The organism is Salinisphaera sp. G21_0 (genome assembly GCF_017744115.1).
In the GTDB taxonomy this organism is placed as follows: Bacteria; Pseudomonadota; Gammaproteobacteria; order Pseudomonadales; family Endozoicomonadaceae; genus Endozoicomonas.
In genome coordinates this window covers 1-57,671 of the sequence record NZ_JAGHQW010000006.1, presented here as the reverse complement: position 1 = coordinate 57,671, position 57,671 = coordinate 1, and the positions used below count along the sequence as shown (strand labels likewise).

Here is a 57,671-nt window from a genome sequence, read left to right as displayed (position 1 = left end):
ACCAGTTGCATGAGCTTGACTTATTGCCCGATGAGGCAATGAAAGACTGCACATTCTACCGTCGTTTACCTCTGGTCAGGAAAAGAATACAGACTCTGACCAACAATCACGAGATGACCATCAGGAATAGCTTTGATGAGGCCAAAAAAATCATCGTGCAATATACTGCCGGGGATGGAATAACAAATGACAATCCGCAACCGCTTTCTGAGTGCCTGAAACCCTTCCTGGCACGCCCCCTGATCCAGAATCATGATATTTTAAAGCTCATTAATAAAGAGTGCGATGCATACAATCCAGGCATCAACATCTCAGAACTGGACAGAACATCCTGTGAATGGCTAACCAATATTTTTGCAAACCATGCACCATCACCGCACACTGAGTTATTGCTGACGTTCTCTCAGTGCAGTTATTACTGCGTAGTGCTCATTGAGCAAATTTGTGAATGCGCTTCAATATTCAGTGATCTGGAAGCCTGCCTTACCAGCATTTATACCAGTGATTCATCACACGCACCAAAGATGAGAAAAGAGAAATGGAATGAAAAAATCAAAGCAAATGCTTCCGGGATTAAAGAGAAAACTGATCAATTTCACAGGTTCAACCAAAACATCAAATCCAGTTTCAAAGATGCTTTCAGTCACTTAAACAAAATCAGGGAACACGTCATTAATGAACAAGACAAGTGCCTGAAAATTGTTATGTTCGAGTCAATTCACGCTACTTTATACCACAGTTTGCAACAAATTAAGCATTTGAATGATGCCCTGGTTACCGTTATCAGTAAACGGGTCGACATTCTCAATAATGAGTTTCCAACTATTGCCAAGCTTGAACAGGCTTCAGCTTGTAACAGGAAAAGATTGAAAAAAAATATTGCTTTCATAGCAGGCTGCTTAAAAGACCTGAATATCTCTAAAGAGCTATCATTAGCCAAAACCACTATCAGTCATAAACCGAATCCAGTCCCGACTAATAATGGCCGCTCTAAGAAACAAACCAGCAAAAACCGTAATACTCTGGCAAATTTTGTCACAAACAATAACAAATCTGTCAGGTTAGATACTCCGAAGACCCTCACGGCAAGAGATTATTTTCATGAGCAAATAGCCAAGGGGGTACAGGCGTTGAATCATGACGGGAAGCCTGTGGCATATTTGGGAAGCCGTGCTTACCAGGTACAGGTTCAGTCACTCTGGGGGAGCGAGGCATTTAAGCAGGCAACCAGCAGCGACCTGTTACCAGCCGAAATATTACCGGGTGTTATTCAACGCTCAGTCACGCCAAGGGATACCGATCTTTTGGTGCTTAACAGAGAGGATTTCAGTAGCATTAAAGATCAACTCTATGACTGGCTGAAGGAAGCTGCCAAGGAGGAGGGCGGCTTCTTGCCGGATGAGTATGAACCGGTTAAAACCAACGACTTCAATGAGGTTTACTACGGCATAAACTGTTGCTTCTGCAACCTCATTCTTCGTTTAAAAGGAACGTATACAAGGAAAGACTGGATTTATGTGGTTGACTTGATCACCCCGATGGAATCTGGCCCGTCAACACTGCTAAATTACGATTCCCCTGTGCTGGCTTCAGGTGACTCGACCCACGCCAGGTCACTTACCAGCATTATGATCGATGAACTCAACCTGGCAATCGGTCAGGCTGTTGGTCCTGCCCGCGCACTGATGGCAATGACGCGCATTAATGTCCTGGCAGTCCTTGAATATTTAGAGCCAAAGCTCGACTCCGTACCACGCATTGTCCTTATGCATGTTCTGGAGCGTCTTCAGAACAGTTACCCCGATCCAGCCCAGGGCAAACTGGCCAGCAATCTGCGCTCCAGGGCATTTAATATGGTTGCTCATGAAGGATCTAATGACACCAATTAAAAAACAGTGTCGTATATTGTCTGCCCCGCATTGCAAGGACAGTTTTTCATCATGACTAAAACGTCATGAGCTATTGCGATTAGCTGCCCGATCAGGAACTTTCATGACGTTTATCTCTCTAACAGAGATGCTGTCATATTGTCCTGATTTTCCCGGGAGGTAGCGTGGGTCCAGCAGAAAGATTATCGAGTTCACTTCCGGTTGCCCCTAACCATCTGTCCAGCGACCACTATCCAGAAGATCAGATTACTACCCGTCAATTGCCAACCGCTGGCAACCAGTTTGAAGCGGGCACGATGCCCAGGCTGGCCAATCGTAAAGTGAAACCTGCTGAAACGCTCACCCCTGAACTGAACGGGCAACTGAACGGAGCGGATTCACTGTCCAGTGTATTAGGCCAATGTTGTTCAAGTCATGCAGCTCTGTCGACAGGTGACTTGGACACAGTGGATTGTGAGGGATTTACACTAATGACCAGAGCCGCCTATTTTAATCAGCCCGAGCATGTCAGAAAGCTAATTCGTGCAAAAGCTGATGTGGACCGGGCCGACAATGCCAGCTGGACACCCCTGATAGCGGCTGCCGATCAGAACTGCACGGAAATCACCGGGATACTTTTGACTGCGGGCGCAGATATAGAGAAGACAGATTCAATGATGTTCGGCCCCTTGCATGCTGCTGCTGAAGTAGGCAACGAAGAGGTTACCCAGATGCTGTTGGCGGCCGGAGCAGATGTTGAAGCGGTCAACACGTATGGTTCAACTCCGCTGATGTCCGCCTGCCGCAAAGGGAATAAACAGGTGGTGAAACGACTTGTAGAGTATGGTGCTGATATCAATGCAAGGAACTGCAAAACCTTCACCTCTGTCTTCCAGCTCGCCTGTTACTATGCCAATGAGTCCAGAGACACAGATATTCTCCGATTCCTGATCCGGCAAAAGGTAGAAGTCTTCACACTTGACCACAATCATTGGTTTCCGCTGCTGACGGTCATAGCAGGTGGTCTTTCCAGTGAGGTAGAGTTCATCCTGAGCAGGGGGTGGCAAAAGGCAGTCATGGGTTATGACTCCCGTGCATTTTACCTCGCAGCTCTCAATGGTGAGGATGAAATACTCAGAATTCTGTTTCAACAAATACCTGATAAAACCAGTGCGTTTCAATGCATTGCCAAGGTAACCTCACTGACAGGAAAGTTTCTTGTAGAAAGTCCACTGCGCATTATCGACAGGAACTTTAATGAGATTCTGTCCATTGAGAATATTGTGGATAGCCCTTACTCATTAAAGTATTTGTGCCGGTCGATCATCAAACGATATGCAGCCACTGATCAGTATTTCGTTCTGGACCAGTTGCCATTACCTGAAAGTCTGAAAAAATACTGCTGGCAAATTCCTGTTTGTTTGTACAATAAACATGACGTTGCTATATGGGCTGATTTTGTCGAATCGCAACGTGTTGCTGATGAAGGTGTTGATAATGATAATGTGGGCAGTATCACTGCTGCCCGGTTAAGAAAAAAAGCAAAAAGCAATGCCATATGACTCCAGCATACTTTTATTGATAAATACCGGAAAGAACGGAAGTGTTGTCATATTCACGGTGTATCGGACCAGTATAATTACAACACTACCGGCGACGTTTATTTCTGCCACGCCCGATTGGGCGAGGATGTCTGTCTGAGTTTTTCTCTGGCTGAACAGTAATAGGCCGGGGTTGTTTAGTCGGACGGTCATCAACTGAACCCGTTGCCCTGGCAGTATCAGCTGTAATATCGCTACTGGTGCCGCTAACGTTAAACCGGGGCGTCAAGTTATCCGTGTGATGGCACTTACGATCTTTCAGATGCTCATCCGTTAAATAAACACTCAGGTCCAATAACAATGGTTTGCACGCTGCGGCACATAGCACACCACAGAAACCAGATGCTATGCAGCCGTATCCAAATTTTAATACCAGGCAGGAACAGCATCCCAGACACACCAATTCGGAGCATTCATTAAAGGTCGACTCTTGCACAGCCTGTCGTTCATTCTGACAGGATTGACAGTACCGAAGATTGTTTCCACTTTGGGCCATTGCCTGATAGTTGCCTGAAATATTCATCGTTCAATAAATCCGGTTTGCCTGACTCATTGGATTGGACAGAATTTATTCACGATTGTTTCCGAACAGTGCCTTTAAAGGAAACATAGCCCAAAAAACCATAGAAAATTTGCCATATCCAGAATCATGACTATGATCCATGGTGTTCCGCCAAATGTTGTCTCTGTTATCAGGAATCATTCAGTAAAGCGGACGTACAAATAAACATTATCTATGTAACTTTGAAACACTGGAGATTTCCATGGAATCCATTTCTGGGGCCACTGTGCGCTCCGATTATGTAAGTGCCGGTTCGCAGCAACAAGAGCCCGGGACCAAGAGAAAAGGTCTGTGGAGTTGCTTTAGCTGTACTTCTGTTGACCAACCGAAAAGTGAACCCTACACACGAAGGTCAACGACAAATCTGCCAGATACTCCGTCGGGAAAATTCTCTCAGGGTCAAAGACAAACCATTAGAGCGCATGTCAAAGCTCACCCCCCGAGCACATCTTCCATCTCCGGAAGCAAAAGTACTGGCAACTCCGAAACTTCCAGTTCCATGCGAAACGGCTTGTTTATAGGATTGGTGTCAGGTGGTTTACTCGCCAGCAGCCATCACAGCAGTAGTGCTTATGGTACTTATGGTAGTAGTAGTCACGATGACTACTCTGGTGGCGGTGGTTATAGCAGCGGTGTTTGCAGCGGCAGTGGTTACAGCGGAGGTGACTGTAGCTTCGGTGGCGGAGGCGGAGGCTGTGACTCCAGCTTCAGTGGCGGTTTTTGATCAGAACTTTTTGGTAGTTCTGTAGTAACAATAAAAGGCTGTTTGAAAATAGTTAGAAAAGAAAGAACGGTAGGTCTTGTATCTTTACTATGTTCTAAAAGAAAGACCTCTGTTTTATTTCTGCCTTTTATTTAATTCTTATTAATGGAAATTAACCGCTCAACTTCTTTACATTTTTCATTAATAGCCTTTATTTCCCGGGATAGATTTTTATTCTCCAATTTCAATCTATCTTTTTCTGACTGCATCACTTTTATTTGCTTATCAATGTATTGCATTTTAATAACTTTCAATCCTCTGCTTTTTTCAGAGTAACCTTTATTCTTCTCAGTTCTTCGCAAATATCTTACAAATTTACAAACTTCTTTATCTTCTTCTTTCTTGAGAATCTGATTAAGTTTTGGTACGGTTAACCCGGCAATTTCCTGACGAGTATATTGTCTTCCATTTATTTCAACGGGCTGATCCAAGGCCCTCTGTATATTTTGACCTGGTAAGACAGCGGGATCAGAAGGTTTCTTTGAGATACTTGCTTGCCCTGATTCTGAGAGCTGTGGACTCTGCCTGACAGCAATCTGGTGATCAGGAGTGGTTACTTTACAACTTTTCTTGCCGAGATCCGCAATGATGGGCCTTTCATCCATTGCTTTGCGCTTATATATTCGTGGCTTTACCGGCTCTTCCGAAGTTGTTACCGTTTTGAACAATGTCCTTGAGCCGGATATTGTTTGCTGTTTTCCACCCTTAGCCTTTGAGCTATAAACTATAGAGTTGATTTTTGCAGCAGCGGTAGTGGCAAAAGAAAAATATGTTGAATTCATTTTTTCATTACCGATTACTAATCATCAATGGGATTCGACAGATTTATAGTTGCAAGGTTCCCCACCTCAATAATTCGCTAGCGATGTCGCAGCGTGGTTTCTTCCCGGGCCACTACCCCTAACCTGAGGCCAACTCGCTGATGGTGCCTTGAGTCATAGGGTTGTCCACGGTGCATGACTTGAGAGTTATCCCAGAAAACAATATCGCCTTCCTGCCACCGGTGAGCGTAAATGACACAGCTGGCAAGGATTTCATCCAACAGTGCTTGCCAGAATGTTCTGGCCGCTTCAGGGTCCTTTTCAAGCCCAACCGGTATTGCCGTATCCGATCCCATGTAGAGCCCTTCCCTGGCAATCAGTTCATGTTCAGAGACCAGGGGGTGGGTTTTTAACGGTGTTTCCGCTGTCCATGAATCAGGCTGCAAAAAAGGTGGCGAGTGGATCAGTTTTACTGTTCTCAACTCTGCCTGCCGCTCAGGACTGAGCGCGCGCCAGGCTTCAAGCTGGTCGAGGAAGTGCGTTGTGTGAGGTTGTCCATCGCATCCGGTCCCGGGCACCTTGTGTATATGAAGCATCACGATATAGAGCGCATTCATTGCCAGTCCCTCCAGGCGGGGAAGCGCATCCTTGTCGTGATGCCATTGCCATGCAGCTGACTCCAGTGGGCGATCAACAGGGCCCAGGGGGTTGCCAAGTACGGCCACATGATTGCTGACCAGCTCAGGTGGTAAAGGTGGGCGATCCTTACGTTGGCGATTGTCGCCTATCATCATGGGACCGAAAGTATCCAGTGCAAATTGTTCCATCTCACTGGCGGTCATATGTTGCTTCCTGGCGAAGACAACCCCATGCTGCCAAAGCGCATGTTTCAGACCAAGCCTCTGGCTGCTGGTTAACGTTTTCAGGTTTAAACCCTGACACACTTCAAAGCCAAGCCTTGGGTGCTGGCTGGTGGTCTGATAGTTGATCATGATCGGCAGGCGGTGTTATCTGACACTGTTGAGTATAGGTAATCCTTGAACCGCAATGACACTTATCAAAAAAGATTGTACGACTGTCTTCTACGCCTTTTCCAGAGAAAAAACCGGTGTCAGGCCTTGAATCCTGAAGGTGTTCAAAAAGAAAGACCTGCCCCCCAACTCCCTCCCTGTGTCCCGTTCGGCAGGCAGAGCAGATGCTGGCTATACTGGACGCTGTATCATGAGCATCACACTCCGAACCTGTGATTTCCATGACTTGTCCGGGGCCATTTGCATTGCAATATTGATTTTGGATGATCGGGAAACATGAACGCAGTAGCCAGCGCCCAAAAACTGCCGCTGATGGGCAGTGCCTGTGGTCCAGTTACGGATATTTACCGCAACAAAGTGTTGTGGGGCGGATACCACATTTGCAATGTGGAGGCTTTTCCGGAAGAAAATAAAGAGTATCTCTATTCATTACCGAGGAGTATTTGCTTTGATTGTCAGGGATTGGCGCGCAACGCAGTACAAACAGCTTGCGTCTCCCTTCTGTGTGAAGACTGCAGCGAATACAGAACCCTGACAACCCCGCCAGGTCGTTTATGTCATATATGCACAGCTAATGGAAAACCTGCCACGCAGGAACACATAGATGCTTGCAAAGTGATCGAACCTTTTCCATTCAAAAGACGTGCGATCGACAAATTTTACCTCAAGTGTCCATTCACCGATTGTCAGTGGCAAGGCACGGTGGCTGAACTTTTCGGCATTCATGAAAGTGAACATCTGATGAATGCTTCCCCTGTCTCTCCACTTAAACATCTGTGCAGGACGGCCATTCAACGCCGCTTTGGTCATAATACTATTCTGTTAAGCGAATGCTGCGCTGTCTTGCGCTTACCTCAGGGGTTACAACAGTATCTGGCCAATGCGCCACCGGGTTACACGCCCAGCAACCGCTCAGCCAAAGCCTATGTAGAAAAGTACTTTGTGACATCCCCTGGTTTGCTGGTTTGCCTGTTGCTCAATAATAAGGACCGGGTGATGGCTACGTGGTCTACGGTCGTGGAGGATCCCTCTGATGCCGACAAAAAAAGAGCCGTAAAGCGCTTTATCCGCGAGCAGGCATTGGACCGCAAGGCGGTCTATATACAGTTTTACTACCACCCGAAAAAATGGGATCCCGCTTGTGAAGGTAATGACACCGTAGCTGAATCCTTGCGATGGAATTGTGTGCATTGGGACGCTTGCGACGATTTGGCGCATATTGATGGTGTGACACTTTGGAAAGTTTTCGTTAAGCAATTGATACTCCACGGTAGCTTTTCCAGGGAGAGCCTCTGCGTCAGGCACCAACCGGCCCGCCCTGTAGTTTGAGAGTGTCGTATTTGTGCAGGTCGACCGGGAAGCCAGATGACCAATTCTCATGACTGGCGAAGCCACGGTTTGGAGCACCTATGAACATGAACCCAGCAGTCAGCCGCCCGATACTGCCACTGATGGGCAGTGCCCATGGCGGCGTTGTAGATAGCGACAGTAACAGAGTGTTGTGGGGCGGATACGCTGTCAGCAATGCTCAGTGGTTGCCGGAAAACAGCGAGCGCATTCGGTTTCCAGAGGATCGCGTTTGCGTTGATTGTGGCGGAATACCACGAAGGGTAGTTCAGACAATGTGTGGCCATTTGCTATGCAAGGACTGTAGCCATTACAGAACCCTGGCACTACCAACAGATCGATTATGTCACCATTGCTCAGCTGAGAATAAGCCGGATACTCCAGAAAATATCAGTTATTGTAATTTGATTAACGTTGATAATTTCACGGGACGTAAAATCAGCAAATTTTACCTCAGGTGTCCATTTACTGGCTGTCAGTGGCAAGGTACCGTGGCTGAGCTTTATGGCCTGCACGAAGATGAACATCTGACGGTTGGTTCCCTGAAACATCTGTGCAGGCGGGCCATTCAACAGCAACTCTCCCAAAAAAGAATTGTGTCACGCGAATATGCGACACTGCCTCTCCCTCAGCAATTGAAACAGTATCTGGCCTTTACGCCGGCTTGTATTCCCAGCAATCAATCAGCCAAAGCGTACGTAGAAAGACATTTTGGGACAACAGATACCGGTGGTTTGCTGGCTTATTTATTTCTCAATCGCCAAGGGCGGGTGATTACTCTGGGGCATACGGTCATGAAAGACCCTTATGATAAACCCAAAACAGAAACCGTAAGGCATTCTGTCATCAAGCAGGCCGTGAATCTCAACGCGAGCCTGGTGCAATTTTACTATCGCCAGGACAATTGGCATTCACAGTACAGAGGCACGGGTACCGTAATTGAAAGCTTGAGGAAAGAACCATTTTTCCAGTGTGTTTTTGCATTGAAGCAGATTGGCTGTGCACAACTTTGGAAAGCTATTGTGCCACATAGCAAGGACCTTGTGTGAAAACCAGTGTCTTGGATGTGTTCAAAAATTGAGAGATTTGAATGGAACCACAAAGCACACAAAGAGCACTAAGAAGAGCTTTTCTTTTCCTTTGTGCTCTTTGTGTGCTTTGTGGTTCAAATCGCAGGGTGCCTTAAAGCCTACGTATGGCAAGACTTTCACTCTTAAGTCAGTACCACTTTATGGGTATTAACGCTTTTCTGCCCTATGCTTTTTCCAGAGAATTCAGAATATTCTGGTAGCTGTCCATTCTTTCCTGAAGAATATCGCCATTCAGAAGGGCCTGGCGAATAGCGCAACCCGGCTCCTGTTCATGACTGCAATCCCTGAATTTGCAGTGCCCGATAAAGGGACGAAACTCCTTAAAGCCGTGCAACACGTCTTCCGGTTCCATATGCCAAAGTCCGAATTCCCGGATCCCCGGGGAGTCAATCAGCATACCACCGGCCGGGAAGTGGAATAGCCTGGCTGCCGTGGTGGTATGGGTGCCTTTGCCGGTGCTTTCAGACAGCGGGCCGACCCTGGTATCAACGCCGGGCAGGAGTGTATTGACCAGAGAAGACTTTCCGACACCGCTTTGGCCGACGAAAACGCTGGTATGTTCATTCAGAAGGTTCTTGAGTTCATTGAGCCCATCTTCCGTCCGGGTGGAGGCTTTAAGTACGCGGTAGCCAATACGCTCATAGTTAATCAGCATATCGTCAAGCTCTTTACTAAAAGATGGACGGTTCGCTCCACCTTCCAGCAAATCGGTTTTATTGAGCAGGAGGACCGGCTCAATACCAACGGTTTCCGCAGCCACCAGATAGCGGTCAATCAGGTTCGAATGGGGAATAGGCACCGGGGCGATGACCAGAACAATGTAGTCAATATTGCTGGCAACCGGCTTTAGCTGTCCTCGCATATCCGGTCTGGATAACAGGCTGTCACGGTCCTCAAGTGCCACTACCACCCCCATGCCGCCTTTGCTGGAGGCTCTCCAGACAATACGGTCACCGGTCACCAGTGGTGGCAGGTTGGCCCTCAGGTGGCAGCGATAGGTCTCACCGGGTTTGCCAATGGGTTCGATATCCAGCTGTGCGCCATAGTGGGCAATAATCAGCCCTGGTTGCTCTGGTCCCAGGGAATCATCCTGAAGTTCCAGGGTAATCTTATCCTCACGCTTTTGGGCGCGGGCTTTGCGTTCTTCCTGAATTTTCTCGATGCGCCAGCTTTGTTTGCGCGTTAGTTTGCGCTTACTCATGATGTGCGGGAGAGAGCCTGATTTGTAAGGTTGGACAGTATCATAAATTTGTGTTGAGCTGATTTCGCTGCAATTATGAATGAAGTAGACTTATTATGTCAGCTGATTCGTTATCTGCCCTTAAATTGATCCATCTTTTTTCAGCGACAGGACAGGTAATTATCAAACCGTTCAGACTTTCTAAACTTTGACGACCGGGTGTTGGATGGCTAAATCGGATAATCTCATATGGATCGACCTGGAAATGACAGGCCTGGATCCAGTCAATGATCGGATTCTTGAGATCGCGACAATTGTTACCGATGGCCAGTTGAACATTCTGGAGGAAGGTCCAGTTCTCGCTGTTCACCAGAATGATGATGTTCTGGGTGCCATGAATGAGTGGTGTGTTAAGACTCACGGAGCCACAGGCCTGACGGATCGGGTAAGAGCCAGCACTATCAGTGAAAGGCAGGCTGAACAGATGACCCTGGATTTTCTCCGCCAACACGTTGACCAGGGTATTTCACCAATGTGCGGTAACTCCATCGGTCAGGACCGCCGTTTCCTCTGGCAATATATGCCAGAGCTGCACGACTACTTCCACTATCGGAATATTGATGTCAGCACCCTGAAAGAGCTGGCTCGTCGCTGGCAGCCGGAGTTACTGGAGCAGTTTACCAAGAAGGGTGTTCACCTTGCGCTGGAAGATATCCGTGAGTCCATTGATGAACTTCGGTTTTATCGTCAGCACTTTATCAAATAGCACTTATCATAAAGGTTAATGACCCGCCCCATCTGATGATAGACTCTGACAGGTTAGCCGCTGCATTAGGTTGGACATTAAGCTTATCCCTCCTTTAATTGGGGTTTCGGATGGAACCACGAAGGACACGAAGAACACAAAGAAGAGCTATTCTTTTCCTTCGTGCTCTTCGTGTCCTTCGTGGTTCCATCTTTAACTTGCCGAAGAGAGTAGTAGGCGCTTAATGTCTACCCTAAGAGCCGCTGCAGTACTCACCTGAGGTGATATCGCCAGGGAAATCAGGTGCTCATGCTCGCTGAAATTATCTTGAATGCCCTGCTGTCAGGTGTACAAAGATTAATCACTTGGTTTGATCTGCATCAATAGTGTACAACAGACTTTCCATGCACAATAATCCACCTGATTAACCACCGCTTACTTCCCCCCCCATGAATGTAAAAAAGACCCTGCTGGCCGCTGTGCTGGCTACTTCCACTATCCTGTTATCTGGCTGTAATGAAGAGTTTGTAACCGAACCAATAATGCCAGTGGATGTCAAGTTCGCTTCATTTAACGTATCGTTTGCTGTCGATGGTGACGCGGCAGAAAACTACCAGCGCTGGGTTGAGTTTTTCAGCATCACGCCAGAGGAACAGAACCAGTTGATTGCCATCTGGAAACAGGATGTTGCCGGTGGTACTGAATCTGACGTGCATGCCAGGGCAGAGCGGGTGATACAGATTCGTAATATTGCTGCCATCATCCAGAAGAACCGGCCTGATGTATTGCTGCTCACCGAGTTCAATAACGATGGTGAAGGCAAGGATATGACCGCGCTGGCCAACTTCCAGAAAAACTATCTGTCGGTTTCCCAAAGTATGAACAGTGTCGACGGGGGCGATATGCTGGAGCCGATTCACTACCCGTTTGTTCAGAACTATGCCACTAATACCGGTCTGTTGCCCACAGACACCAGTCTGGATTTTGGCAATGACGGCGCTGGACCCACATTGCCCAATGATGCCTACGGCTTTGGTTTTTATCATGGGCACTACGGCTTTGCCCTGATGTCGAGGTTTGAGATTGATGCCGACAACACCCGCACCTTTCAAACGTTCAAGTGGAAAGATCTGCCTGAAGAAGTTGTGATTCCGACCATTATTAACTGTGAAGATCCCGACAACCCAATTCCTGAGGGCATGAAATGTAACGATAACTGGTACAACGATAAGGAGTTTCAGGAGCTGCGACTCAGCTCGAAAAACCATGTGGATGCGCCAATTATTATCCCCACACCCAGTGGCAACAAGGTTATCCACGCCCTGCTGTCCCACCCGACGCCGGCAGCTTTTGATCCCCTGGCCCACCATAACCGCTATCGCAACGGTGCTGAAAATAAATTGTGGATGCACTACCTGAATGGTGAACCAAGCCTCTATGACGACCAGGGCAATACCGGCGGCTTTACCGGTGAGGACTTTGTGATTATGGGTGACCTGAATGCCGACACGGAGTTCTCCAGCGGTCAGAATTATGGCATTCGAGAACTTATGATCTTCCATCCGCTGGTCAATAACGAGGTCAGTCATCCGGCTGGCAAGTATTTACCAGTCAGCGAAGGTGCCAGGCTGGAAGATAACAGCAAAGGCCACCCTTACCCTGAAACCCGCACCAGTACCTTTGGGAGCCGGGTAGACTATGCCGTGCCGTCGTTGACGCTGAATGTGGTGGATTCCGGTGTCTACTGGCAGGCAGAGGGCGAACCGGGACGTCTGCTGTTTAATGACCCCAGGGTAGGAGACCGTGGTACCGATAAAGAAGTTTCCTCAGATCACCGCTTTGTCTGGGTGACCGTTCGCCTCAACTGATTATGTGACCCGGACGACTCTGTACCGGGTCTTCTTTATATCCACTCTTAAGCAAGTGGCATTACTGAAAGAGAGGCTTCAACATCATGAATCATTCGATCCACCCGCTCTGAGTTGTTGATACCACAGGCCAAGCAACTTGCGCTCTTCATCGGTCATGCCCGTGCGATTAGCCAATGGCATAATCTGAGTCTGTACGGTCTGGCTATAAATCTTATCAGCCTTGTTGGCGATGGAATCATAGTCGTGGAAAACCAGGCCACCGGGCGGTGACTGAAAGAGAGGATCTGTCGGTGTTGCCGAGTGACAGGTGCTGCATCGGGCAGTAACCAGCTCAACAATATCGCCCTGTTCCACAGCCGGTTGCTCTGCCATCGGTGCCTGCTGTGCAGCCATTTGTGGTCGGATAATAAAGGCCAGAGTCAACATCAACACCGCCGCTGCAGGCCATAGCCAGGTTAAAATGGCACCCTGATTGCGTCGGTTGAAGAAATGACGAACCAGTACTGAAGCCGCTGCCAGAACCGCCAGAATTGCCCAGTTCCACTGGCTGCCAAAGGTCATGGCATAGTGACCACTGATCATGATAAACAACAACGGCAGTGTGAAGTAATTGTTGTGGCGAGAGCGCAGCAGGGCATGCCTGGCACTCTTTCCAAGACAAGAAGGATCAAAACTGGTATCCCCCTGTTCAGCGGCGGCAACCAGTTTTCTCTGGGAAGGGATAATCACCCTGAACACATTTCCCACCATCAGGGTACCAATCAGCGCACCGACATGAATATAGGCGGCACGGCCACTGAACAGTTGTGCGTAGCCCCAGGCGGCAAACACCACCAGCGAGAACAGCACCAGGCTGAACAGTGTTTCCTGTTTGAATAGCGGTGATTTACACAACAGGTCATAAATCAGCCAGGCCGTTAGCAGGCTGAAGATACTGATGGCAATGGCCTGAATGGGCGTCAGCGCAGACTGCGGTGCCAGTAAATAACTCTCTGCCCCCCAGTAATAAATAATGGCCAGCAAGCCCATGCCGCTCAGCCAGGTGACATAAGCCTCCCATTTAAACCAATGCAGCGTTGTCGGCAGTTTTTCCGGGGCAAGATGATATTTATTCACTTCATAAATACCGCCGCCGTGCAGCGCCCACAACTCACCTTTGATGCCTTTTTTCTGCTTGTTTGCTGGCGCTGCTTCCAACCGCCCTTCCAGCCAGTTGAAATAAAAGGATGCGCCAATCCAGGCGACACCGGCAGTCACATGTAGCCAGCGAAATAGCAGGTTTAACCACTCTTGTAGATAGGATTCCATGGTTCAATACTCATTTTATTAGTGAAAATGCTGAGCGACGGTTGTTATAGACGTAATGGTGTCGTCAGCACTTCCGGCTTTCAGGCTTCCTGACCCATGATGATGGTTTGTTCAATGACCCGGTCATCGCCCATCACCATCAACACGCCAAGCAACTCTTCCAGTGCCCTTTGTTCGCTGTAGGCACTTATCTTTTCCGTTCTAAATTGAAGCATTGGGGTAGCCGCCGGATTGAGCACCAGAAAATCCGCTTCATTGCCTGTGCGGAAGCTACCGATCTTGTCGTCAAGATGAAGTGCCCTGGCACCTCCCAATGTGGCCAGGTAAAAAGCTTGAAGCGGCGAGATGGTTTCCTCCCGCAACTGAGATACCTGATAAGCGTCTTTCATGGTATTGAGCAGGCAGAGACTGGTTCCCCCACCCACATCGGTACCAAGACCGGTGGGGATACCATGGGCCTTAGCCCGGTTCAGATTAAACAGCCCGCTACCGAGAAACAGGTTGGAGCCCGGGCAAAAGGCGATGGATGAGCCGGAACTGCCCATTCGCTGCCAACTGTGGTCACACAGGTGGACGGAGTGGGCAAATACGGACCGGGGGCCCAGCAAGCCATGCTGATCGTACACATCCACATAGTGTTTGCTGTCCGGGAACAGTTCCTGAACCCAGTCAATCTCTTTCGGGTTTTCCGAGAGGTGGGTGTGCAGATAAAGACCATCATGTTCCCGCAATAATCGGCCAGCCATCTGCAACTGTTCCGATGATGAGGTAGGGGCAAAGCGCGGGGTCACTGCATACGACAATCGCCCTTTGTTATGCCACCGGTTGATCAATGCTTTACTGTCTTCGTAGCTGCTTTCAGGGGTATCAAGCAGATAGTCAGGGGCATTACGATCCATCATCACCTTGCCTGCGATCATACGCAGATTTCGTTGATGGGCTTGTTGAAAAAAAGCATCAACGGACTGAGGTGCCACGGTACCAAACACCAGGGCTGTGGTGGTTCCATGGCTTAGGCATTGGTCCAGAAAGAACCGTGCAATCTCACTGGCATACTGCTCATCAGCAAACTTCTGCTCTGCCGGAAATGTGTACTGGTTGAGCCAGTCCAGTAACTGGACACCGCAGCCTGCCAATACTTCAAGCTGTGGATAATGTACGTGTGTATCAATAAAACCCGGAACCAGAAGGCGACCGGTCAGGTCTTTTATTTCTGTTCCGGCGGGCAGATTCTTAAAGACCTGATCGGAGGGACCGCATCGGGTTATCAGACCATCTTCAACCAGAAGGGCACCGTCTTCGAAAAACTCCCAGGAGTCCTCTGAACCCTGTTGTTTTGCCGGATCCTCCAGAAAGTGCAGGACAGAGGCTCGCCAAACTACCGATTGACTCATCATGGCACCTCCACGATATACGGCACAGACATCAAGACCTCATCACAGTTATCACCGGGTCCCTTACGATCAATCACCAGATACTCTTCTCCGCCATCATCTCCACCAGCAATGGACAGCAAAGGGTGATGCCAAACACCAGGGTGGTAGGTGACTCCCTGTTTACCGTTGGTGAGAAAGCAGCGAATGGATGACCACTCGGGTGTTGAGCCGTCACTGGAGTCAGGGGCCACCACCACCAGAAAGCGCTGGCCTGCCAGGGGCATAAATGTCTGGCTACCCAGTGGGTGTCGTTCTAGCAGGTCCAGTTGATAATCGTGGTTAATCGGGGCTGTTTTATAGATATGTATTGTCGTGTAACCCTGATCGTCCGTGGTGACTGATGTCAGGTCGCTGTATTTCTGACAACGCCCCTGATTGATCACCAACGGTACATCTCGGGTTTCGAGTACATCACCAAAAGGTTCAAAGGCTTCACGGGTCAGTATTTCCACCTTCAGCGTCTGGGCTGGTATTTCTTTATCCATAAGCCTTGTTCTCGTTCTTATTATATTGAGTCAATCAGCTGCTTGTGATGGCTTAACTACCCCGATAGGTAGAGTAGCCATAGGGTGATAACAGCAGCGGCACATGGTGATGACGGTCATCACTGACTTCAAAAGTCACCACAACTTCCGGATAAAAGCACTGGACTTTATGCTTCTGGAAATAATCCTTAATGGCGAAATGCAGCTGATAAACCCCTTTGGAAAGGTTCAGGTCATCTGTCGCCAGGTTTGGAATGCGACCATCATTGTTGGTGACGCCACTGCCAACTGGGTTCCAGTTATCTCCTTCCTGTTTTGACAGGGAGACAGGGACTCCTTCTGCCGGTAAGCCGCTACCGGTATCCAGAATATGGGTGCTGATGCCGGTCATGCCATTGGCCTCCATTCAATCAGTTTGTTCAGACGTAGCCGGGTTATCTTATGTTGCTCGGCAGCGGCAATCTTCAGTTCATGTTCCGGCTGGTTATTCAGCCGGTCATTCAGCAGTGACAGCATCTGATCCGCTGACTTCCCGGTGGCACAGACAATGAAGATATAGCCAAAGCGGGTTTCGTAAGCGGTGTTACCTTCTGCTAACGCCTTGAGTGTTTCGTCACTGGCAGTGGCTGCGCCTGATTGCTCATGACCGGCCATATCACGGGTGTTGGCGTATTTTGCTTTCAGGCTGTTTACGTCGCCAATCTTCGGGTGGCCTGCAAAAGCCTGTAGATAATCTTTTTCTCCACAAGCGGACCAACTGGTGTCCGCTGTGGATAGAAGCTCATCCTGACTGGAGTACGGTCGGTTGTTCGCCATGAATTCCAGCCAATGATCACTGGTACAGCATTGGCGGAAAAAATATCTGGCGCTATCAATATCCAGACTGTTCAGTTCATCAAGTGTCATGAACTACTCCCCTCAACACCGCTCTCATAACCGCTCTCAAAGCCAAGAACGCGAAGCCTTGATACACCCCCATCAGGGAATATATTCAGACGCACATGGGTGTATGGTTGTTCCGTGTTCTGCAACTCATTCAAGAACCGATGGTTGCGATGAGCATGCAGTTTCTGTTCCGGAAGAATGGTATGCCATTGCACAGGATCCGTTGCATCTTCAGGGTTATCCCCAGCAAAGGTACAGGCCTCCAGGCTGCAACGGTCAGGGTAGTTACCCTTGAAGTGCAAGGTATCCACTTCTACGCGATGAATAGTGCCGGGCAGAGCCAGCTTGACCATCATCCAGTCATTACCGCCCTGCCGCCGACGTCTGGTTTCCCAGCCATTATGCATATCGACACCACGCCCTGGCAGTAACAGGTTTTGCATAGGGCCGAAGAATGAGTCACTGCAGGCTACGGAGCGGCCACCGTTCATCAGTGCCGCCAGATCCAGGGGCTCACCCGGTAAGCGATGGCGCTGATCAAGATGAACCTTGCCATAAACCCGGAGACGGGCAACACCACCATCCGGGTAAATTCTCAAACGAATATGGCTGGCTACTCTTGGTTGAAGAGCGAGCTGATCCAGAGTAATCAGGTTTCTGCAATCGGGTTTTACGTCCACCCGATCCGTCAGCGGTAGCCAGTTGCTCTGTTCGTTGGGATCAGCGTCATCAAGCAGGTAGTCCAGCTGCACCGCGCCGGGGGCATTACCTTTAAAGTGACGTGTATCAATATCCAGCGCTTCGATTTCACCCACAGCAGCCAGGCGCACAATGACCCAGTCACAGCCTTCATAACCCGGTGCATCGCGACGACGACGTGACTCCCAGCCATCCATCCATTTGCCGTAGGCCGTATATTTTTCTGGCAGAAATATAGGGTCCTCTGCCAGTAGCAGGTTATCTTTTTCGGCAAAGAAATCATCGCTGCAGTCGAGAACATCCCCACCCAGCGCACGGGCTGCCAGATCAATTCTTGTCTGCTGCCACTGTGCGGCGAGATCATCAGAAGAGTTATTCATTAATGTGTTGAACCTGCTGTTATTATTTTTCAGTGCATTGATAGCGGCAAACTTGTATGAGCCTTGTACCACTTTATCCTGATAGAATAGGTTTTATTATTTGACCATTTAGTCAATTTTTTGAGCATTTATGCCATAGAACCCATCAGGCAGGCAATAAAAAAATGGAGAGCCCAATGAAGTTCGACCCTCTTTTAACGACAGATGACTACCCAAGAGACCTGATAGGTTATGGCAAAACGACGCCTGATCCCCAGTGGCCGGGTAATAGCAGAATAGCGGTTCAGTTTGTTATCAATTACGAAGAAGGCGGCGAGAACTGTATTCTTCACGGTGATGAAGCATCGGAGGCATTTCTCTCGGAAATCATTGGTGCTCCGGCTCATAAGGGCATGCGTCATATCAGTATGGAGTCGATCTATGAGTACGGTTCAAGGGCCGGGTTCTGGCGACTTCACCGGCTGTTCTCCCAGAGGCAGATACCGGTCACTGTGTACGGTGTCGCCATGGCCATGGCACGCAATCCGGAAGCTGTCAGCGCCATGATTGAGTCCGACTGGGAGATTGCCAGCCATGGTTATCGCTGGATTGACTATCAGTTTATGGACGTTGATGAAGAGCGTCGTCATATGCAGGAAGCGATTCGTCTGCACACCGAAGTGACCGGTAAGCGCCCAACCGGTTGGTATACCGGACGTTGCAGTCCAAATACCGAGCAGCTGGTAGTGGAAGAGGGAGGTTTTTTATATCACGCCGATAGCTATGCGGATGACCTTCCCTACTGGGATACCCGGTTTGATAAACCCCAGCTGGTGGTTCCCTATACGCTGGACTGCAATGATATGCGTTTTGCCACCGCCCAGGGTTTTAACAGCGGCGATCAGTTCTTCAGTTACCTGAAGGACGCTTTCGATGTACTTTATGAAGAAGGTGCTACTGCTCCCAAAATGCTGTCGGTAGGCCTTCATTGTCGTTTGATTGGACGACCGGGAAGAGCGGCAGCCCTGGCCCGTTTCCTGGATTATGTGCAATCCAGGGAGCAGGTATGGCTATGTACACGGGAACAGATTGCCCAACACTGGCATACTCATCATCCTTATAATCGATAACACTGGTTGGGAATTTTCAGGGGGAGCGGTGTATGGGCAGTCTGATTGATATTCAGGCCGGGGCAAAGGCATTGGAAAGTATTCGTGCCAATGGTTTGCCCCAGGAGAGTGTCAAGGTCATGGTAGGCGCTTCTGGTGGTCCAAAGTGGTTTGTGCTCAGTGGCCTTGATAAAGCCCTGCTGGGTGAATACTTCAGCCACAGAACATCACCGCTGGATCTGATTGGCACCTCTGCCGGCAGCTGGCGCTTTAGCTGTTACAGCCAGGATGACCCTCTGGCTGCCCATGAGCGTTTTGAACAGGGCTATATTTATACCAGTTATTCCAGCAAGCCAGATGCTGCTGAAATAAGTCGTAAAGCCAGGGAGTTGGTAGAAACGATCGTTTCCTCCGATAGTGTCGGACAGATCCTTGATAATCCGGTTTTTCGTTTTAATCTGATTGCCGTGAGAAGCCATGGACTGGTCGCTTCTGAACGCAAACCGCTACAAATAGCGGGCCTGGGGCTTGCCGCTACGGGAAACTTGATTAATAGAAAATATTTGTCGTCATTTTTTACCCGTACTCTTTTCTATCATCCAGCCTATGACACTTCAGAGAAGCCTGCTTTTTATCATGCCGATGATCTTCCGACTGAGCGTGTGCGACTGACGGCAACCAATCTGGTGGATGCCATTATGGCCTCTGGTGCCATTCCTGCGGTGATGAAGGGTGTGAAGAATATCTCTGGTGCGCCCGCAGGCTGCTATCGGGATGGCGGGCTTACCGATTACCACTTCGATATGCGCTTTCATCAGGGTGATGGTCTGGTGCTTTACCCACACTTTTACTCAAGGATGATTCCCGGCTGGTTTGATAAGGCCTTAAAGCATCGCAGGCCGTTGCCACAGAATACCGACAATATGGTACTGGTTTCGCCGTCACAGGCATTTGTTGACCGGCTCCCCTATGGAAAAATACCTGATCGTAATGATTTTGCCCGATTTACCTACGACGAACGGGTGCGTTACTGGCAGCGGGTGGTTAATGAGAGCAAGCGGCTGGGGGATGAATTTCTGGAACTGGTTTCGGGTAATAAAGTACGACAGGTGGCTAAGCCCCTGGTTTAACCACCATAAGGAACTATCCTGAAACAACTTCCACATTTCCGATGTACCCAGTAAAGAAACAACCCTGCCACGGAGGCGCGGAGAAAAGAAAAAATCTTTTCCTCTGTGACTCCGTGTCTCCGTGGCAAAAAGAGGAAGTTATTCAGTAAGGGATTCACTGCTGCAACCGGGGTTGCAGCTCAGGCCATACATTGTTTAACAGGATTGGCTGGGCGGCTTCCGTCGGGTGAATCCCGTCCGGTTGATTGAGTGAATCATTGCCTGCAACGCCATCCAGGAAGAAGGGAATCACTGGTATGTCCCACTTTTTACCCAGCCCATGAAAAGTTTCTGTAAAACGTCGGGTATAGACCGGTCCGTAGTTGGGTGGGATCTTCATTTCAAAGAGAATAATGTCAGAATTGTATTCCCGGGTCAGGGCGATCATCTGATCAAGGTTGGATTTGATGGTTTTCAGCGGCTTTCCCTGCAGACCATCATTGGCACCGAGCTGCAGTAACACCAGGTCCGGGTTGGTCTGTGCCAGTGTTTTTCGGAATCGGCTCAGGCCTCCGGCGGTGGTTTCGCCACTGATACTGACATTGGCAATTTTCCAGGGGTACTGATGGCTGTCGATTTTTTCCTGAAGTAATTGCACCCAACCCCGATTGATATCCGTAAGACCGTAGGCAGCACTAAGACTGTCGCCATACACTAATAGTGTTTTTTCTGAAGCTGACAGATTGATGGCCGGAAGGGACATTAAAACAAGAGTAAACAGCCTTGAGCTGATAGAAAGCCTTGAGCTGATAGAAAGCCTTGAGCCAATAGAAAGCCTTGAGCTGATAAAAGGCTTTGAGCTGGTGAAAAGACGACGAAATAAGGATTTTCTCATGAATGATGCGCTCTCCGGTTCCCGCCACACTCTCACCTCTGAGACCGCCGCTGAAACCACTCCATCGATAGAATCTGATTCACTGGCGGTGACTGCCTCAGGTCTGGAAAAGACCGTGGTTGCCCGTGATAACCGACTCACCATCTTGTCCAGACTTGACCTTCAGGTCAAGTCTGGTGAATCCGTTGCGATTGTAGGGACCTCCGGCTCAGGCAAGTCAACGCTGCTGGGTATTCTGGCAGGGCTGGATTTGCCCACGGCAGGCAGTGTCAGCCTGGCCGGAAAACGCATTGATCATCTGGATGAAGATCAGCGGGCAACCGTGCGCGGGCAGCATACCGGGTTTGTTTTTCAGTCATTCCAGTTACTTGCCAACTTAACGGCGCTGGAAAACGTTATGTTGCCCCTTGAGCTGGCGGGTGTGGATAACCCCGGTGAGCGGGCCAGGAAACTGTTAACCCGTGTCGGTCTGGAGCACCGGCTGGAGCATTACCCGAAACAACTGTCCGGTGGTGAGCAGCAGCGGGTCGCCATTGCCAGGGCATTTGCCGGGGAACCGGATATTCTCTTTGCCGATGAACCCACCGGCAATCTGGATGAGAAAACCGGTGAAAGCATTATTGAACTTCTGTTTGAAGTAAATCAGGCCAGCGGTACCACCATTATCCTGGTTACCCATGATATGGACCTTGCCAGACGGTGTCAGAGAATACTGAAATTGCACGGCGGTCGTCTGGAGGCGGTGGTATGACGGTGAATAGTTCCTCCGCAAGTCTTAAGCACAATAAGGTTATCCACAAGCCGAAAAGTACCTTCGGACTCGCCTGGCGCTTCCTGCTCAGGGACTGGCGCTCCGGTGAACTCTGGCTGCTGGTGGCGGCACTGTTGATGGCGGTTGCGGTCAGTACTGCCATTGCTCTGTTCAGTGATCGTCTGCAACTGGCTCTTGGACGACAGGTGGCAGAAGTACTGGGTGCGGATATGTTGATTCGCAGCTCGGGACCGGTGCAGCCAGTGATTCTCGAAGCAGCCAAAAAGCAGGGTTTAAAGTTATCCACAGTGCTTGAATTTCCCTCGGTGGTGATGGCCGGGGATGAAATGCAGATGGTCTCTGCCAAGGCTGTGGAAAACAATTATCCACTGCGTGGGCATATTCGCACGGCCGATCAGCCCTTTGCCCCGGACCAGATCGTCAATGACACACCCAATCCGGGTGAAGCCTGGCTTGAGCCCAGGCTTTTTCCTTTACTGGGCGTGGCTATCGGCGATCAGGTGATGCTGGGGAATACCTGGCTGACCATTACCCGGGCAATCACTCTGGAAACCGATCGGGGAGGTGATTTTTACAGCTTTTCACCCAGGCTGATGTTCAATATGGCGGACCTGGACAGCACCGGCATTATCCAGCCGGGCAGCCGGGTCAGCTGGAAAACGCTGATGGCAGGAGAGCTTTCATCACTGGAACAATTCAAGGCATGGTCCAAAAGTCGTCTGGATACCAGTGAACAATTGATGATGGCCGACGACAGTCGACGTGATCTGCGCAACTCGGTGGTGCGGCTGAAGCAGTTTCTTGGCCTGGCCAGTATGGCCGCGATGCTGCTGGCTGGCGTTGCAGTGGCCATGGCCAGCCAGCGGTTTGCAGAGCGCCGTTTTGATAGTTGTGCGGTGATGCGTTGCCTGGGAGCCAGTCGCCAGCAGGTGCTGAGACTGTTGCTTGGGGAGCTGGCTTTTGTGGCGGTGCTGGTGGCGCTTCCCGGCGTATTGATTGGCTGGTTGCTTCAGGAAGGGATTGTCCAGTTGCTCAGGGGGGTATTGCCCGCCTGGCTGCCTGCTGCGGGTATCATGCCGATGGTGATTGGTGGGCTCACCGGGGTGATTACCCTGGCGGGCTTTGGGCTTGCACCACTGTTACGGCTGCAGGACGTTTCGCCACTGAGGGTCTTAAGACGTGACCTGTCGCCTGCGCCGGCTGCTTCCTGGCTGGTATACGGTTTCTCGTTAATGGCGGTGTTTCTGCTGCTCTGGTATCACACCGGCGAGGTGGTGATGGCGCTGATTCTGGCCGTGGCTTCGGGAGCGGTGCTGATGATGATCTCCCTGGGCGTGCAATTGCTGCTTACTCACCTGGGCAATCGTCAGAGGCTTGCTGCCCTGCCGGTGTTCTGGCGTCCCGGGGTCAGCAGGATTATCCGGGGTAAAGGCAAGACCTCGGCCCAGCTTCTGGCATTTACCCTGACCTTTATGGCCATGGCGGTGGTGCTGCTACTGCGCACCGATCTGCTTGATCGCTGGCAGAATGAGTTGCCGGACGAGACGCCCAACTACTTTGCCATGAATATCCAGCCGTCTGAAGTTGACGCATACTCCGAGTTTCTGACCATTAATGATGTGAATACCAGTCAGCTCTATCCGATTATCCGTGGTCGTCTGGTTCGCATTAATGATGTGCCCGTCAGGGAGGCAGTAACCAAAGAGCAGGAGAACCATAACGCCCTGAACCGTGAATTGAACATGACCTGGTCAGAAACGTTGCCGGAAAATAACCGGATTGAACAGGGCGAATGGTGGGAACCCGGCAGTAATGAGGGCCTTTCCATAGAGGCAGAAATTGCTGAAAACCTGGGTATTGATCTGGGTGACCGGCTGACGTTTATGGTGTCAGGCAATGAGTTTACTGAAACGGTAAGCAGTATTCGTTCGGTCCAGTGGGAGTCTTTCCGGCCTAATTTTTACATGATTTTTCCTGAGGCCGTTTTACAGGATCTGCCGGCTAACTGGTTGAACAGTTTCTATCTGGATGCAGAGGATAAACTGCTGCTCAATGGTTTGGTCACTCAGTTTCCCACCATGACCTTACTGGACCTGGACGCAGTGATTAATCAGGTAAAAAAGATGCTGGCGCAATCAACCATTGCTGTCGAAGCAATGCTGGTAGCACTGCTATTGGCAGGGTTGCTGGTGATGATGTCCGTGATTGAATCCAGCATTGATGAACGCCTGCACGAGGGCGCATTGATTCGCTCACTGGGAGGAACCCGTCGTCAGCTCTTGATCATGCAGATCGGCGAGTTTGTTCTGTTCGGTATTCTGGCAGGTTTACTGGCAGCCTGCGGTACCGAGCTTGCCAGCTATTTGCTCAATACCCGGGTTTTCCAGTTGCGTTGGGAACCTGCCTGGTTTATCTGGTGTGCATTACCCCTGTTTGGTGCCGCTGTTCTGGGTATTGCCGGATGGCTGGGGATTCGCCGGGTCATCAGTCAGTCTCCTGCAAATATTTTGAAGGAGGTGTGAGCCAAATTGCGTCTGTACAAAAAGTAAACAGGCGTTGTTTTGTCCAGTAACAGTAAGGGATAAAAGGACTTATCCACAGCTCATTCAGGGAGTTGATCAGGGAAACTGTGGAAATCTGTTCACTATCTGGATTAACCTGAAGAAAACATTACCTCAGGGAAGGAGGTTACGATGGCGTGGGTAATTGATGGCGATGTCAAAGGGCTCAGTGGACCGTCTGCACGGGAAGACAGTTTGGAAGGAGTGGCGACTGCGGTCTCTGCCGATTCGCTTCCCATTGAGGATGAATCCTACCTCTGTCTGTTATGCCTGCGGGACAGTACCGAGCGTATCATCATGCTCTACTTTAATTACCTCAAGTTGCGCCAGGAAATATCGAGAGACACACCTGCAGTGCTGATCGGTATGCTGATGGTCATGCAGGAAAAACACCAGGGTCTGCAGGAGAAGCTGTTGCATTACTACCCGGATAATATGGCCGCTGGAAAATGGCACGATCGGGATGAGCAAAACGAATGTCTGGGGTATCTCAGTGAAGATAACCGGCAATCCTTACAGCAGATCTGTCTGACGGAAATGAAGATGATGATGTTGATATCACAAATGATGGAACGCTAGGAGGCATTGACAGGTTGCGCACAGGTTTATGTGGATAACCTGTGCGTTACCTGTATAAGTCCTGTTGCCAGTTATGAATAAGTTTATTTGTTTACAAGCAGGTGTGGAAAAACCGAAAACAACAGTCAGGCAGTAAAGCCCCGAAGATCAAGATGAGTGGATTAACTGGGCTGTTAATCGTGGCTCCCTGAACCATCCGCTATCTCAGAGGATTTATCACCATCCGTTTTGGAGCGCAGGAGTTTTTTAAACTGCTCTGCCAGATCCGTCTGCCCTTTGATCTGACTTCTTTCGACGACCGGGGCATCAAAATCTTTCAGCAGAGTGATTTGGTTAGGTGTGATGCCAATAAGAAGATCTTTGCCACTCACCCGAACCAGAGTCAGGCGTGACTGATTGGTTAGAGGCGCACTGGATAATAACTCGATATCTTTTCCCATGGCCGGCAGTTTGGGGTTAAGCCGCTTGACCAGCCAGGCCAACGCAAAAATCAGGCTGACCACTATCAGCATGGGCATGACAACCTGAAACAGATCCAGCTCACTGACCGGATTGGCAGGCTCTGCTGTCTCTGCCATCAAGCTGGCGGGCAGAAATAACAGGAAAGTGTAATATTTGCATAATTGTCTCATGATAATGACTATAAAGCCCTCCCGGCTCAGAGTGCAAGCTTCTGATTTGGTTTATATTCTGCGAAATGGTGAAATCCCTTACTGCTCATTGGCTCACCTTTTTAAATCAGTGATTTAAAATGGACTGCCAAGAAGTGGATCAATTAAGTAGTTAACCAAATATCAATAACTTAATAGTATTGGGGGATTTTCTATCCTGGTATATTTATTTCTTAAATGAACTATTGTCCTCAATATTGATCAAAGTAGTTGGAAAATCATTAGAACTTAATCAGGTTTAAGATGTGATTTCTTAATGAATACAATGACCGTTGCTTGAAGTAAGCAAAACATTAAGTCCTTGTGGAATACAGGAAATCCTTAGGCTGATTTACACCTCATACGGTAAAAAAATCTTTCCAGAGTATTTAAGGAGTTAAAAATGGATAATGTCGGGAATAAAGGTTATGGAACAACAAGCTCTTCTCCTGGTGCCGGACCCTCTGAATCTACAGGGCACAGGCATGAAACGGGTACTCATGAAAGTTATAAACATCAGGCTAAAAATGATAGAACAGGACAACCTGTTCCATCGCAGCAATTCGCAGGTCGTCCCTGTTCAACAAGGCTGGCGGGGCCTTCCGGAGTTTCAGGCAGCACGGGGCCCGGTTCTGTAATCCGCGGTATTTCAGGATCTCGACTTGCATCAAAAACCTCTGCTTATTCAATAAGCCAACAGACTGCAGTTACCCGGTTATCTTCACCCCACAACCGGAGTTCTGCCGCTGACTCCTCTGCAAAGTCTTTGAGTGATATTGCCAGGGTAATATGTAAAATCTTCAATAAAGGAATTCACCCAAAACTCCAATTTATGAGTAATGTAACTGAACAGGAGGTTCATAATGCTGTGTCGACACAGCAAAACTCGGTAGCAGTCATGGAGTGTTTAAAGAATTTGAAACCTGATACGACGTTAACTTTCCCATACAAATTGGCCCTCGAAGAGGTGGCCAAAGCACACATTCTTTCCAATTATGACATGATGCCCAATTCTGAAACTGGCTCAAGAGCAAAGGAGTCTGAGTCAACAGTTGAGGGGAATAGGCAAAAATACTCACCCAAGTACGACCTGCGAGCTCAAACCGCTGCCAATAGACCGTTACAACCAGTGGCAACACACGCTCCTCAACTCCCGAAAGTAAAAATTAAATGCCCGGTACTTACTCGATCCAGGCAATCACCGGGTATGGGAACTCAAGGAGAAATACAGGATTCCCGGGCAGATCGGTTAAAACCACAGGCTCAGCAGCGTGAGCACATTCAACCGACTATAAATAAGCTAGATCGTCCACTGACAACGGTTGCAGATCAATCTGATGGTGCTTTCCTGGGTCTGAGAGATGAGGATCTGACCGAATCTCTCTGCTTTGACATCAAGAATGGCTTGGCGGCTGCCAATTGGATAAAGCATGCCAGACAGTCTGAAGAACTGCGTCCAAAGGTCAGTTCACAACGTGCTGCTGTGAAGAACGTTACGCCCCCGGTTATCCAGACTGATTTACCAGGGGCTCATACATCTACTCCGCTAACGTCTAATGCTTCAGGCTCCTCCACTTTCCGTTTGCGCCCATCGGCAGAGAAAAAGCAGGAAATCCCGCTTATTCCACCCAGCTCTCACTTCCGGCCAATCAGGCCTGAAGCAAAAGTTGCTGCCACTTCCGCTTTGACAGAAGGCATGAATCTACCGAAAGCGCCAGAGCCCAGCGGAGCAAGGCGAAAGCATCCAATGCCGGGAGCGGGCAGCAGGTCTCCAGCACCGGTAACCTCGGCAAGGTCCGATGCTGCCTTGACAAACGTTCCACACAGGCCTGCTCAGCGGGTAACTCAGAGTTCACCGGAAGCTGACTCTAAACACTTGGGGCATGCAACTGAAGATCAGGTAGTACGAATAGCCCGAAATCTTGGAACTTATGTCCTGGATGTGGAGACTCGTAAAAAAATTATCGACATAATTAATTCACTAGACCTGGACGAGCATACTATCGAAAAAGCTGCTGGACGCCCGTGGGAACAGGGTACACCGGAGGCTTTGCTGTTATTGCAAACGGAGTATGCCCGCCGGGAAACAAGCCCGCCCGCTGGCCCTTCTGTTGAGGCTGGGCACGGTTCAGCCTTAGCAGCAGCATCGTCTAATGCTGATAGCCCTGAGAATTCTATTTCTGATTCCGGCGCGTCGAAACAAGTCATAGAAGCTGTTGGAGGTCGTCACACCATTGACCCTGACTCCAGACTTTCTGAGGAAGATGAAGGCGGTTACGACATAATAGAGGCTATTTCGGAGGCAATGAATGAAGAGGTAGGGGTTCTTTCATCTCCTCACAGCTCAGGTACATCTAGCCCACGTAGTTCATCCAGTCCACGTAATTCATGGCAGCTCGTAGACACTAAACAAGATGAGCATGGTCGTACTGAATATCTTATCCGCGCTGAATCTCAAGCTACTCATTGCCCAGGCCATCAGCAAAGACAGGAAGCAGAGCTTTGGGTCGCCCTGGGCATAAAAGACCCGACTCCCTCTCTGTTATATGATTTTAGGAATCAAAAGGTGGTTTCGTCAGCGCTGCCTGATCAATCCAGGCCTGTCAGGATTACTGAGGAGCAAAAGCAAACCATCATTAAAAAATTTGAAAATGTATGCCCTGAGCTTATGAATGCCTCTACCAGGCAAATGATAAGGAGAAATATTGGTACTATTCAACTGACTGCCGGGCAGGTTGATGCAGCCCTTCATGAGGGTAGGGAGTCACTTGGTAATATTCTGGTAATGTGTAAACAACAGGATTCATTACGACCAGATCAAGCCGCTTCTCCAAAGCGTAAATACGAGGGTTTTGTGCAAAATCAACGTTCACCTGTTTCAGTTTCCAGAAATAGATTCGGTCATTCTCGTCATACGAATGATGTTACCGATGGTTTTGTTGCAAGACCCGGTCAACCGGGTATTTTGCCTGATATCGGAGCCGCAGCTGTTCATGCCCGCAGGAGTATCACTAATCCAGGTGAAGCAACGGTAAGAGCAGCAGGTATTCAAGCAAGAAACAATAACTGTGGCCTTGCATCCTTCTTTATGTGTCTTTCACATGATGGCGTGCTGGATACCTTGATTAGTGATGCCAATAATAGAATTAAAACACTTGATAATTCAGGGAATTTTGATAAAGCCAGATCCTTGGAAAGGTTAGTTAACCTACTGAAGAAATTCAATACTGGTGGAGATATTGATAAATATATTTCAAATGATGAACTTGATAATATCAGATTACAATTTAGCCTGATAGCAGCCACATTGAATAGTGATGCTGTGGATACTGCTTTCAATAATAATAAAGGGCAGCGTGTAAATTTTGTGGTTGAATCGGCATTCGACAATAGCGCAGAATTAACAAACACTGACAATAAAAAAGCGACAATTTCATTAGCAATATCAGCAGTTCCCAAACAAGGTTCATTATACGCTACGGTTGTCTCTCTACCTGATCCATCTAGAGGTTATATGCTTCTCAGAGGCACTCCTCTGGTTGAAGGTCAACAACTAACTAAAGCTAATCTTAAGGATTTGAAATTTGTACCATTTGGAGAACAACTGGAACACAATGAGCTTATAAACAAGATGCTCAGTGAAATCTATGGGTATTTGAATACTGAAGCCGAGCCGTTACAAAGTATATCGCAATTACAGCGTGTACCCATGTCACTCAAACAAAAAGTCACCTTGATTGAGATGCATCATGATCGTAAAGAATTAGAAAGAACTGCAAAAAAATCAAAAAATTTTGATGTTACCGTAAAGGATGAAGAAGTTCCTGGAAATTTAAAACTCAAAAAAAGTGAAACCAAACCTCATGAGTACAACAGGAATGTTACCGGAGAGACTATTAAATATTATCATAATGAAAATGACATCCTGAGTTTAAAACTGACGTTTGAGCACCATCATGTAGATAATGGTGTAAAACGCAAGATTTTCGAGTACTTTGATGAGGACGGAAATCTGTCCGAGAAAATCATCATTGGAATGGATAAACACTGTCTAAGTGATACTCCTTTCGTTCGTTCCAGAGAGTCAGATAAAGTTGAAAACGGAGAAAGAATCAAAGTTGAAGAAGTGCTGACCGGGTATTCAAGAAACACTCCATTTGCAGGAAATTTAATAACAACGAAAATAAAGAGAGCGGATAACTTTCAAGATTTGATCGATATCTTTATTGATGGCTTGAAGGATAAATATAGTAACGGTGCTTTAAAAGCACTTTTACCGGAGGGAAAAGATGATTGTCCGGAAGTCATATTCATGATCATACCTAATGAGGGTAAACACAAAAGGTGTAAATTAGACTGGCAAAAGGATGTTAGCCTGCCCACGTTGCAAGGTGACAAAAAAATCACTTATGGAGCCGATGCCATGGTTACGATTGCTGAAAGCCACTTTTTAGCCTGGCTAAGAGATCGTAAAAATGGGCTGCTTCACTATACCGACTCCATGGGCGATAGTGAAAAAGATGTTACGATTCCTATGGTGGTTACGATGCCGGATCAGAATACAGAAGCCGCGCTACAACTTGCTGACCAAAAGGTCAATGGCATTCATAGGCACTTCAGAGAAGCCGAAAGAAAGCTAAAAGTGCTTGATAGCCAGATAGCTTTGGTGATGTTAAAGCGAAAAGATTAAAGAACGCTGAGCCATTTATTGAACAATAAATGGCTCTTTTTTTGCTCCCTTTTCAGATTTTTGCGGCGTCTGCCCACTGCTCAATGTCAGGCTCAAGGTAAGCATGCTCCAGCGCTTCGATAGCCCAGTCCTGTTTTTCCGATAATTTTCTTAGCAGTCGAAGAGAAACCACCTGAACGGCGGGTATCTGGCTCCAGATACTTTTAGTCAGGCATCGCCAGTGGTTGGGTTCCAGACGTTTTGGCTGCTCCAGTTGCGTTTTGCAGGTTTCACAGAGCATCAGACAGTAGTCGTAATCTGGTTCGCCGGGAACAGGCTCTATCTCATAGATGGACAGTGGAACGCCGGACGCTTCACACAGTTCACATTTCGATTTTGCCCGCCGTGCCAGATCCTTTCCCAGCAAACTCAGGGCACTCTGTCGCTCCTGATGCTTTAATAGCCCTTTGGCCATGGTTTATCCTCCAAAAATTTCTTTATCGTTACATCGTGACCGCTTGCAGTCTCTGGATAATCAGACAATGATAAGTTGATTGATATCTGGCTGGCTGCGAGCTTATGACTCTGAATGTGAACAGGGTAAAAACTGCGAACAGGGATGACTGGTTAATTCCTGTGGATTATCTGGTAATTCATTATACAGCGGTAGACCTGAAAGATACGCTGGACATTTTTATGAACCCTGAGTCCTGTGCGTCTTCACATCTGGTGATCGATACGGATGGTGAGATTTATGAACTGGTTGACTGTCTGGATGGCCATGTCTATCGCGGTTGGCATGCAGGGGTTAGTGAGTGGGAAGGCGTTCAGGGGTTAAATGACTGCTCTATTGGCATCGAGCTGGTGAATTATAACGGTAATGTATTCCCGTTTACCGAAGCACAGTACCGGTCGTTGCAGCAGGTGATGGCCAGGTTCAAAGAACACTATCCTGATTTGCGCGACCCTGAGAGGGTGCTTGGTCATGAGCATATTGCCGGCTTTCGTGGCAAAGCTGACCCCGGCATACTGTTTGACTGGCCCCGTTTTTACCGGGAGAACTACCAGGGGCTAGAAGCCCCCTGCCGTCCTGCGGTATGCCCGAAAGCACTGCAAGAGAGTTTGCTGCAACTGCAAAAGAGTGAGCCTGAATTGCAAACAGAAAAAAGTCAGTTCTGGCGTTCGGTCAGTTTGCTGACAGAAACGACCATTCGTCTTATTGCAGAGGCTAAGACAGGCTCTTGATGCATCAGTCCAGACTATGTTGATCCAAGACCCAGAAGCTGTTCTCCCACGGGCGTCAGTTTAGCGGGTTCACCGGGTTCCGGGTCCTGTTGATACGGAAAGTTACGCCAGCGCTCAGGCGCTCTTTTGTCACGCCATAGCTGAATACGCTCTTCCCGGTTATCTTCGGTACCCGCCGGGAACATGGAGATATATTGGGTCAGGCGTGGCTTTGAATGGTGGTTCAGGCTGCTGGCATGGGGCAGGCGTGAGTCCCATAGAATAAAGGTTCCGGCCTTGCCCGCCAGATGGACAATATCATGGCCTTTCAGCTCTTCATCGGTAAAGAGTAGAGAGTCACGATCAAGTGTCGTTTGTTTCCCGGTGTAAAGGCTGGGAACACAACAGAATGCCCCCTGATTTTCCGCCGTATCCGTCAGGTAGAGAATCCCCTGGTATCTTGGCAGGAACACTTTTTCCGGATGGCTGTCCAGGTGGATCTGACTGTCGTCTTTCTTATCCGGGTGCTCCGGACGCCAGGGGGGTTTGAAGGAGGCTCGATCCAACCTTACCCAGAGATCGTCTGTCTTTAAAAGGTCAGCATACAATCGGTAGACAGGCTCATACTGGCGGATATCCCAGAATGCCTGATGATGATGAATGGGCACAATACCATTACTGCCCAGGTTTTTCCGGTACCAGGTTGTGGGATCATCCAGATTAACCTCCAGAAAGTCGGTAATGGCTTTGATAACGGGCTGGAGTAACTGCCCCGGCACCAGGTCAGGGACGATAATGTAACCTTTTTCCTGCAATTCACTTTGATCAATCATTACTCAGGTCCCTCATTCAGTGGCTTTTGCTGGAACGAGTTCAGTGCAGCGTTGACTCCAGTGTCTGAGCCTCATCAAACTCTGAAGGCAGGCTGTCATCAAGGCTATCCAGCAAGGCCATAACTGTTTGGCGGATAATATCCGTGTTCTTGTTCAGCTCATGGTATTTGACAATGCTGATCAGCATTTGTGCCAGGGGATAAATCCGAAGATGTTTTTTAATATCGGCTGGGGATATTTTTCCTGTTGCCCCTTCAACGTAGTCATTGGCACCCCGGGTAAATCCTTTGTGGGCTGACTCGAGAAGGTCCATCGTTGAGCGGTTATCGGCCCTGTCCAGCAATGATTGGAGCAGGGTGTTCAATGGTTCTTCGTCGTTGTGGGAATTGTTATGGGACATCTCTACAGCTCCTGTGAAGGTTTTGGTAGAGACTAAAGTTCCATTAAAGGTGTTGGTATCCGTATATTTGCCAATGTCATAATGATCATTACCGGTTTTCTGGTAAATGCTTTTGGTTTTTTCATTGCCCATTCCTCTGCCAGCAGCTGGGTAAGCCATAATGCGAAACAGGCGAAAGCCTGTGCGTCTTCCCTTTATCTGGTTTTTATCTGGACCTGTTCTGGCGTTGGATGGGATGGCAGGGCGTGATTTTCGGTTCCTGGCTGATTCTGGCTTTGACGCCTGGATTATCTCTCAGGCTTTACCGGTATTCCAGCCTGACGGGATCTGCCTGAATGAAAAGGGTTCGCTCATGATATTAAAACGATTACGCCTGAAGAATAAGGCTGACCGCCGCCTGAAACTCGGGCACCTGTGGATATACAGTAATGAAGTGGATACGCAGACCACACCACTGAGCAGCTTTGCCGTGGGTGAGTGTGTGCTGGTTGAAAATGCCTTTGGCAAGACGCTGGGTACGGCTTATGTGAACCCCAATAGCCTGATCTGTGCCCGCCTGGTCAGTCGGGAAGCTGACCGGCCACTGGATAAGGCGCTTTTGATTCACAGAATTAACGTTGCTCTCAGTCTGCGCGAGCGATTGTTTGAAAAGCCCTATTACCGGTTAGTTTATGGTGATAGTGACGGATTGCCCGGGCTGGTGGTTGACCGGTTTGATGAGGTACTGGTGGCGCAGATATCCACGGAGGGTATGGAGCTGGTTCGGGATGACGTTGTTGAAGCATTAAACCAGGTTCTGAAACCTAAAGGTATTTTGTTCAAGAACAGTGGCAATGCCCGCAAGCTTGAAGACCTGCCCCAATATGTTGAGGTAGCTTCCGGAACCGTTCCGGAAGTGGTGGTGCTGGAAGAGAATGGGGTCAGCTTTCAGGCTCCGGTGATGGAAGGCCAGAAAACCGGGTGGTTTTATGATCACCGGCTCAATCGGGACCGCCTGCGGCATTATGTAAAAGGCAAACGGGTGCTGGATGTTTTCAGTTATGTGGGTGGCTGGGGCATTCAGGCGGCGGCTTTCGGGGCGGATAAAGTGACCTGCGTCGATGCCTCTGCCCTGGCATTGGAAAATGTTCATGCCAATGCTGAACTCAATGAGGTTCAGCATAAGGTGGACACTCTGCAAGGTGACGCCTTTGAAGCATTGAAAGCGTTGAAAGACGGCCAGGAACGGTTTGACCTGGTTATTGTTGATCCGCCCGCCTTTATTAAAAAGCGCAAAGATATTAAAGCGGGTGAACAGGCCTATCGTCGCATCAATGAGCTGGCTATGCGTTTACTGGAGAGGGATGGTTATCTGGTGGCAGCTTCCTGCTCAATGCATTTGCACCGGGATAATATGATCGATTTGCTACGGGCTGGCAGTCGTCATATTGACCGTAACCTGCAGATTCTGGACCAGGGGCACCAGGGACCGGATCATCCTGTGCACCCATGCATTCCGGAGACGGACTATATCAAAGCGATTTTTGCCCGGTTAACTGTTCAATAAATAGCCTTTAAGATTCATAGAGCCACTAACGGAAACTGATAACTGGCCAGCCATGGGCTTCTGCAAAGCTTTTGAGTTCCGGGTCAGGGTCGACAGCGACAGGGTTGTCGACCTTCTTCAGCAGCGGCAGGTCATTTTGAGAGTCGCTGTAGAAGTAGCTGCCTGCCATTGAGTGCTCCGGGTGCTGGTTAAGCCATTCCTGCAGGCGGAGTACTTTCCCCTGCTGATAGGTGGGGATTCCGGTAACGTTGCCAGTATAGCGGTTGTCGCTGATCTCCAGGTCAATGGCCAGCAGGGCATCTACCTTGAACTGGTCAGCAATGGGTTTGGTCACAAAGCGATTGGTCGCGGTGATGATCATAATATAATCACCACGCTGGCGATGGTGTTCTATCCTGGCCAGCGCTTTATCCAACAGGATGGGGCTGATAACCTGTGCCATAAACTGACCATGCCAGGTGGCAAGCGCTTCCAGGGAGTATTGTGTTAATGGCTCAAGGCAAAAATCCAGATACTCCCGGATGTCCATAACCCCCTGTTGATACTGTTTATAGAAACGGTGGTTACCTTCCCTGAAGCTTTCACTATCAACCAGGCCATTAGCGGCCATAAACTCTCCCCACAGGGCATCACTGTCACCAGCAATGAGAGTATTGTCCAGATCAAAGATTGCCAGGGTCATTGTTACTCCGGTTTATTATTAAGGCCGAGTGTTTCCTGAGGGGATTATACAGGTTCTTTACCAACCCAAAAGCAATTACCCAATTCTGAATATTAAGTTTTTTGAATTTTTTATTACCAAGACTGTCTAAGAGTTTTTTATAAATTGAGTTTTGTTATGGAAAGAAACAGTGGTGTACTATCTGTTACGCCCTATGGCTTGATGAATTATTATGATCACCGCAAAACCGTTCAGACTGATTCATCTGTTTTTGGCCAACGTCAAGTATCAAATTGCCACCCTGAAGCAAGAACAACAAATTATCTGGCTAATGTGAAGAGTCATGATCCAGAACATTGGATCAGGCAAAATCTGTATAACCTGCTTGATGAAAGCGGAGGAGGTTTAGCTCCTAATCCAGCCAGTTATTCTACTTCTCTGAGTCATTTAGATGTCCTGCAAGGCCATCAAACTCCTGTGGCGTCGATGACAGAGTTATCCCCATCTACGCCTGTTGCAACTTGTCTGGCGGATCAGCCAGGAGAAGGTCTCTCTTCTGTGTTTCCGCCAACTGACTGCATCATACCACAGCAGTTTGCAGAGCCTTGTGTTCAACCAGTGGATAATAGCTTTAGCCATTTATGGAAGCAAAGGCAGGTGTCCAACACAAGGCTTGAAACTGTGGATGGTTATTTAAGCAAACCCACCCCATCGGGAGATCATGTTGCATCAGCTCCTGTTTATTTGATGGAAAACCTGAGTATCGGTGAGCAGTCTGGTGCAGTCAGTTTTCCGAACTTTTGTCCACCGGAAGCAGAAGCAAGTGCTGACCCTGTACAAACACAGGATCTGGCATCTCCCCAAACACCTCATGCAAATGAATCTGTCTCTTCGACCAACCATGATGAAGAAGTGTCTATCACTGCACAACTGGAGTCATCGGCGGCGGATGTTCAAAGCTCTCAACAACTTCCAGCTTTTTTGAGAAAAAAAATCCTGATTTCCCATTGGGGCTTATTGGAAAGGTATGCAAAATCCCAGAAAGGAGGGAGCAGTCAACGGGCTAAAGCGTGGCAGAACGCCCTTGATTTTGCCCTGCAGTGCTCTGAGGAGGACTATCACTACAATTTAAATGTGGCGAAAGCTTTAACAAGACTCAAGAATATGGACCAGGCAAAAGAGATTTTGCTTGATCAGCTGAATAAGTCTAATGATCAGAGATATCTTTTAGGTGTTAACAAACAGTTAGGATTCTTATTTTATAAAGAACGGAGCTACGTCACTTCTATAAATTTTTATATGCGTGGTTTTGCCAGCACGGTGGATGTCCCTGATGATGCATACTCATTTATACATTCAGCCATGAAGCAAATTGTCAGAATGTGTGATGACAAGCAATTTGTAACAAATGCTGTTTGCTGGTTTAATAATCTAAAGCCAAAGTCAATAGCCAATAAAGTAAATATCTTGAGTTTTATCTTTCCACTCTATTATTCATCTATGTCTTTCTTAGAAGCTTCACAGACTTCCACAGCGTATCTGTCGCCTGATCAGATGAAATGGGCCATTACTCGATGGAAAGATCTGGAATCCCTGGCTTCGGGCCTGAAGCCAGAAGATCCTAATTGGTTTGCGTCCTGGACTTGTGCCATGAATTTTGCTTTGGAGTGTACAAAGGTGAATTATCATTTCAACCTCAATTTAGCAATAGCATTAACCCGGTTGAATCAGCTGGATATGGCCATCAACACTCTGTTCCAGCAGTTGCCTGTGGCTGAATATAACAATGACCTCACGTACCTCATGGCCATAAATAAGCAACTTGGGTTTATCTATTTCAGAAAAGGTGAGTATCTGAACTCCATTTATTACTATATGCTTTGCTATGATGGCTCAAGAGCTTTAGCCGACAAGACCTACCAGTATATAACCACCGCCATGAGCGCTTTCAAGGACTGCGTAAACTCTGAATTCAGTCGTTCGGCAAATGACTGGTATGACCGGCTTTACTCACAATCAATGGAAGACAAACGGCTGTTCTGTAATAAACAGCCCTCTGTTACAAAGAACCCCTTGTTACCTCTGGATTCTGCATCCGTGCAGTAGGACAGTCTATTTTCGAACAGCCTTCTGGTACATCATGTCAATAAGTTTGATAGTTCCAATCGCCATTCACCCTGAAGGTTTGCTGTGTTGTATCCGTTTGTGAAACAATGCGTGATAAGTAATAGTTTAAGTGGCCACCGACAAGTGATTGCGTCTAAATCCTGTTGTTCTTTGAACAGTCAGCTTCATGCCCCGTTTTAGTGTGGGGTTATGATTATGTTCCTGGAAGTGGGGGGGGGTATTCGTACCATAGGATGGTGGCTCTAAGGTAGCCATATACGTGATTGACATCGATGGATTCAGGCCAAATGTAGGCATTATCCTGGCGAATCATCACGGTCAGTTATTGTGGGCTCGGCGGATCAGGCAGGATGCCTGGCAATTTCCCCAGGGTGGTATCAATGATGGGGAGACGCCGGAAGATGCCATGTACAGAGAGCTGTTTGAGGAGATAGGTCTTCATCCTGAAGATGTAGAAATCCTTGGCTGCACCCGGGGGTGGTTACGTTATCGTCTACCGAGACGACTCGTCCGCCGGGATCAGCAACCGCTGTGCATCGGGCAGAAGCAGAAATGGTTTTTGCTGAAGCTGCTGAGCAATGATGACCGTATTCGGGTTGACCACACGAGGTCTCCGGAATTTGATGGCTGGCGCTGGGTGAGTTACTGGTACCCTCTTGGTCAGGTGGTTTCTTTTAAACGGGAAGTCTACAGGCGGGCGCTGAAAGAGTTGGTACCCAGAATTGGGAAGTTACAGTCCAAAGGGGGGTGACAGGTTGTCAGGAGGCTGACGTGGAATAAACTGCCCTACTGCGGCGGCAGTAAATTGGTCTAAAAAGTCGGAATTTTTTAGCAAATAGAAGCACTATTCATCAAAAAATTCTGGCTTTATATACTCAACTTTCTGCCAACCTCGCTATGGGCATTATTCTCGGACTGCCTCCCGGGCCCAATGGATATGTATTTAAACCTGTGGGCTGCAATAACAGGAAAGATGTTAACAGGCAATATAATTTGCCATGGATTGCTATTGTACTGTTAAAGTAGTTGCAGCAAGTATTATCAGACCGGATACGTCATAGACATGCTAAACACCCTGCGCAATATCGTACAGGAAGTCAGTTCTGCCTCTGATCTACAAGTGGCACTGCAGATTATTGTGCAGCGGGTTCGTGGTGCCATGAACACCGAGGTGTGCTCGGTCTATCTATACGATTCTGAGAGCACCTCTTATACTCTGATGGCTTCAGAGGGTTTGAACCCTTCCGCAGTCGGACAGGTGACTCTCTTTCATTCTGAAGGCCTTGTTGGACAGGTGGGGCTGCGGGAAGAGCCCATAAACCTCGAAGATGCTGCTTCTCACCCGAAATTTCACTATATCCGCGAAACCGGAGAAGAGCGATTCACCTCTTTTCTCGGTGTCCCCATTATCCATCACCGTAATACGCTGGGTGTGCTGGTGGTTCAGCAGGTTGAGCAGCGGCGTTTTGATGAACATGAAGAAGCGTTTCTGGTCACCATGTCGGCCCAATTGGCAGGGGTTATTGCCCATGCCCAGGCAACCGGCTCGATCAATAATGTCTCCACGCCCACCCGCAAAAAACGAATTGCGCGCTTTCAGGGGAGTGCCGGTGCCACAGGGGTAGCCATCGGCGAGGCGGTGGTGATTACGCCTCCGGCTGATCTTGGTGCGGTACCTGAGCGAACCTGCAAGGATATAGGTCTGGAACTCGCCTTGCTTGACGATGCACTGGCTGCGGTGCGAAAAGAAATGAAAGACACCGCCGAACGATTGTCTGACCGTTTACCTGCTGAGGAACATGCACTCTTTGATGTTTATCTGAGAATGCTGGATGACCGGGCACTTGGGCAGGAGATAAGAGAGCGGATTCGGGGCGGATCCTGGGCACAGGGTGCCTTGAGACAGGTGATCGAAGAGCATATCCGCAATTTCGAAATGATGGACGATCATTATCTCCGTGAACGGGCTGCCGACGTCAGGGACCTGGGGCGCAGAGTACTTTCTCATCTCCAGCAGGGAGAGCATGCGAGGGTTGAATACCCGGCGAATACCATTCTGATCAGCGAGGAGCTTTCTCCGGTTATGCTGGGCGAGGTTCCACAGGAGTCACTGGCGGGTCTGGTTTCCAAGCAAGGTTCCAGTAACTCCCATGTGGCTATTCTTGCCCGTGCTTTAGGTGTGCCTACCGTCATGGGGGTGGTTGATCTGCCTTTCCATAAGCTGTCCGGAAAAAAACTGATTGTGGATGGTAATCTTGGCCTGATCTACTCCTCTCCGGCCCAGGAGTTGCTGGATTATTACATCGAAGTACTGGAAGAGGAAAATCAGTTCAGTAAGGGGTTGGAAGCCATCAGAGATCTGCCCTGTGAGACCCCGGATAATTACCGTATTCCGCTCTGGGTCAACACCGGACTGATGACCGATACCATCCGCTCACTGGACAGAGGAGCTGAAGGTGTTGGTCTGTATCGGACTGAAGTACCTTTTATGGTTCGGGATCGTTTTCCCAGTGAATCCGAACAGGAAAAGATTTACCGACACCAGCTTGAAGCTTTTGCGCCAAGACCTGTGACCATGAGAACCCTGGATATTGGCGGGGATAAGTCGCTGAGTTATTTCCCCATCAAGGAAGATAACCCTTTCCTTGGCTGGCGGGGGATTCGGGTAACACTGGATCATCCGGAAATCTTTCTGGTGCAGGTCCGGGCCATGTTGAAAGCCAGCGTGGGGCTGGATAATCTCCGGATTATGTTGCCGATGGTATCCAGTATTTTTGAAGTCGAGGAAGCGCAACACCTGATTCACCGGGCCCATGCGGAAGTGCTTGCTGAAGGCCTGCCAGTATCCATGCCACCGGTGGGTGTGATGGTGGAAGTGCCCGCTGCCGTTTATATGGTCAAGGACCTTGCACAACGTGTCGACTTTCTTTCCATCGGGTCGAATGACCTTATTCAATACCTGCTGGCCGTAGACCGCAACAACCCCCGGGTATCTGACCTTTATCACTCCTTTCACCCCGCCGTACTGCATGCCTTACAGAAAGTTGCGGACGATGCCCATCAGGAAGGAAAGACCGTCAGCATCTGCGGTGAAATGGCGGGTGACCCTGCTGCAGCGGTACTGTTAATGGCCATGGGCTTCGATATGCTGTCGATGAGTGCCGTGAATCTGTTAAAAGTCAAATGGGTGTTAAGACGCATCGGTATGGATCGTGCGAAAATGATATTGTCGGATTTAATGAAGCACGACAATGCGCAGGTGATTCGCAGCTCCCTGGAACTTGCCCTGTGTAAAGAAGGCATGGGCAAGGTTCTCGGGATCAAGAGCCGGCGTTTTTAGGCCAATGGCACTGACTTAAGAGTGAAAGCCTTGCCATACGTAGGCTTTAAGACACCCTGCGATTTGAACCACAAAGCACACAAAGAGCAGAAAGCAAAAGAAAAGAAAAGCTCTTCTTAGTGCTCTCTGTGTGCTTTGTGGTTCCAATTCAAATCTCTCAACCTGTATCAATTCCCATGTTTGCGGGGCTTTAAAGCTTAAGTCAGCGCCATTGGTTTTTAGGCTTCTTCCATCTGCAAGGTCAATTTACCAGAACGCTGGGTAAGATAACTCTCATCCACTTCTGAACCCAGCTTAATCATCAGACGCAAGTCGTTTGCAGAATCAGCATGCCGGATGGCGTCTTCATAGCTGACCTCGCCACGGTTGTAGAGATCAAATAATGCCTGATCGAAAGTCTGCATGCCCAGCTCCCGGGATTTTTTCATTAACTCTTTCAGTGCGTGAGCATCCCCTTTGCGAATCATATCCTGGGCCAGGGGGGTATTCAGTAACACTTCTATGGCTGGAAGCCGCCCTGTGCCATCCAGAGAAGGAACCAGCTGCTGGGCGACAATGCCCTTCAGATTCAGGGAAAGATCCATCCAGACCTGGTGATGATGTTCCGGGGGGAAAAAGTGAAGAATGCGATCCAATGCCTGGTTGGCATTATTGGCATGCAGCGTTGCCAGGCATAGATGGCCGGTTTCCGCGAAGTTCAGGGCATATTGCATGGTATCCTGACTGCGAATTTCACCAATCATAATGACATCAGGAGCCTGACGCAGGGTATTTTTCAGCGCCACTTCATAAGACTTGGTATCAATCCCCACTTCCCGCTGGGTTACAATGCACCTTCTGTGTTGATGGATAAATTCAATGGGGTCTTCAATGCTGATGATATGACCTGTGTCGTTTTCATTACGATAGCCAAGCATCGCCGCCAGGGTCGTCGACTTCCCCGTGCCGGTAGCGCCCACAAGGATAACCAGCCCTCGTTTGACCATGGTCAGGTCTTTCAGGATAGGTGGAAGTTTTAACTCTTCGAAACCGGGTATTTTCTCTTCAATTCGGCGCAAAACCATACCTGACTGGTTTCTCTGCTGAAAAGCACTGACCCGGAACCGGCCAACCCCCATTTTGGCAATGGCAAAGTTACACTCCTGCTTTAATTCAAACTCCAGGCGCTGCTTCTCATCCATTACCCCAAGCACCATATCTTTTGCTTCTGTGGCCGTCAGCGGGGTCTTGTTGACAGGTATCAAACGTCCGTCAAGCTTGACACTGGGAGGATAGCCGGCAGTGATAAACAGATCCGATGCTTTTTTTACGGTGACCAGTTTTAATAATTTTTCAATATCCATTTTTTTGGCTACTGTTCTGTGTTTGAACCACAAAGGACACAAAGGAAAAGCTCTTCTTCGTGCTCTTTGTGCCTTTGTGGTTCCAATGCAAGACATGCAACACCTATCAACCAACCGCCAGCCCCCCTCATCAAGTGCTGAAAGAAGGCAGGGTGCAAATTTACCATCAATCCTTAATGTCTACCCTGAGTGCGACACCTAAAATGCGTCACGGTCCTTGGCCTTTTCACGAGCCACATCACGAGAGATCAGTCCCTTTTTCATCAGGTTCGTCAGACACTGATCCAGTGTTTGCATGCCAAGCCCACCGCCGGTCTGAATGGCTGAGTACATCTGGGCAACCTTATCTTCCCGAATCAGGTTTCGAATACCTGCCGTGCCAAGCATAATCTCATGGGCGGCTACCCGGCCTCCACCGTTTTTCTTCAAAAGTGTTTGCGAGATCACAGCCTGGAGGGATTCCGAGAGCATTGAACGCACCATGGACTTCTCTTCCGCCGGGAATACATCGACGATACGGTCAATGGTTTTTGCCGCCGAGGTGGTGTGCAACGTACCGAACACCAGGTGACCGGTTTCCGCAGCGGTCATCGCCAGACGAATGGTTTCCAGGTCACGCATCTCACCAACCAGAATAATATCGGGATCTTCACGCAACGCAGAGCGCAGGGCATTGCTGAAGCTATGAGTATCCCGATGCACTTCCCGCTGGTTAACCAGACACTTTTTCGGGGTGTGGATAAATTCAATGGGGTCTTCGATGGTCAGGATATGCTGATATTTGGTGTCATTAATGTAATCCATCATGGCCGCCAGCGTGGTGCTCTTGCCAGAGCCGGTAGGGCCAGTCACCAGCACTAAACCCCGGGGTTTATCCGCAATGGTTTTAAATACCTGTCCCATGCCCAGGTCATCCATGGTCAGTACTTTACTGGGGATAGCCCGGAACACTGCCCCCGCTCCCCTGTTTTGGTTGAAAGCATTGACACGGAAACGCGCAACGCCCGGCACTTCAAACGAGAAGTCCGCTTCCAGGTGCTCTTCCAGATCTTTACGCTGTTTGTCGTTCATGATGTCATAGATCAAACCATGAACTTCCTTCTGCTCCATGGGCGGCAGATTGATACGGCGAACATCACCGTCGATTCGAATAATTGGCGGAAGTCCTGCCGACAGATGCAGATCCGAAGCCCCCTGTTTATAGCTGAACGCCAATAGCTCTGTAATATCCATTTATTATCCCCCTTACACCAGGAAGCAGGTAAACTATGAGATTATCTGGGAATAGCGCTATTCCAGAACAATCTTCCTGCCAATTTATTATTTACCCGGTAATGTACAACCTGATGACCTTATTACAAAACCGATTTCAGCGGGTTTATGACCGAATTCATCAAGCTGAGCAAGCCTGTAATCGCAACGGGCAAGTGCAACTGCTGGCAGTCAGCAAAACCAAACCTGCCTCTATGGTGCGTGAAGCATGGCATCTGGGTCAAAAGCATTTTGGCGAAAACTACCTTCAGGAAGCCCTGGGAAAAATGGATGAGCTCAGTGATCTTGCGGATATCCACTGGCATTTCATCGGTCCAATCCAGTCCAACAAAACCCGGGATATCAGCAGCCACTTTGACTGGGTTCACAGTGTTGACCGGTTGAAAATCGCGCAAAGGCTGAATGATCAACGTCCCCGGGAGCTCTCACCGTTAAATATCTGCCTGCAAGTGAATATCAGCAGCGAAGCGTCAAAATCCGGGATCAGCCTGAATGAGCTGCCAGCGCTGGTACCATCCATTGCCCGCTTACCCCACCTGAAGCTGCGTGGCCTGATGGCTATTCCCGCCCCGGAAACCGACCCTGACCGACAGCGTGAGCCTTTCCGGGCACTGACCAATGCGTTACATACCCTGAATACCGAGTTCTCACTGACGATGGATACCTTGTCCATGGGTATGACGGATGATCTTGAGGCAGCGATTCAGGAAGGTTCAACCATGGTTCGTATTGGTACTGCACTGTTTGGCTCCAGAACCTCTGCTCAGCCCTTTTCTCTACAAGCACCTGAAAGGGACAGCAACGCATGAATAAATCAACCATTGCTTTTATCGGTGCTGGCAATATGGCCAGCAGTATTATCGGTGGCCTGATCAATAATGGCTGGCCAACCTACCAGTTGATTGCTTCCGCCAGAACGGCAGAAACATTGTCCGATATCCGTGAAAAATTTAATATTGCGACCACCGTGGATAATCACCAGGCCGTCAGCCAGGCTGACATCATTATGCTTTGTGTGAAGCCACAGGTGATGAAAGCGGTTCTGACCGACTTAAGCCCGTCCATAAAACCGGATGCCCTGGTTATCTCTGTCGCTGCCGGCATTACCATGGAAAGTTTGCAGAACTGGGGAGGCGAGCACCTTTCGATCGTACGCAGCATGCCGAACACACCTTCTGCACTGCAATGCGGTGCCAGCGGTTTGTTTGCCAACAAAAACGTCAGTACTGCCCAAAAAGCGCTGACCGATGATATTTTTAATGCCATAGGTATTACCAGGTGGGTCGACCATGAGTCCTTAATTGATGCGGTAATAGCCGTTTCCGGCAGTGGCCCGGCCTACTATTTCCTGCTGATGGAAATTATGGAACAGGTCGGTGTTCGCCTTGGCCTTGATGCAGAAACCTCAAGACAGCTGACCCTGCAAACGGCCCTGGGGGCTGCCAGGATGGCAACGGAAAGTGATGTTGATGTCGCCGAGCTTCGTCGTCGCATTACCTCTCCCAACGGAACCACGGAACAGGCCATAAAGACGTTTCAGGAACAGGGGTTGCCTGAGCTGGTGGCACAGGCAATGAATGCTGCCGTCAACCGGTCGATAGAACTGGCAGAAACGCTGCAAGACTGATTCTGTTGACGGGCGATGGAAAGCTGTAATATGCATACAGATTATTAAATTATTTTGACCAAAGGGTAACCAATACACTCTATGTCTGCACTTTCTTCGAGTCTCAGCTTCCTGATCCAGACCCTGGGTGGTTTGTATATCATGGCTGTGTTGATTCGCTTCCTGCTTCAGCTGGTTCGAGCCGACTTCTATAACCCGATTTCTCAAGCTATCGTGAAAGCCACATCGCCACTACTCAATCCCATCCGCAAGATAATTCCCGGTTATGGCGGTGTGGACATGGCCTCTCTGGTTCTGGCGCTGATACTTCAGATCGTACTGCTCTATGTACTGCTGTTGATAGGTGGTTTCTCTCTGGCGACCATTCCTTTCCCCAGTGTCCTGATCAGCAGCCTGATTAAACTGGGCATCGAGTTTCTGAATATTTATATGTTCAGTCTGATCATTATCGCCATCGCCAGCTGGGTAGCACCGAACAGCTATAACCCGGGGCTGATGCTGCTGTTCCAGATTACCGAGCCACTCACCAGCCGTATACGCAAAGTGATCCCACCCCTTGGTGGGCTGGATTTTTCCCTGATGGTTCTGGTGATCATTATTATTACCCTGAAGAATTTTCTGGGTGCCCTGGCCTGACCCTGCCAATCTGAGCGCTGATCTCTGGATCAGCGCCAGTGCCTCCCTTCCATTCCAGATTCTTTAAACTGTCTCCTTTCCGTCGATATTAAGGCTACCCCCAAACAACTGTGAGGCAGCTGAAAAGACCATGGAACAGGCCATTAAGTACATGCTTCGAAAGTTAATATGGCCGAAAGCAAGGTTAACTGGCATAACGACCAGACAATGGGCTGTATCAGCTGCCTGTATTCTAAGCCTCAGCAGCCCTTTCTCTTCGGCAAGTGATGAAAACCTGCTGCTGAGTGAAGCGGAATCACCACCCTTTATCCACACCTTCCAGCAGTCCGACTTTAAGAATGGATCTGAGCTGATCATCAGCGGCAATAATGGCTCAGACAAACAGCAAATCCTGATTGTGCGGATTGATAATGAAAGCTCCGCAGATTACCGGTCCAGGGTCAACCAGGAGTTCACGCTCTCACCCGGTCCGTTTGCAGTGGTACTGCCGCTCTCAGGTCTGAAAACATCCGGCGGACAACCCTTTACACAGCCATACACCAAACTGTTTGTGTTCAGTGCCGATATGTGGGCTGGCATCGAGCTGGAAAAAATCCATATCAGCTCCGCCGCCAGTCTGCCCGAAAACACCCTGGCGCTGGATTTTGGGTCAGGCGACAGCGCGGCTTTCCCCGGCTTTGAATCCATTGGCAAAAACAGCTCATACCTGAAAGGCAAAACCACCGAACGGGTCCGCACTTCCGGTGATGCACTGATTCGGGATGGTATTGCCGGGGTTTCCAGCCTGCAGATCCCCTGGTCTGATGGATTATGGAAACTCAGCCTGTGGACACAGGACCAGGGAGAATGGGAATACCTGCCTCACTTTCTTAACCGGCAAATCATTGCCAATGGCACCACCATCGTTGATGAGAAGTTTACCAGGGAGCAGTGGATCAATGATGTTTATCTGGCTGGCAGGAAAAAAGAAGGCGGTATCGATGGGGACTTGTGGGCGTTGGTTGGTGAACGCCGAAGTCACTTTATCAGCAAAAACATTGGTGTCATCAATGGGATGTTGACTATCGATCTGACCGGTGACTATGACGCCAGATACCTGGCGGCTCTGGTTCTGGAACCTGTTAAAGGTACCTTTGCCCAGGCTACCCAGAAAAAACGACAGAAACGCCTGCTGAATCAATGGTCTGTAACCACTGAGCCATACACCCCTCCAGATTCACTGTCATTGGAAGATATCAGCCAGCAGGTAAAGGATGATGACGCTTTTTATCTGGCAGCCCGAAACAGCCTGCTTAACCTGGCCTTTGAAATAGCAAGCCCGATGGATGACGTTGCACCCGCCGTTGTGGTTTCCCCACCGAAATCGTCGGATGGAGAGCCCTTAAAGGTTATCACCCGCTATGGTCACTGGCGCTATGAAAGACCGACGCCCAATGCCACGTCACTGATACTGGATGACAGCTATCTCCGTGCCGATATGGCAAGCCTTCGCCTATCCAGCAAAAAGCCCAGACGCCTCTATGTTCAGGTGGAAGTTCCCACTGAAGCACTCCCTGGCGATTACGCTGGTATGATTCAGCTGTTCAGCGGTGGTGAACTGCGGTTGCTGCATTATAAAGTACGGGTACTTTCGACCGTGCTGCCAGAACTGGAAACCCCTGTAGGCCTCTACCTGGAACCGCCACCCTACTATCAGTGGTTCAAGGCTCTGGCAGGACAGAGTGCCAATACCACTTCCTGCGATCTTTCCCTGCTGGCTTCCCACGGTTTCAGCACTGTTGCCCCTGCATTGGCAACACCTGGCACCGAGACCGGACGACAGACGTTTATTAAGCAACTGCAGCAATTAGTGCGCTTTGGCTTCAACGGCAAGATTCTGGCTTACGCACCTTTGAAACGACTGTTAAGTCAGAAAGGCGAAACAGAGGCAATAGCGGACTTAAAACAGCTGCAACAGTTATCAAAGAACCAGAATCTCCCTGAAATTTACTGGTCAATTTTTGACGAGCCAGCCAGGGATCACTTTTCGCAAATAAAGAACACCGCCAGCCTGCTAAACGATAACGCCCAACCATTTAAAACTGCTGGCCATTTGAACCATGACCATCAGGCTGAACTTGCCGAAGAAACAGATCTTCTCCTGATCAACCACGGCACCGAAGTGACCGAAGAAAATATTGACGATTGGCAGGAAAACAGCACGGTCTGGCTATACAACATGCCCAAACCCAGGTTAGCGGCTGGCCTGTATCTCTGGCGATCCGGTGCTGAGGGCTATTTACAATGGCATGGCCGTATGCCTACTGCCGACCCATTTGATCCCATCGATGGTCGGGAGGGAGATGTTATGTATATCTACCCATCTGCCAGCCGGTGTCCGGAAGTTCTGGATATTCATCGTCGTTTTCTTGATTTGCATGAAGCGACCCTTGATCTGCGTTGGTTGCAGTGGCTTGAGGGCATATCCCACAAACAAACGGAAGCCCAACAGCTTCTGGCAGAAATTCGGGCAGAGATACCGCCACAATGGGAACGGGCGGCATTAATAACAGAGGAACAGCGGATGGCAATCCGTGACCGGATAATATCAATCATCAGTAGATAGAAAGCATGGAAGCTGCGAGTTTTCTCACGCATTAATTATTATCAAATGGAGGGAATACTATGGGACCGATATCTTCAGGCCAAACACCATCAGTGTCATTAGAGTCATTAACTCCCCCGGACACATCCTCCCGGAGCATTTTATCGGCCTCTGATATTGTTGAAAAACTGATGAATACCGTATCGTTTGCGATCCTGAGTATTACCGACAAAAAAAGCAGGGTAGTGTCTTCTGCCAGCCTGGCACCGGTTCTGGGCATGGTTCTGGCGTGTATGAAAGATAACGCCAAGAAGGAATCACTCCTGAACATCCCCCCGGGCTCGTTAACTGAAGAGCTGGAGATGGAAATCCATCAAAAGCTCGGTGAATTCAGCAAAGACCGACCTTATGATGAAACTGGCAAGATCATCTCTGCCGCTAACTTTGTTGGTACAGCCTCTGTTACCACGGATCAGTATCTTGACCGGATACTGTCTGAATGTTATCAAACCCAAACGTTGGAAATTGATAAAGAGAACGTAGCGGACGCCGCAGATACTTTTGTTAAAGAGAAAACCAAAGGAAAAATTAAACAGTTGTTTGATGATCTTACTGAATTTGAGCGGAACCAGATTTCATTGGTATTAGGTAATGTAATGGAAATCCGGGGTGTCTGGATGGAGGCTTTTCCCCTGAATAGTAAGGCTTCGTGCCGTTTTCTGTGCGCAGATGGAACTATGAAAAACGTCAGGAAGATGCGTATAAAAGAAAATTTACACTTTGCTGGCAATAAAGTGTTTACTGCCATTGCCAAAGATTTCCGATCGGAAAATGGGGAAGATCTTAAATTGGTCGCGATAACACCGAACAGGACCAGTGCGACAGCGATTAACAAACTTGATTCTGAAACCATTAACCATCTGATTAGCAAATTGGATGAAAGTAAAGCGGAGATTACGCTGGATCTTCCCAAAATAGAAGTAAAGCAAGGTGGTGATACTGAACTACTGGAAAAAATTACAGATGCCCTGGGAACATCCATAACAGCTCGGGATTTGTCCAGGTTAAACCCATCACCCACTTATAATCTGCGGATGGTACAGAAAATCACAGTATCCGTTGACGAACAGGGTGCTGACAGCACAATTGCCACTGCTGCAACAGCGGCTTCAAGGGGGGGCGAAAACACCTTTAATGTTGACTGCCCCAGCTATATAGCCATTGTAGGCAGCAAAGGTAATCGGTTGCTTGAGATGGTCATTAAAGATGACAGCTTTTTGGTGCCTGATGGTTCGCCTGTGATCACTATCCCTGAAGGCCGGAAAGATGTTGATCCGTGGCATGATGATCAGTCGGATGATGATGATGACGTTAATACCTCTACACTAAACAGGTTATCAACTCCTGAACCTTTTCAAGCTGTTAATGATGTGAGTACATTAATACAACATGGGCTCAACTCGAGTGGGGAGCTGAATATTTCCAGCGTTAAGTTATTTGATGATTATGTCTTATCTATCACTGTTGATACTGTGGATACCGCAAATAAGGTTAGACAAAAAGTATTTGAATTAATTGATGAAGAAGAACATAAAAACTTTGTTGACGTTTGGGAGATATTAGAACCTGTTAAAGTAAAGGTTTCATTCAAGGCTTGGAAAGCACTGCGTGATAAGTTACTTCGTGATGATAATAAATAAATACAATGCAAAACCGGAGATTAATCACCTCCGGATTTATTAACAAAAGTCTCAAAGAAGCCCTTGTCGATATCGGTCAACAATTCACCCTGCATGAAATTTGCGATTGGTTGCTCAGCTTGTGCATGTGGTGCTGGTGCAGGGCTCTGGGGACCGAGAGTAGACCAAAGATTGTGACCGTCCAGGGAACTATTATCCACACAAAATGTCTTAATAATATTCAGGTAGGCAACGCTGAAGGTCCATTTATCAGATCAATACTGTAAATCAATACAGTTTCCCGTCACTTGCGGCTGATTAACTAGACAAGCCCTTGCCACAAAGCATGGAGGCAGCGAGTTTTTCCTCGCTAAATAATTTTTATCAAGCATTGGAGAGAATACTATGGATACCAAGCCTTTAGCCCCGGGGATGCCAGCGTTATTCCAGATATTAAATCGGCCAGACACAGCGCACCCGGCCACTTTATCGGCCTCTGATATTGTTAAAACAATGGCGGATAAATTATCCATTGAACTCTTGGACATTAAAGGCAATAAAAGTAAGGCATTCTCTCTTGTCAGCCTGCTTCAGCCTCTGGGCATGGCTCTGTTGAGTATGACAGACGACACCATCGTGGCATCGGCTCTTGGCATCCCCCCGGGCTCCTTAACTCAAGATCTGAAAGATAAGATTCATACAGAACTCGGTAAATGTGCCGTAGAACACTCTTACGATCCTGACTCTGATCAGTCAATCCGTATCACTAACTTTATTGGGTCTACCTGTTGCTACGATAATGAGCAGTATGAACAGTCACTGTCTAAATATTATAAAACCGAAAAGCTGGACAATAATAACAATGGCAAGAACCTTGCAGACACCATAGATTCTTTTGTTCATGATAAGACCGAAGGAGAAATTAAAACGGTTTTTGATCATCTTACTGAACCTGAGCGGCAAGAAGTTAAAGCAGCTTTAGGCAGTGTGATGAAATTCCAGGTTGACTGGGAGAAAAGTTTTTCTGAAGATGACACGGAACAGGGCCAATTTCAGTGTGCAGATGGAACTTTTATTAATAACGTCATGATGATGTGTAAAACTGAATACTTTCGCGTGGCTACTGACAAAAAATTTGCTGCCATTGCCAAAGAATTTCGATCTGTGAATGGGGAAGATCTTAAATTGGTGGCGATAAAACCGCGCAAAAGCAGTGCAACAGCAATTAATCACCTGAATTCTGAAACGATTAATCATCTGATTGGCAAATTAAATGACAGTAAAATTAAGGTTGAGCTAAAACTACCCAAAATTGACATAGCGGACAGTTGTGAAACTGAGCTACTGGATAAAATTAATAAGGCATTAGGAATCTCCATAAAAGCACAAGATTTATCAAGGTTAGGCACATCGCCGTGTGATGAACTAAAAATAATTCAGAAGATCAAAGCATCCATTGATGAAAAGGGTGCCCGTGGCTCCATTGCCACTGCGGCAGTAGATATTAGTAGGTCATGTTACACTCCTTGCTTTGATTTTAACTGCCCTGGCTACATTGCCATTGTGGACAGGGAAGGTAATCGGTTGCTTGAGTTGATCATTAAAGATGGCAGATTTTTGGTCCTTGATGGTCCACCCATGATCACAGCCGCTGAAGACTGTAACTCTTATAATCAGACATATTTTAAGACAGATGACTTATCTGATGACGAAGATGATTATGTATCTAATGACAAAGATAATAGACCTGATAATAAATGGTCCGAATGCCAAGAGTTAGCCAATCAAGTTTTGTTGCCATATGATAAAATTTTACCTCTGCCTGGTAATGAAATCGAATTATCAGATATCAAAGAGTATGAAACTGGATTGTTACCACAATACAATATGCAGTTACAAAAATACCTGAAAACCAGTATTGAAGCCCCTTCAGCCTCTGTAGCTTCTCAAACGGTACTGGAAAAAGCAGAACCAGCCTCCCAGCAGCCCAGTGTTTCCGGGGAACAAAGTCCTGTAAAAACGCCTTCAACAGCAGAAAATGAGAAGTTACCAGCCTCTGCAATAGATAACTCTTCAAAGCATTTATCTACTGGCCTTACCACCGCTACAACAGATGAGTTTTCAAATCTTTTATCTGCTAACCCTTTTAAAACTTTTGATGTGAGTACTTTAATAAAAAATAATTTTAAACCGAATGAGGATTTCAATATTAAAAGTGCTGAGGCACGTAGATCCTTGTTAACAATCAAGGTTAAACATGAGAAAGACGCCATTAAGATTCGAGAAAGAATATTAGAATCAATTGGAGAAGAACATAGTCGTAATGTTAAGATTTGGGAAAATTTTGATCCTGTCCACGTAGAGGTTATGTTTGATGCTTGGGACGCACTGCGGGAAAATTTAGCTTCTTCATAACTTCCAATTAAATACAATACCGAATCCGGAGATTAACCACCTCCGGATTTTTATTAACCAAAGTCTCAAAGAAGCAGCTTGCGAATATCGGTCAACAATTCACCCAGCATTGTCGTGAAACGTGCTGCATCCGCACCGTTGATGGCTCTGTGATCATAAGACAGTGACAAAGTTAGCATCAGCTTTGGATCGAAGTCCCTGCCATTCCACACGGGCTTCATGGCGGCCCTGGACAGACCAAGAATGGCGACTTCCGGCGCATTGACGATCGGAGTGAACGCCGTGCCACCGATAGAACCCAGGCTGGAGATGGTAAAGCAGCCACCCTGCATTTCATCAGGCTTCAGCTTCTTGTCACGGGCCTTACCGGCCAGCTCGATACATTCAGCCGACAGTTCCCACAGGCTCTTCTGATCCACGTTCCTGATCACCGGCACCAGCAAACCGTCTGGGGTATCAACCGCGACTCCAATGTTGATGTACTTCTTGTAGATCAGCGTTTCACCATCAGGGCTCAGGGAAGCACAGAACTGTGGCAGCTCTTTCAACACATAAGCAACAGCTTTCAGAATAAACGGCAGAGGTGTCAGTTTGGTACCACGGGCCTCGGCCATGGCTTTCTGAGCCTTGCGGAACGCTTCCAGTTCAGTGATGTCACACTCATCAAACTGGGTTACGTGTGGCACGTTCAGCCAGGAACGCTGGAAGTTCTGAGCCGCCACTTTGCGCAGGCGATTCAGGGCAACCTTCTCGATGTCCCCCCACTTGCTGAAGTCGATCTCTGGCATGGCTGGAATACCCAACCCGGAAGAAGCACCTTGAGCAGCCCCTTGTCCTGAAAGTGCTTTTTCACTAAGGCGCATCTTGACGTACTTCTGCACGTCTTCTTTCAAAATGCGACGACGGGGACCACTGCCGGTCACTTCGGCAAGATCAACACCAAATTCACGGGCCAGTTTGCGCACTGCAGGGCCTGCATGGAACTTGCGGTTGGTACGCTCAAGTTCCACAGGGTGCGCTTCTGCATGTGGAGGTGGTGCCGATTGTGCGCGGGACGGAGCCTCCTGCTGCGGTGGCACAGTGGCAGGTGCAGCGGCTGCAGGCGCTGGCTGGCTGACAGCCGGTGCTGCAGCACCACCAGACACTTCGATATCCAGAATCAGGTCGCCCTGGCTAAGGGTATCGCCCTCTTTGACCATGATGGCTTTCACGACACCGGCAAACGGTGAAGGCACTTCCATGGTTGCCTTGTCAGATTCCAGTACGATCAGTGACGCCTCTTCTTCAATCTGATCGCCAACGCTGACGCAGACCTCAATCACGGGAACATTCTCAGCACCAATATCCGGTACCGTTACTTTCTCCATGCGCGGTCCGGACTGTGGTGCGGGTGCAACTGGCACAACAGCGGCAGGCTCCGGAGCTGCGCCTGAAACCGACGAAGGCGTTACAGCGGCAACACCACCACCATTGACTTCAACGTCAATCACCAGGTCACCCTGATTCAGGGCATCACCTTCCTTGACGTGAATGGCGGTCACCACGCCTTCTACCGGGGAAGGCACTTCCATGGTTGCTTTGTCGGACTCCAGAACAATCAATGAGTCTTCCAGGGCAACGGTGTCCCCAACCTTCACACAAACCTCAATAACCGGCACATTTTCGGCACCGATATCGGGTACATGCACCGACTCAGTCCGGGAGCCACCGGCCGCTTCAACCACCGGGGCTGCCGCCACGGGGGCTACTGCTGGCTGCCCACTGTCCGCTGCAGGCTCGACAACCTCAGATGCTGCTGCAGCCATCTTTACCAACGGAGCACCCTCGCTGACATTGTCACCAACAGTCAGCAGCACTTCTGTCACCACGCCATCCCGTGGAGCCGGGACTTCCATGGTTGCCTTGTCAGACTCCAGAACAATCAGGGAGTCTTCGGCCGACACCGTATCACCGGGCTGGACGCAGATTTCGATGACTTCTGCCTCACCACTGCCGATATCCGGAACCTTGATGATTTCGTCACTCATTCCTCATACCTTCTCTTCAGTTCCGGACTCAGCAATACAGAGGGTTAGCTCTGGAAGGGTCAATATCAAACTTCCTGATGGCCTCGCTGACCACGGACGCTTCCAGCTCACCATCCTGAACCAGCGCATACAGGGCAGCCACCACGATGAAGTAACGGTCTACCTCGAAGAACCGACGCAGCTGTTCACGGGTGTCAGAGCGACCAAATCCATCCGTACCCAGCGAAACAAAGGTTGTCGGCACAAACTCACGGATCTGGTTAGCGTACTGGCTCATATAGTCAGTCGCGGCGATAACCGGACCTTTACGGCCAGACAGCTGCTGCTCAACCCAGCTGACTTTCTTATCAGCTTCAGGGTTCAGCATGTTGTAACGTCTGGCGTTCTGACCATCCCGGGCCAGCTCGTTAAAGCTGGTTGCGCTCCAGACATCCGATTCAACGTTGAACTCATCACGCAGAATACCGGCAGCCGCACGGACTTCTTCAAGGATAGTGCCACAACCCATCAGCTGGACCTTAAGCCCCTGGTTACGGGAGTTTTCTTCCAGGTTGTAAAGCCCCTTGATGATGCCTTCGATCACTTCAGGGCCTTCCGGCAGCGCTGGCTGACGGTAGTTTTCATTCATGGCGGTGATGTAGTACCAGACATTGTCACCGTTGCCATACATACGTTGCAGACCGTTCTGGATAATCACCGCCATTTCATAGCCGTAGGTGGGGTCATAGCTAATGCAGTTCGGCACCGTGGAGGCCAGAATGTGGCTGTGGCCGTCCTGATGTTGCAGACCTTCACCGTTCAGCGTGGTACGACCCGCAGTAGCACCAATCAGGAAACCACGGGCCTGGATATCACCCGCTGCCCATGCCAGATCGCCAGTGCGCTGGAAACCAAACATGGAGTAGAACGCGTAGAACGGAATCATCGGCACGTTGTTGCTGCTGTAAGAGGTTGCGGCAGCAATCCAGGCGGCGTGGGCCCCCGCTTCGTTAATACCCGCTTCGAGAATCTGCCCCTGTCTGGATTCTTTGTAGAACATCACCTGGTCAGAGTCTACCGGCTCATAGTTCTGGCCTTCCGCAGAGTAAATACCCAGCTGGCGGAACATACCTTCCATACCAAAGGTACGGGCTTCATCAGGAATGATCGGCACGATGTGCTTGCCCAGGCTCTTATCTTTGGCCAGCGCACCCAGAATACGTACGTAAGCCATGGTGGTGGAGATTTCCCGTTCACCACTGCCCTTGGTCACCGCTTCAAAAGCCTCAAGGCCGGGAATCTCCAGCTTAACGTCCGTTTCTACCCGGCGCTGGGGAATAAAGCCACCGAGCTTTTCACGACGCTTGCGCATGTACTTCATTTCCGGGCTGTCAGCGTCTGGTTTGAAGTAAGGCAGGGTCTCAATGTCTTCGTCTTTGATCGGCAGGTCAAAGCGGTCACGGAAGTGCTTCAGGTCATCAACCGGCAGCTTCTTGACGTTGTGGCTGACGTTGGCTGCTTCACCGGTGGTACCGGTACCGTAGCCCTTAACTGTCTTGGCAAGAATGACGGTAGGCTGGCCGTTATGGTTAACCGCCTCGTGGTAAGCAGCGAAGACTTTGTAGGGATCATGGCCACCACGGTTCAAACGCCAGATATCATCATCCGACAGGTGTTCAACCAGCTTCAGCGCTTCCGGGTCACGGCCAAAGAAGTGCTCACGGGTCCAGGCACCGCCTTTTGCCTTACAGTTCTGGTAATCACCGTCAACGGCCTTGTCCATCACTTCCTGCAGCTTGCCATGCTTGTCCTGGGCCAGCAGCGGATCCCAATGACGACCCCAGACGACCTTGATAACGTTCCAGCCAGCCCCCCGGAAGATGCCTTCCAGCTCCTGAATGATCTTGCCGTTACCACGCACCGGGCCATCCAGCCGCTGCAGGTTACAGTTGACCACGAAGATCAGGTTATCCAGCTTCTCACGACCGGCCAGGGAAATGGCACCGAGAGATTCCGGCTCATCCATCTCACCATCCCCGAGGAATGCCCAGACCTTACGGTTTTGATCCTGGGACATGCCGCGGTTAATCAGGTACTTCATGAAGTGAGCCTGATAGATCGCCTGCAGAGGGCCGAGGCCCATGGATACGGTCGGGAACTGCCAGAAGTCAGGCATCAGCTTGGGGTGAGGGTAGGAGGAAAGACCATTGCCATCCACTTCCTGACGGAAATTATCCAGCTGGCCCTCGTCCAGACGACCTTCCAGAAAAGCCCGGGAGTAGATACCAGGTGATACGTGGCCCTGGTAATAAATCAGATCACCTTCACGATCGCTGCCCTGGCCGTGGAAGAAGTAGTTATACCCGATGTCGTACAGAGTGGCACTGGAGGCGAAGGAAGAGATATGTCCTCCCAGGCTGCTGTCCTTCTTGTTGGCCCGCATCACCATAGCCAGCGCATTCCAGCGGACCAGGGAGCGAATACGACGCTCCATAAACAGGTCGCCGGGCATACGGGCTTCTTTTTCCGGTGGTATCGTATTGCGATACGGCGTGGTAATAGCGTATGGCAGCTGCGTACCTTTGGCACGAGCATGCTGGGAAAGCCGGGTCAGCAGAAAATGAGCACGGTCTTCACCTTCCTGCTCCAGGACGGAATCCAGTGCTTCCAGCCATTCCCTGGTTTCTATTGGGTCGATATCATGCATACAAATCGGCTCCGAGATCGATACTGCTACAACAAACTTTGTGATCGTTATTGTTAATGGTTGATTACTTGCAACATCAAGTATACGAACAAGTTTCGTCTAACAGCCAAAGCTTAAAAAAAATTGATACTGATCAAATGTAATATAACTACAAGATAAGCAATTCCCGCAATGAGTACCAGTACTTACATGTATTTTTATTGCAAAAAGTATTGATTTTTATAGAAAAACTTAGCAACAGAGACAACAAAAACGAACACTTTTACTCACAAACTATCAATCCTGGATTCTATTAGCTAAAAACCGAACTATCTCAGGGTCTGCCAACAGAAATTTGGGTATCGTTTAATAGCTGGGTGCTCTCTCAATTTGATAACTGACTCATTCGTCAATTAAAACCTTACCTGACATTACGTTTGACCAAAGTTGTTCCCAACGACCTTTACTCTGGATCAGAGACCTTGTCTCCAATAGAACTTCTGCACCTGCTGATTTCCATCTCATGCCTGAACTACATAGCCATAGTTTTCTCTTGGCCTTGATTTCGAGGTGCATTTGTTTCAATTTTCAGGGTGGTGATCGTGATTTTTCTTAGCAGTGAAAGCTGCTGGCTCTCTTATGTTTTCAGAAATTATGAATACGTCAGTTTTCAGTTTGTGGCAGTTGACGTGTATTCATCTGGAATAGCTGCAGCGGTGCGCTATCCAGTAACACATCCCACAGCCAGGCTGCCTGACAAAACAGGTCAGGCTTCTCTGATACCGGTTGCCTGGAACTTTACCGGGCTGACAAGGTCGTACTCTATTGTTGTCATCCCCAAACGATTCTCCAATTGGAAACAGGGAGGACCTCCAAACAAACCATGCAGTCACCTTCCTCCTCAGCAACCGCAGATACTGTATCCCGGTTAACATCCACTGAAGCTGGAAGAGACG

44 protein-coding genes (1 of these 44 running past the window's edge) are annotated in these 57,671 nt (G+C 48.8%); 24 read left to right on the top strand and 20 right to left on the bottom strand.

From position 1 onward, the window contains the following. From J7439_RS04530 to J7439_RS04520, 3 genes are all read left to right on the top strand, one after another. Positions 1–1,889, top strand: partial view of a hypothetical protein gene (locus J7439_RS04530; protein ID WP_209200641.1) — the 3' portion only. 1,390 nt of this gene lie to the left of the window's left edge; 1,889 of the gene's 3,279 nt are visible here — the last part of the coding sequence; its start codon lies beyond the left edge, outside the window; the stop codon is at positions 1,887–1,889. A 164-nt stretch (positions 1,890–2,053) separates the two neighbouring features. After that, positions 2,054–3,430 (top strand): ankyrin repeat and SOCS box protein, encoded by a 1,377-nt coding sequence (locus J7439_RS26895; protein WP_209200640.1) that lies wholly within the window; start codon positions 2,054–2,056, stop codon positions 3,428–3,430. Positions 3,431–4,233: 803 nt separating this feature from the next. Then, positions 4,234–4,755, top strand: a complete 522-nt coding sequence (locus J7439_RS04520) for a hypothetical protein (RefSeq protein ID WP_209200639.1) — start codon at positions 4,234–4,236, stop codon at positions 4,753–4,755. A gap of 131 nt (positions 4,756–4,886) precedes the next feature. Here J7439_RS04520 and J7439_RS04515 read toward each other — a convergent pair whose 3' ends face one another. Continuing rightward, positions 4,887–5,576 (bottom strand): hypothetical protein, encoded by a 690-nt coding sequence (locus J7439_RS04515; protein ID WP_209200638.1) that lies wholly within the window; start codon positions 5,574–5,576, stop codon positions 4,887–4,889. 77 nt (positions 5,577–5,653) lie between these two features. Then, positions 5,654–6,547: a TauD/TfdA dioxygenase family protein gene (locus tag J7439_RS04510; RefSeq protein WP_209200637.1), complete on the bottom strand. Its 894-nt coding sequence runs from the start codon at positions 6,545–6,547 to the stop codon at positions 5,654–5,656. Positions 6,548–6,862: 315 nt separating this feature from the next. Here J7439_RS04510 and J7439_RS04505 point away from each other — a divergent pair, with 315 nt between their 5' ends. Both J7439_RS04505 and J7439_RS04500 read left to right on the top strand, forming a co-directional pair. Next, positions 6,863–7,915: a hypothetical protein gene (locus tag J7439_RS04505; protein ID WP_209200636.1), complete on the top strand. Its 1,053-nt coding sequence runs from the start codon at positions 6,863–6,865 to the stop codon at positions 7,913–7,915. Between the two features lie 422 nt (positions 7,916–8,337). Next, a complete protein-coding gene (locus J7439_RS04500; protein WP_209200635.1) occupies positions 8,338–8,982 on the top strand; it encodes a hypothetical protein in 645 nt (214 codons plus the stop codon). Between the two features lie 205 nt (positions 8,983–9,187). On the opposite strand, the gene rsgA is transcribed toward J7439_RS04500, so the two are convergent. Then, a complete protein-coding gene (gene rsgA / locus J7439_RS04495; protein ID WP_209200634.1) occupies positions 9,188–10,225 on the bottom strand; it encodes a small ribosomal subunit biogenesis GTPase RsgA in 1,038 nt (345 codons plus the stop codon). Positions 10,226–10,430: 205 nt separating this feature from the next. Here rsgA and orn point away from each other — a divergent pair, with 205 nt between their 5' ends. Continuing rightward, entirely contained in the window at positions 10,431–10,970 is a 540-nt protein-coding gene (orn, locus tag J7439_RS04490) for an oligoribonuclease (protein ID WP_209200633.1), read from the top strand. Positions 10,971–11,398: 428 nt separating this feature from the next. Continuing rightward, on the top strand, positions 11,399–12,817 hold the full coding sequence (locus J7439_RS04485; protein WP_209200632.1) for an endonuclease/exonuclease/phosphatase family protein: 1,419 nt from the start codon (positions 11,399–11,401) through the stop codon (positions 12,815–12,817). Positions 12,818–12,901: 84 nt separating this feature from the next. Here the strand turns inward: J7439_RS04485 and J7439_RS04480 are convergent, their stop codons facing one another. From J7439_RS04480 to alc, 6 genes are all read right to left on the bottom strand, one after another. Further along, positions 12,902–14,128, bottom strand: coding sequence for a urate hydroxylase PuuD (locus tag J7439_RS04480; protein WP_209200631.1), 1,227 nt, complete (start codon positions 14,126–14,128; stop codon positions 12,902–12,904). Between the two features lie 80 nt (positions 14,129–14,208). After that, positions 14,209–15,522, bottom strand: a complete 1,314-nt coding sequence (gene guaD, locus J7439_RS04475; RefSeq protein WP_209276224.1) for a guanine deaminase — start codon at positions 15,520–15,522, stop codon at positions 14,209–14,211. Beyond that, positions 15,522–16,049 (bottom strand): ureidoglycolate lyase, encoded by a 528-nt coding sequence (locus J7439_RS04470; RefSeq protein WP_209200629.1) that lies wholly within the window; start codon positions 16,047–16,049, stop codon positions 15,522–15,524. Before J7439_RS04470 ends, guaD begins: the two co-directional genes overlap by 1 nt. Before the next feature lie 52 nt (positions 16,050–16,101). Then, entirely contained in the window at positions 16,102–16,440 is a 339-nt protein-coding gene (gene uraH / locus J7439_RS04465; RefSeq protein WP_209200628.1) for a hydroxyisourate hydrolase, read from the bottom strand. Next, a complete protein-coding gene (gene uraD / locus J7439_RS04460) occupies positions 16,437–16,955 on the bottom strand; it encodes a 2-oxo-4-hydroxy-4-carboxy-5-ureidoimidazoline decarboxylase (protein ID WP_209200627.1) in 519 nt (172 codons plus the stop codon). Before uraD ends, uraH begins: the two co-directional genes overlap by 4 nt. Continuing rightward, entirely contained in the window at positions 16,952–18,013 is a 1,062-nt protein-coding gene (gene alc / locus J7439_RS04455; RefSeq protein WP_209200626.1) for an allantoicase, read from the bottom strand. Before alc ends, uraD begins: the two co-directional genes overlap by 4 nt. A gap of 176 nt (positions 18,014–18,189) precedes the next feature. Here alc and puuE point away from each other — a divergent pair, with 176 nt between their 5' ends. Both puuE and J7439_RS04445 read left to right on the top strand, forming a co-directional pair. Further along, positions 18,190–19,122 (top strand): allantoinase PuuE, encoded by a 933-nt coding sequence (gene puuE / locus J7439_RS04450; RefSeq protein ID WP_209200625.1) that lies wholly within the window; start codon positions 18,190–18,192, stop codon positions 19,120–19,122. Positions 19,123–19,154: 32 nt separating this feature from the next. After that, a complete protein-coding gene (locus J7439_RS04445) occupies positions 19,155–20,231 on the top strand; it encodes a patatin-like phospholipase family protein (protein ID WP_209200624.1) in 1,077 nt (358 codons plus the stop codon). A gap of 154 nt (positions 20,232–20,385) precedes the next feature. Here the strand turns inward: J7439_RS04445 and J7439_RS04440 are convergent, their stop codons facing one another. Beyond that, entirely contained in the window at positions 20,386–20,925 is a 540-nt protein-coding gene (locus J7439_RS04440; protein ID WP_209200623.1) for an arylesterase, read from the bottom strand. A gap of 178 nt (positions 20,926–21,103) precedes the next feature. Here J7439_RS04440 and J7439_RS04435 point away from each other — a divergent pair, with 178 nt between their 5' ends. The 3 genes from J7439_RS04435 to J7439_RS04425 all read left to right on the top strand — a co-directional run bounded on the left by J7439_RS04435 (position 21,104) and on the right by J7439_RS04425 (position 25,017). Beyond that, positions 21,104–21,856, top strand: a complete 753-nt coding sequence (locus tag J7439_RS04435) for an ABC transporter ATP-binding protein (protein WP_209200710.1) — start codon at positions 21,104–21,106, stop codon at positions 21,854–21,856. Between the two features lie 2 nt (positions 21,857–21,858). Beyond that, complete coding sequence (locus J7439_RS04430; protein WP_209200622.1) at positions 21,859–24,399, top strand: ABC transporter permease; 2,541 nt, start codon at positions 21,859–21,861, stop codon at positions 24,397–24,399. Between the two features lie 171 nt (positions 24,400–24,570). Next, positions 24,571–25,017, top strand: coding sequence for a hypothetical protein (locus J7439_RS04425; RefSeq protein ID WP_209200621.1), 447 nt, complete (start codon positions 24,571–24,573; stop codon positions 25,015–25,017). Positions 25,018–25,190: 173 nt separating this feature from the next. Here the strand turns inward: J7439_RS04425 and fliO are convergent, their stop codons facing one another. Then, positions 25,191–25,595, bottom strand: a complete 405-nt coding sequence (gene fliO / locus J7439_RS04420) for a flagellar biosynthetic protein FliO (protein ID WP_209200620.1) — start codon at positions 25,593–25,595, stop codon at positions 25,191–25,193. A gap of 475 nt (positions 25,596–26,070) precedes the next feature. Between fliO and J7439_RS04415 the strand changes: the two genes are divergently transcribed. Further along, on the top strand, positions 26,071–30,357 hold the full coding sequence (locus tag J7439_RS04415; protein WP_209200619.1) for a hypothetical protein: 4,287 nt from the start codon (positions 26,071–26,073) through the stop codon (positions 30,355–30,357). 52 nt (positions 30,358–30,409) lie between these two features. On the opposite strand, the gene J7439_RS04410 is transcribed toward J7439_RS04415, so the two are convergent. After that, positions 30,410–30,811, bottom strand: coding sequence for a hypothetical protein (locus tag J7439_RS04410; protein WP_209200618.1), 402 nt, complete (start codon positions 30,809–30,811; stop codon positions 30,410–30,412). Positions 30,812–30,972: 161 nt separating this feature from the next. Here J7439_RS04410 and J7439_RS04405 point away from each other — a divergent pair, with 161 nt between their 5' ends. After that, positions 30,973–31,581 (top strand): N-acetylmuramoyl-L-alanine amidase, encoded by a 609-nt coding sequence (locus tag J7439_RS04405; RefSeq protein ID WP_209200617.1) that lies wholly within the window; start codon positions 30,973–30,975, stop codon positions 31,579–31,581. Between the two features lie 14 nt (positions 31,582–31,595). Here J7439_RS04405 and J7439_RS04400 read toward each other — a convergent pair whose 3' ends face one another. Then, complete coding sequence (locus tag J7439_RS04400) at positions 31,596–32,393, bottom strand: phytanoyl-CoA dioxygenase family protein (protein ID WP_209200616.1); 798 nt, start codon at positions 32,391–32,393, stop codon at positions 31,596–31,598. A 40-nt stretch (positions 32,394–32,433) separates the two neighbouring features. Next, a complete protein-coding gene (locus J7439_RS04395; RefSeq protein ID WP_209200615.1) occupies positions 32,434–32,952 on the bottom strand; it encodes a hypothetical protein in 519 nt (172 codons plus the stop codon). A gap of 193 nt (positions 32,953–33,145) precedes the next feature. Here J7439_RS04395 and J7439_RS04390 point away from each other — a divergent pair, with 193 nt between their 5' ends. Next, on the top strand, positions 33,146–34,339 hold the full coding sequence (locus J7439_RS04390) for a class I SAM-dependent rRNA methyltransferase (RefSeq protein ID WP_209200709.1): 1,194 nt from the start codon (positions 33,146–33,148) through the stop codon (positions 34,337–34,339). Between the two features lie 25 nt (positions 34,340–34,364). Here J7439_RS04390 and J7439_RS04385 read toward each other — a convergent pair whose 3' ends face one another. Next, positions 34,365–35,021, bottom strand: coding sequence for a histidinol-phosphatase (locus J7439_RS04385; RefSeq protein WP_209200614.1), 657 nt, complete (start codon positions 35,019–35,021; stop codon positions 34,365–34,367). Between the two features lie 156 nt (positions 35,022–35,177). Between J7439_RS04385 and J7439_RS04380 the strand changes: the two genes are divergently transcribed. The 3 genes from J7439_RS04380 to ptsP all read left to right on the top strand — a co-directional run bounded on the left by J7439_RS04380 (position 35,178) and on the right by ptsP (position 40,467). Next, positions 35,178–37,106, top strand: a complete 1,929-nt coding sequence (locus J7439_RS04380; protein WP_209200613.1) for a hypothetical protein — start codon at positions 35,178–35,180, stop codon at positions 37,104–37,106. 280 nt (positions 37,107–37,386) lie between these two features. Beyond that, entirely contained in the window at positions 37,387–37,878 is a 492-nt protein-coding gene (gene rppH / locus J7439_RS04375; protein WP_209200612.1) for an RNA pyrophosphohydrolase, read from the top strand. Positions 37,879–38,190: 312 nt separating this feature from the next. Then, positions 38,191–40,467: a phosphoenolpyruvate--protein phosphotransferase gene (gene ptsP, locus J7439_RS04370; RefSeq protein WP_209200611.1), complete on the top strand. Its 2,277-nt coding sequence runs from the start codon at positions 38,191–38,193 to the stop codon at positions 40,465–40,467. A gap of 218 nt (positions 40,468–40,685) precedes the next feature. On the opposite strand, the gene J7439_RS04365 is transcribed toward ptsP, so the two are convergent. Together J7439_RS04365 and J7439_RS04360 are read right to left on the bottom strand one after the other, a co-directional pair. Further along, a complete protein-coding gene (locus J7439_RS04365; protein ID WP_209200610.1) occupies positions 40,686–41,810 on the bottom strand; it encodes a PilT/PilU family type 4a pilus ATPase in 1,125 nt (374 codons plus the stop codon). A 198-nt stretch (positions 41,811–42,008) separates the two neighbouring features. After that, positions 42,009–43,043, bottom strand: a complete 1,035-nt coding sequence (locus tag J7439_RS04360) for a type IV pilus twitching motility protein PilT (protein ID WP_209200609.1) — start codon at positions 43,041–43,043, stop codon at positions 42,009–42,011. A gap of 113 nt (positions 43,044–43,156) precedes the next feature. On the opposite strand from J7439_RS04360, the gene J7439_RS04355 reads away from it, so the two are divergent. From J7439_RS04355 to J7439_RS04340, 4 genes are all read left to right on the top strand, one after another. Beyond that, positions 43,157–43,891 carry a YggS family pyridoxal phosphate-dependent enzyme gene (locus J7439_RS04355; RefSeq protein WP_209200708.1) on the top strand — a complete coding sequence of 245 codons (735 nt, stop codon included), beginning with the start codon at positions 43,157–43,159 and terminating at the stop codon, positions 43,889–43,891. Next, on the top strand, positions 43,888–44,709 hold the full coding sequence (proC, locus tag J7439_RS04350; protein ID WP_209200608.1) for a pyrroline-5-carboxylate reductase: 822 nt from the start codon (positions 43,888–43,890) through the stop codon (positions 44,707–44,709). Before J7439_RS04355 ends, proC begins: the two co-directional genes overlap by 4 nt. An 81-nt stretch (positions 44,710–44,790) precedes the next feature. Further along, a complete protein-coding gene (locus J7439_RS04345; RefSeq protein WP_209200607.1) occupies positions 44,791–45,345 on the top strand; it encodes a YggT family protein in 555 nt (184 codons plus the stop codon). Between the two features lie 130 nt (positions 45,346–45,475). Then, positions 45,476–47,950: a glycoside hydrolase domain-containing protein gene (locus J7439_RS04340; RefSeq protein ID WP_209200606.1), complete on the top strand. Its 2,475-nt coding sequence runs from the start codon at positions 45,476–45,478 to the stop codon at positions 47,948–47,950. Between the two features lie 31 nt (positions 47,951–47,981). Here J7439_RS04340 and J7439_RS26290 read toward each other — a convergent pair whose 3' ends face one another. Further along, positions 47,982–48,239, bottom strand: a complete 258-nt coding sequence (locus J7439_RS26290; RefSeq protein WP_286198205.1) for a hypothetical protein — start codon at positions 48,237–48,239, stop codon at positions 47,982–47,984. On the opposite strand from J7439_RS26290, the gene J7439_RS04335 reads away from it, so the two are divergent. Further along, positions 48,121–49,629 carry a serpin family protein gene (locus J7439_RS04335; RefSeq protein WP_353622997.1) on the top strand — a complete coding sequence of 503 codons (1,509 nt, stop codon included), beginning with the start codon at positions 48,121–48,123 and terminating at the stop codon, positions 49,627–49,629. The genes J7439_RS26290 and J7439_RS04335 overlap by 119 nt on opposite strands. A gap of 384 nt (positions 49,630–50,013) precedes the next feature. Then, positions 50,014–52,023, top strand: coding sequence for a serpin family protein (locus tag J7439_RS04330; protein WP_209200604.1), 2,010 nt, complete (start codon positions 50,014–50,016; stop codon positions 52,021–52,023). Positions 52,024–52,088: 65 nt separating this feature from the next. Here J7439_RS04330 and aceF read toward each other — a convergent pair whose 3' ends face one another. Continuing rightward, positions 52,089–54,050: a pyruvate dehydrogenase complex dihydrolipoyllysine-residue acetyltransferase gene (aceF, locus tag J7439_RS04325; protein WP_209200603.1), complete on the bottom strand. Its 1,962-nt coding sequence runs from the start codon at positions 54,048–54,050 to the stop codon at positions 52,089–52,091. A gap of 28 nt (positions 54,051–54,078) precedes the next feature. Continuing rightward, positions 54,079–56,736, bottom strand: a complete 2,658-nt coding sequence (gene aceE / locus J7439_RS04320; RefSeq protein WP_209200602.1) for a pyruvate dehydrogenase (acetyl-transferring), homodimeric type — start codon at positions 56,734–56,736, stop codon at positions 54,079–54,081. Positions 56,737–57,671: the final 935 nt, after the last annotated feature.

Excerpts from the sequence above, each read along its gene's own strand:
- J7439_RS04395 (WP_209200615.1), bottom strand. The coding sequence starts at position 32,952 with ATGGCTTACCCAGCTGCTGGCAGAGGAATGGGCAATGAAAAAACCAAA.
- J7439_RS04385 (WP_209200614.1), bottom strand. The coding sequence starts at position 35,021 with ATGACCCTGGCAATCTTTGATCTGGACAATACTCTCATTGCTGGTGAC.
- orn (WP_209200633.1), top strand. The coding sequence starts at position 10,431 with ATGGCTAAATCGGATAATCTCATATGGATCGACCTGGAAATGACAGGC.
- J7439_RS04445 (WP_209200624.1), top strand. The coding sequence starts at position 19,155 with ATGGGCAGTCTGATTGATATTCAGGCCGGGGCAAAGGCATTGGAAAGT.
- J7439_RS04380 (WP_209200613.1), top strand. The coding sequence starts at position 35,178 with ATGGAAAGAAACAGTGGTGTACTATCTGTTACGCCCTATGGCTTGATG.
- fliO (WP_209200620.1), bottom strand. The coding sequence starts at position 25,595 with ATGGCAGAGACAGCAGAGCCTGCCAATCCGGTCAGTGAGCTGGATCTG.
- proC (WP_209200608.1), top strand. The coding sequence starts at position 43,888 with ATGAATAAATCAACCATTGCTTTTATCGGTGCTGGCAATATGGCCAGC.
- J7439_RS04355 (WP_209200708.1), top strand. The coding sequence starts at position 43,157 with ATGACCTTATTACAAAACCGATTTCAGCGGGTTTATGACCGAATTCAT.
- J7439_RS04335 (WP_353622997.1), top strand. The coding sequence starts at position 48,121 with ATGAATACCGTATCGTTTGCGATCCTGAGTATTACCGACAAAAAAAGC.
- J7439_RS04340 (WP_209200606.1), top strand. The coding sequence starts at position 45,476 with ATGGAACAGGCCATTAAGTACATGCTTCGAAAGTTAATATGGCCGAAA.
- uraD (WP_209200627.1), bottom strand. The coding sequence starts at position 16,955 with ATGACACTTGATGAACTGAACAGTCTGGATATTGATAGCGCCAGATAT.
- J7439_RS04470 (WP_209200629.1), bottom strand. The coding sequence starts at position 16,049 with ATGGATAAAGAAATACCAGCCCAGACGCTGAAGGTGGAAATACTGACC.
- J7439_RS04415 (WP_209200619.1), top strand. The coding sequence starts at position 26,071 with ATGGATAATGTCGGGAATAAAGGTTATGGAACAACAAGCTCTTCTCCT.
- J7439_RS04520 (WP_209200639.1), top strand. The coding sequence starts at position 4,234 with ATGGAATCCATTTCTGGGGCCACTGTGCGCTCCGATTATGTAAGTGCC.
- J7439_RS04365 (WP_209200610.1), bottom strand. The coding sequence starts at position 41,810 with ATGGATATTGAAAAATTATTAAAACTGGTCACCGTAAAAAAAGCATCG.
- J7439_RS04435 (WP_209200710.1), top strand. The coding sequence starts at position 21,104 with ATGAATGATGCGCTCTCCGGTTCCCGCCACACTCTCACCTCTGAGACC.
- rsgA (WP_209200634.1), bottom strand. The coding sequence starts at position 10,225 with ATGAGTAAGCGCAAACTAACGCGCAAACAAAGCTGGCGCATCGAGAAA.
- J7439_RS04410 (WP_209200618.1), bottom strand. The coding sequence starts at position 30,811 with ATGGCCAAAGGGCTATTAAAGCATCAGGAGCGACAGAGTGCCCTGAGT.
- J7439_RS04510 (WP_209200637.1), bottom strand. The coding sequence starts at position 6,547 with ATGATCAACTATCAGACCACCAGCCAGCACCCAAGGCTTGGCTTTGAA.
- J7439_RS04390 (WP_209200709.1), top strand. The coding sequence starts at position 33,146 with ATGATATTAAAACGATTACGCCTGAAGAATAAGGCTGACCGCCGCCTG.
- aceF (WP_209200603.1), bottom strand. The coding sequence starts at position 54,050 with ATGAGTGACGAAATCATCAAGGTTCCGGATATCGGCAGTGGTGAGGCA.
- alc (WP_209200626.1), bottom strand. The coding sequence starts at position 18,013 with ATGAATAACTCTTCTGATGATCTCGCCGCACAGTGGCAGCAGACAAGA.
- J7439_RS04505 (WP_209200636.1), top strand. The coding sequence starts at position 6,863 with ATGAACGCAGTAGCCAGCGCCCAAAAACTGCCGCTGATGGGCAGTGCC.
- J7439_RS04345 (WP_209200607.1), top strand. The coding sequence starts at position 44,791 with ATGTCTGCACTTTCTTCGAGTCTCAGCTTCCTGATCCAGACCCTGGGT.
- J7439_RS04515 (WP_209200638.1), bottom strand. The coding sequence starts at position 5,576 with ATGAATTCAACATATTTTTCTTTTGCCACTACCGCTGCTGCAAAAATC.
- guaD (WP_209276224.1), bottom strand. The coding sequence starts at position 15,522 with ATGAGTCAATCGGTAGTTTGGCGAGCCTCTGTCCTGCACTTTCTGGAG.
- ptsP (WP_209200611.1), top strand. The coding sequence starts at position 38,191 with ATGCTAAACACCCTGCGCAATATCGTACAGGAAGTCAGTTCTGCCTCT.
- J7439_RS04330 (WP_209200604.1), top strand. The coding sequence starts at position 50,014 with ATGGATACCAAGCCTTTAGCCCCGGGGATGCCAGCGTTATTCCAGATA.
- J7439_RS04480 (WP_209200631.1), bottom strand. The coding sequence starts at position 14,128 with ATGGAATCCTATCTACAAGAGTGGTTAAACCTGCTATTTCGCTGGCTA.
- uraH (WP_209200628.1), bottom strand. The coding sequence starts at position 16,440 with ATGACCGGCATCAGCACCCATATTCTGGATACCGGTAGCGGCTTACCG.
- J7439_RS04425 (WP_209200621.1), top strand. The coding sequence starts at position 24,571 with ATGGCGTGGGTAATTGATGGCGATGTCAAAGGGCTCAGTGGACCGTCT.
- J7439_RS04360 (WP_209200609.1), bottom strand. The coding sequence starts at position 43,043 with ATGGATATTACAGAGCTATTGGCGTTCAGCTATAAACAGGGGGCTTCG.
- puuE (WP_209200625.1), top strand. The coding sequence starts at position 18,190 with ATGAAGTTCGACCCTCTTTTAACGACAGATGACTACCCAAGAGACCTG.
- J7439_RS04485 (WP_209200632.1), top strand. The coding sequence starts at position 11,399 with ATGAATGTAAAAAAGACCCTGCTGGCCGCTGTGCTGGCTACTTCCACT.
- aceE (WP_209200602.1), bottom strand. The coding sequence starts at position 56,736 with ATGCATGATATCGACCCAATAGAAACCAGGGAATGGCTGGAAGCACTG.
- J7439_RS04400 (WP_209200616.1), bottom strand. The coding sequence starts at position 32,393 with ATGATTGATCAAAGTGAATTGCAGGAAAAAGGTTACATTATCGTCCCT.